Genomic DNA, 55,623 nt, shown 5'->3' with positions numbered 1-55,623 from the left:
GAGCACCGCGAACGGTTCGGCGGTGTCGCGCGAGACGAAGTCCGACACGTCGGAGCGTCCGGCGAACGCCGCCTCGACCGCGGCGCGCACGCGCTCGGCGTGGCGCCTGCTGGCTGTGACGACCATGAGCGACTCCGCACCGCGGTTGACGGCGTGCTCGACGACGAGCGTGACAACGCGGGCGACCTCGGCGTCGGGGCTCTCGACGGCGCCCGTGACGGGGTCGGGCGCACCGGTTCCGCCCTCGACGTAGTCGACGCTCAGGCTGCCGCGTCCGAGGTACGACCCGGCCCAGGGCAGCGAGACGATCTCGCCGCCGTAGAAGGCGTCGTTCACGAGCTCGGCGAGGTCTTCGCCGCCGGCGCGGTAGCTGCGGGTGAGGGTCTCGACCGGCAGCAGCTCGGCCAGGCGCTCGAACACCGAGGCGTCGTCGAAGGGCTGCTCGTCTTCGGTGTCTTCGTCGGAGGCGAAGGTCGCGCTCACCCGGAACGGCGTGGGCTTCTGCGTCACGGGATCGCCGAAGACGACGATCTGGCCGGCGCGCCGCAGGGCGGGCGCCGCCTCGGTCAGGCACAGCGCTCCGGCGTCGGCGATGAGCACCACGTCGAAGCCGTCGGCGTCGGGGATCTCGGGCACCTCGTAGGGCGAGGCCAGCCAGACCGGAGCGAGCGTGCGCAGCAGCCCGGGCGCGATGGCGGTGAGCTCTTCGGCCGTCGTGGCTCCGCGCTTGAGCGCGTCTTTGAGAGCTGCGGCCTCGTCGGCGAGGTCGACGATGCCGATGCGCCACTGCTGCGCCAGGCGGGCGGCCAGGAGGGGGCCGGATGCTGCGGCGTGGGCCTCGTCGACGAGGCGGAAGTCGCGTTCGAGCCGATCGACGACCGACGTGTTGGCTCCGAGGAGAGCGCGATCGGTGCGCAGAAGGTGCTCGAGGGCCGACTGCCACCAGGCGAACTCGAGCTCGTCGGCGACCCGGTCTTCGGGGACGTGCCGCACCGACAGCTCGAGCAGGAGGGGCTCGAGCCCGAGGCGGGCGAGCTCCGAACGCAGTTCGGCGCGTTCGACGAGGTTGTCGAAGAAGGTCGACTCGGCGGCGAGGCCCGCGAGGGTGCGCACGAGACGCGCGACCGGGAGGGTCGTCATGCGGGCGGAGTTCTGACGACCGAGGATCTGGTCGAGTTCACCGAGCTCGGCGTCGACGCGCTGCCACGCGACCGCGACGTCGGCGAGTCCGAGCGGCACCTCGGGGGTGACGCCCGCCTCGACGTAGCGCTGCCATTCGGTGCGCTGCTCCTGGATGCGTACGAGCGCCTCGTGCATATCGGTGACGTGCACACCCGGACGCAGGTACTCGCGCGACAGGCGCTTGAGCCTGCGCCGGTTGGGGCCACTCATCTCACCGGCGTCGCGCCGCGCGGCGTGGGCCTGGATGAGCTCGCCGAGCGGGCGCTCGAACACGGTGGGGCTGAAGCGGTCGAGCGACTCGCGGATGCCCTGCAGAAGGCGCAGGTAGCCGCCGAGCTCGGAGATCGTCTGGAACGGGCGCATGCGCGTCTGGGCGATGAGCTCGTACCCGCGCTCGAGGAGGCTCGGAACGTCGCGGCGGTGCAGCTTGCCGGCGAGGGCGTGCGCGGCACGGGCATCTTCGGTGCGGGTGAACGACACTCCGTACCAGGGCGAGTCGTCGGGGCCGAAGCGGAACTCGCCCAGGCGCGCGGCGGCGGCGAGCGCCGAGCCCGCCTCGGCGCGGCGGTCGGCCAGGCCTTCGAGCGTCGCGACGTCGAAGCGCGTGGTCGTCGAGGGTGCGGGCGACCGCCCGGCCAGGGTCGTCAGGGTGCGCAGCACATCGAGGGCCGAGACGCCGAGCGACGGGTGCTCGACCGTGACCGCGTGGCGGTAGTCGCGCAGCACCGTGCGCAGACGCACGAGAGCGTCGTCGATGTCGGAGACGCGCGGCTGCTCGGCTTTCTCGTTGCGTCCGATCGCGCGGATGAGGTCGCGGCGGATGTGCGTGGGAGAGACGGCGAGGCCGTCGAGGCCGATTCCGGCGAGGCGGTGGCGGATGCCCTCGAGGGTCGAGCGGCGCGCGCTCACGACGAGCACCCGCTTTCCGTCCTGCACGAGGCGACCGACCGCGTTGATGATCGTCTGGGTGCCGCCCGTTCCGGGCAGGGTGTGCACGGCGAGCGACTGACCGGCGGCGATCCGCGCGAGCACGGCCTCCTGCTCGGCATCCGCGTCGAGCAGCAGCGCGTCGGCCGCGGGTGCGCGCTCGTCGGGTCCGTCGACCACGGGGGCCGGACGCCGCTGCATGACGAGGGCGCGGTCGGTGGGGTGGCCCGCGAGGGCGTTCAGCACGGGGTGGTCGAGGTCGGCGGTGTCGCGCGCCATCGCCGAGCCGACGTCGGCGAACGACGAGATGACCAGGCGAGGGTGCACGACGAACGTCGGGATGTGGGTGGTGAGGGCTCGCAGGTGGTCGATGACAGGCTGCGGCTTGAACACACCGCGGTCGTAGGCGAGGCCGGCGAGAGCCAGGCTGTCGATCCGGATGCCGAAGTGGGTGAGGAACGCCTTGGCCAGCTCGGGGTTGACCATGAACGAGCCGTGCAGCTTGAGCTCGAAGTCGCCGTGGTGGCGGCGGATCGCCAGCGGGCGCAGCAGCACGGGGGCCGACCACGCGACTCCCCCGATGCGCCAAGCGGCGAGCCCGACGGCGAGGTGCACGGGCTCGAGACCGCGCGACGTGCGCAGCTCCACGTTCTTCGCGGTGATGCGCTCGGCGGCCATGCGCGCCGTGCGCAGCGCCACCTCGTCGCGGAAGAGGTTGGAGAGCAGCGTCGAGCGCCCGGTGATGAACTGCGGGAGGCTCCCGGGGTGGGCCTTGGTGATGTCGATACCGGCATCGGATGCGTCGTCGAAACGCAGCAGCGTCGATCTGCCGCCGAGCGCGGCGGCCTCGGTGCGGATGCGGGCGCGCTCCGGTTCCGCGACATGCATGACGGAGACGCCCGGCTCAGACAGACCGAGATTTCCGGGGTTAACGGACGTCGCCGACACGTCACCCTCTGCGCCGTCTACGACGCCCTCTGCTCGCCACACGACAGTCACCCTAGGCGCGCGTCGCGCTCCTCGCCGGTATCCTTCCGGGGTTTCGCGGTATTACCCGACACGCCGGATGATCGGCCTTTCCTCCCCAGCGGGGGGTCGAAGCATCCTTGTCCACCGTTTCTGCACGGCGAGCCGACCCCGCCGCCACCGGCCCGGAGGATGGGAACATGACCCGGTACACGACCGCTTGGCACCCGACTCCGGTGGGCGATGCGCTGCTCGCCTTCGCCGACGACGACCTCGTCGCCCTCCGCCTCGAACACGACGAACGCGCCTACGCCATAGAGAGCCTTACGAGGCTCCTTCAGGTCGCTCCGCATCACGACGACCGGGCGGGGGCGCTCGTCGCGACGCAGCTCGATGAGTACTTCGCCGGTGAACGGCGGGCATTCGACCTCCGCCTCGACTGGCGTCTCGCGCGGGGCTTCACGCTTCAGGCGCTGACCGCGGTGGCCGAGATCCCGTACGGCGAGACCGCGTCGTACGGCGAGGTCGCCGCTCTCGCGGGAAAGCCCCGCGCCGCCCGCGCGGTCGGCACGGCCTGCCGCACGACGCCCTTCTCTCTCGTCGTGCCCGTGCATCGGGTGGTTCGTTCCGACGGGTCGATCGGCGAGTACGGAGGGCACCCCGAGGTGAAGGAGTACCTGCTCGACCTCGAGCGCACCGCCGGCGTGTAGGCCGCCGGCGGTGCGGTCGGGGCCCCGGATGCGCGTCCGGGGCCCCGAGGGTCGATCAGTGGTCGGTGGCCTTCTCCGCGCCGAAGCCGGTCAACGACCGCACGTCCATCTCGGCCGCCTTCGCCGGGTTCTCCTTGCGGCGCGACGTCACCGAGCCGAGCCACCCCAGGAAGAACCCGATGGGGATCGAGACGATGCCGGGGTTGTTGAACGGCCAGATCGCCGCCCCGGTGTCTTTGAAGACGCTCGTCGGTGTTCCCCAGAAGACCGGGGAGAGCACGATGAGGATGATCGCCGCAGCCAGTCCCCCGTACATGCTCCACACCGCACCCCGGGTCGTGAAGCGACGCCAGAACAGCGAGTAGAGGATCGTCGGCAGGTTCGCCGACGCGGCGACCGCGAAGGCCAGCGCCACCAGGAACGCCACGTTCTGGCCCTGCACGCCGATGCCGCCGAGGATCGCCAGCACTCCGATGACGATGACGGTGCGTCGAGCGACCTTGACCTCGCCGTCGGGCGGAACGTTGCCCTTCTTGATGACGTTCGCGTAGATGTCGTGTGCGAACGACGCGGCCGCCGTGATGGTGAGCCCCGCCACCACCGCGAGGATCGTCGCGAAGGCGACCGCCGAGATGAAGCCGAGCAGCACCGGTCCGCCCAGCTGGAGCGCCAACAGCGGTGCGGCGGAGTTGACCCCGCCGGGTGCGGCCTTGATCACGTCGGGTCCGACGAGGGCGGCCGCGCCGTATCCGAGCACGAGAGTAAGCAGGTAGAAGAGCCCGATCAGCCAGATGGCCCAGACCACCGATCGACGCGCCTCTTTGGCGGTCGGAACGGTGTAGAAGCGCATGAGCACGTGAGGAAGCCCCGCCGTTCCGAGCACCAGCGCGAGGGCGAGCGAGATGAAGTCCCACGGGTTCGAGCCGTACTGCAGTCCCGGGCCGAGGATCGCATCCTTCGGATCGCTCGTCGACGCGGCCACCGCGCTCTCGAGCAGCGTGTTGAGGTTGAACCCGTTGATGGCGAGAACCCAGATCGTCATGACCAGCGCGCCTCCGATGAGGAGGAACGCTTTGACGATCTGCACCCACGTCGTGCCCTTCATGCCGCCGATCAGCACGTAGACGATCATGAGCACGCCGACCACGCCGACCACGATCGACTGCCCCAGCTGGTCGCCGATACCCAGCAGCAGCGAGACGAGACCGCCTGCGCCCGCCATCTGCGCGAGCAGGTAGAAGAAGCAGACCGCGAGAGTGGTGAGCGCCGCCGCCATCCGCACCGGGCCCTGCTTCAACCGAAACGACAGCACGTCGGCCATCGTGAACTTGCCCGTGTTGCGCATCAGCTCGGCGACCAGCAGCAGCGCGACGAGCCAGGCCACGAGGAAGCCGATGGAGTAGAGAAAGCCGTCGTAGCCGTTGATCGCGATCGCTCCGCAGATTCCGAGGAACGATGCCGCCGACAGGTAGTCGCCGGAGATGGCGAAGCCGTTCTGCGGTCCGGTGAACGATCGACCGGCCGCGTAGTAGTCCGCGGCGGTCTTGTTGTTGCGACTGGCGCGGATCACGATGAACAGGGTCACCGCGACGAATGCGCCGAAGATCGAGATATTCAGCACGGGGTTGTTCTCCACCGTCTGCACCGCGGTATCGACGGCGCCGAGCACATCATTCACGACCGGCCTCCCGATGCGCGCTCGAGGTCGGCTCGAATGGCCGCCGCTCGAGGGTCGAGCCGGCGATTGGCATAAGCGACGTAGGCCATCGTGATGACGAAGGTCGAGACGAATTGACCGAGGCCGAGGAGGAGCCCGACGGTGACGTCGCCCCACACTCGCTGAGACATGAATTCCGTCGCGAACGACGACAGCAGCACATAGACGAAGTACCAGAGCAGGAACACGATCGCGAGCGGGAAGATGAAACTTCGCTGCGCTTTCTTCAGTTCTTGGAACGGCGGCGATTGCTCGACCGCGATGTAATCGATGTCATCCGACGGGGTGACATCGACGCGTGGATCCGACATGGGGCCTCCTTGCCTCATCGGCCCGGCGCAGCATTGCACCGGTAGCGAGAACCGCGGACGCCGGTGGCGACCCCGGTGATATCGTCGACGCTACGAAGGCGGCGATGAGGCCGTCACCCCCGGAAGTAGGTAGTGCGTGGCAGCACGGACGGGCAGCGTCGGTGACACCGAGCTGATTTCACGCGCGGTCGGCGATCTCGCCCGGCGCACGCGTTTTCCCGTTGCGTTCGGAGGCCTCGAGCACGACGGCGCCGTGCACGTCACCTCGATCGTCGGCGCCCGCGGGCGCAGCCTCGACGGCCTCGTCGTCGAAGCGCATCGCGGCCTCGGCGGGCGGGCGCTCGTCGAGAAGCGCCCGAGGCTCGCCCTCGACTACCGCACGTCCCGCACGATCACCCACGACTACGACCGCGCGATCCTCGGCGAGGGGATCTCCACGCTGTTCGCGGTGCCCATCGTCGTGACGGGAACGGCGCGAGGAGTGCTGTACTGCGGCGCGTGGCACGAAGCATCCGTCGGCGATGTCGTGGCGCAACCCGCGTTCCGGGTCGCGGCGGAGGTCGCCACCGAACTGCGGGTGCGCGACGAAGTCGACCGCCGGCTCACCGCCATTCCCCCGTCGTCGGAACCCATCGCGGCGGGCGCTCGGGAAGAGTTGCGTGAGACGTACGCCGAGCTGCGGCGCATCGCGGCGGGCGTCGACGACGAATCTCTCCGCACGCGTCTGGAAAGCCTCGAGCAACGTCTCGCCGCTCTTTCGGGCGACCAGCGCACGCCCATGGTCGAACTCGATGTTGCTTTGTCGCCGCGCGAGATCGACGTGCTCGCGTGCGCGGCATTGGGGGCAACGAATTCTGAGGTGGGTGCGTCGCTCGGACTCCGCGAAACGACGGTGAAGTCGTATCTCGCATCGGCAATGTCCAAATTGGATGCATCGACCCGGCATTCTGCCGTCACCAAAGCGAGGCGCGCGGGCATCTTGCCCTGATGCCGCGACCCACCTAGCTGTCGGTGAGATATCCCTATATCGTATTCTTCGCCTATTCTGGACCGCTCAGACGGAGAGCTACGATGAAATTTCTCGACCGCACCCGCAGTCGGTCGGGAGGAGAAGAGATCACCCATGGCACGTAAGCAGATCACCCAGCTGATCGACGACCTCGACGGTCAGACCCTCGAAGATGGCGGCGAAACCGTCCTTTTCTCGCTCGACGGTCGCCCCTATGAAATCGACCTTTCGGCCGAGCACGCCGCCGAATTGCGCGACGCGCTGAAGCCGTTCATCGACGCCGGTCGCTCGGTCGGCGCCGCCGCCCGCACGACGACCTCGCGCAGCCGTTCCACCCGCCAGCAGAGCGGCCGCGACCTTGGCGCCGTCCGTCAGTGGGCGCGCGAGAACGGCCACGACATCAGCGAGCGCGGCCGCATCCCCGCCTCGATCCTCGACGCGTACGACGCCAGCCGCTGAACCAGTAGCCGGTTTTCGAGAGCTGCGGCGCGCAGGGGCGTGTGCGCTGCAGCTCTCGTGGCGTGCACCGGGCGAGCGTGACGCACGGATCGCTCGATACACTGGAGCACCTGCCTCTGTAGCTCAATGGAAGAGCTGCTCCGTCCTAAGGAGAAGGTTGGGGGTTCGAGTCCCTCCAGGGGCACACTCTGTTTTTGCTCCTGACCAGGAGTTTCTTTTTTAGTCAGACCACCGTTCACGTCGGTGGGCGCCACTCAAGTGCGCAGTCTGGGGCTCCGCTTCCCTGGATCGGCTGCTTCGACTCATCGGTGTACGGCCGGCGGGTGCCTCGTGGCGCACGAGGTTGCAGACAGCCGAGCCCATCGCAGCGGCTTTCGATTCTAGAGAGGCGGCCCGCGGCGGCTAATGCAAGGATGAGTGCGGGCAGATCGAAGGGTGGATTGTGGCAGATCTCGAGTCGCGGTTCGGGCGGCCAATCACGCAGCAGCTGATGTCGTGGACGGTGCGCAACTTTAAGGCGATTGAGTTCGCCGAGACGCCCTTGACCGGTCTTGTTGCCCTTGCCGGCGCGAACAGCTCCGGCAAGTCAAGCCTTCTGCAGAGTCTCTTGCTCTTGGCTCAGTCCGGGGATCAAGAAGTGACACTCAATGGGAGTCTGGTACGCCTCGGAACTCCTCGTGATGTGGTTCGAGCTGGTGCCACGGCGTTGTCAATCGCATGCAGTGCGACCGTCGAGGTCGGCAAGGAAGTTGCCGAGTGGCACGTCGAGCTCACTCTTAGATCCACACAAGACGGACTGCGGGTCTCCGAGTGTGCAGTTGCTCGCGATGGCGAGCCCCTCCTCCTAGCGAGTGACTCGCGTGTCACCGAACGTGCCCACTCCCACGTTGATGGCGACCGGACGTATGGCGACACCATCCTCCGCATCAGGGAGATCGGCGGTCGCCAAGCGCCATCCCACACCTACCTGACATTCAACGGACTTGCTCCGGCAGCTCTTCATACGCGAGTCGATAGCCGTTCAACCCTTACGGAGCTTCGTCGAACCTTCTCGCTCTCGGAATTGCGTAGCAACCCGGAGGCGGCGGAGCGGTTCACAGAGCTCGTCTTCTCAAACTTCTATCGAGCCCAGGTCGAGAAGGAGGCTAGCGCGCTCACTGAAGCGGTGAGGGCGGTCATCGGAGGAGACCTGTTCGAAGAAGACACCGCTGCGAGACTGTCTCGGAGCACTCTCGACACGATCCTGGTGGCGCTGTCCGAGCGAGGGGGCGACGGAGCGTGGCAGCCTGTCCCAATCCGGCCGGGGCTCGCCTATGCAACTCGAAGGCTCTCACCCCGATACGTGTCATTGATGATCCCAAGCTACGCTGAGGCCTTCCACTCGCTGCTAGTCGCGAACGACGTCCTATCGCGTCTGGGATCCAGCGTCAGGTACTTGGGTCCGCTGCGCGAAGAACCGCAGGTCGTTTCGAAGAGCGGCTCGCGAAACCCCTTGAGCCCGGTTGGCCTGCGCGGGGAACGCACTGCTGAGCTTCTTTCGACACGGACTCGAAACGTCAAGTTTTGGGACTGGGACCGCCGCGAGAGACGCGCCGACCTCACTACGGCCGTTAGCCTATGGGCCGGGTACCTCGGCATTGGAGACGACGTCTCGGTAGAGGATCAAGGAAAGCTAGGTCGCGGCCTTCGAATCAGCGTCAATGGCGTGCCTAGAGACCTGACCATGATCGGCGTTGGTGCGAGCCAACTTCTCCCGGTTCTCGCAGTTGTTCTCGACGCTCCACCAGGCTCCGTGGTGCTACTGGAGCAGCCAGAGTTGCACCTGCACCCGTCAGTGCAGTCGAGGTTGGGGGACTTTCTGCTTTTTGCACGACGCGACGTGTGTGTAGTGGTCGAGACACACAGCGAGTACATAATTACCCGCTTGCGCCGCCGGATCGCCGAACGCAAGGCGGGGGCAGAGAATGTACATATCTTGTTCGCCGAGGAGTTGCGGGGCGGGACAGAGGTTCGCGAACTCCGCGTGACAGACTTGGGTAATCTCGACGATTGGCCACGGGGCTTTTTCGACGCACAGGACGAGGAAGCCCGGGCCATCGTCCGTGCAATCGCCAGCCGGCGTTCGACCGAATGACGGTGCTGATAGACCCGCACCTGCTGATCGCTCCCACCACGTGCGGCCCCATCGACCAAGAGGCGTTCTGGAAACGAGTGGTGTCCATCGCTGGGACTAGCAAGGTGATCGGGCACGAGGCGTTCCACTGGGTCATCGACCAACTGGGCGCGCTTGGCTATCCCGAACAGCAAGTCAACTTCGGGCCGCCGACGTTTGGACGGGAGTGCCAGATCGCGATGGAAAGGATCCTCTCCCGCGTATCACGGGGGCCCGGCGAGGCTGAAGCGCTCGAGTTGACCCCCGCCTACCTTGGTGAGGAGGCGGCGCAGCTCGCCATCGTGATGGACGCGACTGAGCATCGAGGAGAGCTTGACGCGCTACTGTCGGACTACAATTACTGGAGTGCTCCGACAGACGCTATCAACTTAGGGTCCGACGCCGTCGAGTTGCTCATTGATTCCGAGCTTGAGCCAAAGGCGTTCGACGCAGCGCGAGTCAAACGTGTGTTTGCGGGGCTACACCTCCATGTCGTCGGCGGCGGCGCAACACCATCGGCAATCGATGATTTCGCGCACCGCTTGGGCATCCCTGAAGCGAACGTTCATTGGGTCGAAAGCGAAAAGTCCAAACCGCCCCGCGATCTCGACAAGACCTGGGGTTCACTTGACCCACAGCGGGATGTTGCGTTGTGCGTGACCGGGCGCGTGAGCCATGCGACCTGGGAAAAGGGAGAGAAGGCTGCGACAAAACGAGGCCTCACGATGCTCGAGTGCCCATCCCAGGGTCGAATCGTCGACCTCCTGATTGCGTGGAGTAAGAAGCAGTCCGACCCTGCGACCGACAGCGATACAAGCGACGCCGCTGCTTGATTCCGAACCGATTGAAGACCCGCGGTGCGTTTGACCTACGAATCGACGATTCAACAATGCACGCAGGCCCCCAGGGTGATCAACACCCTTTAGACGCACTCCCCTACACCTACCTGCACACCAGGAAAATGCCTGGATAATATGCAAAACGCACCCTTGACTCGTCCCGGCATGTCCGGAGACATGATTCCTTGGAAGGATCTGTCTCGTGGGACGTCCCAGCAAGTATCCGCGCGAGCTTCGTGCGCGCGCTGTCCGTATGGTCGCCGAGGTTCGGTCCAACTACTCGAGTGAGTACGCGGCGATGACCGCGGTCGCGCAGATGCTCGGCATCGGGTCGCCGGAGACGATCCGGACGTGGATCCGCCGCAATCAGGTCGACGCCGGCGAACGCCCCGGTATCAGGACCGAAGCATCGGAGGAGATCAAGCGGCTCAAGCGGGAGAACGCTGAGCTGCGGCGGGCAAACGAGATCTTGAAGGCGGCTTCGGCTTTCTTCGCGGCCGAGCTCGACCGGCCACAGAAGCGATAGTCACGTTCATCGAGGACCACAAGGACCGCGCCGATGGCGGGTTGCGGTGGGGTGTCGAGTCGATCTGCGCTGTGCTGACCCAGCATGGCGTGAAGATCGCCCCATCGACCTACTACGACGCCCTCGGGCGCGGTCCGTCATCCCGGCAGGTGTCGGATGAGCGGTGGAAGCCGATCATCCTCTCGGCGTGGGAGAAGCAGCGGAAGATCCTCGGTGCCCGCAAGCTCTGGCTTCGGTTGCGTCGCGACGGGCACGACATCGCCCGCTGCACGGTCGAACGGCTCATGCGGGAGCTGGGGATCGGCGGCGTGGTCCGCGGGAAACGCAAACGCCCTGTCCACACGGCGCTGCGGGAGACCAGACCGGCTGACCTCGTCGACCGGCACTTCGCCAGGTTCCGCACGAATCAGCTCTGGGTCGCGGACTTCACCTACGTGTGGACGTGGTCCGGCTGGGTGTACGTCGCGTTCGTGTTCGACGCGCACTCCCGCCGCATCCTCGGTTGGCGCGCCGCCACCAGCACGACCACCCCGCTCGTGCTCGACTGCCTCGACATGGCGCTCTGGACCCGCCGCCACAAGGGCGTGACCGGGGTTCGCAGGGCTCACCCATCACACCGACGCGGGGTCGGTCTATACGTCGATCGCCTTCACGGATCGGCTCATCGACGAGGGTATCGACGCATCGGTCGGGTCCGTCGGGGATGCGCATGACAACTCCCTCGCGGAGTCGCAGATCGGGCTCTACAAGTCCGAGCTCATCCACCACGACGGCCCCTAGCGGGACGTCGAACAGGTCGAGGCGGCGACCGCGTCCTGGGTGCTGTGGTTCAACACCGAACGCACCCACGGTTCGATCGACGACCTCCCACCACTCGAGGTCGAGCAGCTCGACTACGCTCGCATCGAACCGGTCGAGAGAGCCGGCTGACACCAGCAATTCGCTCTCCGGACATGCCGGGGCGAGTCAGGAGTATGCGTGTTTCGACGCGCGTGGCATTTCTGGGATTTCAGAACCGTGCGCCTACGGCACACAGGCGTCTGCCCTGGCTACGCTTGGTCAACACCGCGTGAGGGGTTCGCGTGATCATTTGTTGGGTGGGCGGAGAAAACATGGAACTGTTAACCAGCGCAGAACAGCGTGCGGTACTGGCGCAGGTCTATCCTGCCTTTTCGGCCCTCAGTCTCTCTCACGTGCGAACCGAGGTCGCGGAGGCTCTCACGCAGTTCGGCAAGTTCGGGCTGTTGGAGGAATACACCAAGCACGACATCAGTCACATCGACAGCATGCTCAAAATGTATGACTGGCTGATTCCAGAAGATGCTTCAGCGCGGATGACCGCCGCCGACTGGCTACTCATCACTCTTGCAACCTACTTGCACGACTTCGGTTTGATGGTCACCCGGGACGAGTACGACAACCGCGAAAATTTCGACGGGTACACCTCCTTTGTCCGCCGTGTCCGCGACTATGGGGACCCCGAGTACGCTGATTATCGAGCGCAACTAGATGCCATGCCCGGCGCCGACGCGGATAAGTTCCTGTACCAAGAGTTTGTCCGGGCGAACCACGCGAAGCGCATTAGAAGCTGGCTGCATGAAAGCCCAGACCCTAGCCTCGGTTTTGACAAGCGAATTGTCGAGGCTCTCCGCAAAATCTTTGGGGGAATCGAGGAGACATTCTTAGACGATCTGGGCTTGGTGTGCGAAAGCCACCATTCCGACGACCTCGACGATGTCGGAAAGTACAGAATCGACAAGCCGTACGGACAGGATCCTCAGGAGGAAGCGAACGTCCAGTATGCAGCTTTCCTACTGCGCACCGCTGATCTATTGGATATCAGCCAGAGCCGAGTCCCCTCCATGTCGGCGCTAGTGATCAACCCCCGCAACCCGAAGAGCCAGCTCGAGTGGGCCAAACAGGCGGCGGTGAAGCGGGTACGCGCCCGCCGCGTCGCTGTCGAGGACGGCGAAGTTGCCCCTGACCCCGATGTGATTGAGGTTCATGCGGCATTCAAGGACTCGGAAGGCTTTTTCGGCTTGACGCAATACCTCAAGTATGCGAGCGAGCAAGTCGCCCTCACGCACCGATGGGCCGCCGCCAGTCTTGCGGCCGGGGCGGACGGCTACGTCTTCCCTTGGAAGAGAATTGATTCTTCCAATGTGGTGGCCAAGGGCTTCATCGCCGAGCCGTATGAGTTCACCATCGATCAAGGCAAGATCCTCGACTTGCTAACGGGGCACACGCTTTACAACGACAGCGGAGTGGTCGTCAGGGAGCTTCTGCAGAACTCGCTGGACGCCGTTCGTCTGCAGGGTTTCCTGGGCTCGACGCCGGAGTTTCACCCTCTGGTCGAAATTTCTTGGAATTCCACCGAACGCGTGCTTACGGTCGCCGACAATGGAACCGGCATGACACAGTCAGTCATTGAGAACAACTTTCTGCGGGTGGGGTCCTCTCGATACCAGGATCCCGAGTTTAGAAAGACACATCCAGACTTTGCCTCGATCAGTCGCTTTGGTATTGGCGTGTTGACGGCGTTCATGGTAGCCGACGATGTACAGGTCATAACCGTCAACGAGGACGAAGCGCAAGCGCGGCAGCTTACGCTGCGGGACGTGCACGGCCAATACTTGGTGCGACTGCTCGAAAAGACTTCAGCTCAGGTGCCTGAACTGCTGCGGAAGCATGGAACCTCAGTCCGCTTGAAACTTCGTTCTAGCGCGTCGCTCGATGACCTCGAGGCTGTTCTCGGATACTGGTGCCTTCAGCCGGACTGCGCTGTCACACTTTCCGTCGACGGCGGTACCCCGGTGCCAATCGGGTTCGATTCGATGGCATCGGCGTTGCAGTCTGCGCTCATCAGCTCGGCGCAGATTCGGACGTCGGAGAGTGGGTTCGTCAACACCTGGGGAGATCAGGTTGAAATCCGGCATAGTGTCGGTGACGGTTACGAGGTCGCTTATGCCGTGGCATGGAGCCGGTGGCTGCAAGAGTGGAGTTTCCTGCGCGTCGATTTGGACAGGTCTGGGTCCCGGCCGAGCTTGATCCTTGGAACCGCCATCGGGGGCGTCCGCGTCACCGATGCTGCTCCCGGGTTCAAGATTGCATCCGGCGTGGCCGCGATGGCGAATGTGACCGGCAAACACGCACCGCGGACGAATGTCGCCCGGAGCGCGATCGAGCGAACAGATGAATATGACCGCTATCTAGACCGGGTATATAGCGCGTACATCGGTCACATCGATGGCGAGATGAAAAACCTGGAGAGCGACCGGAAGAACTCTGCAACGCGAGCTGCAACAGAGGGAAACTATCTGGTTCAGGAGATAGCAAATGTGCCGGCACTGGAATCAGAATCGCGGTTCCGCGCGAGCGTTATGAGGTTGCCATTTATTCTCGTCGAGCAGGGCGGAGGCCGTGAGCGTCGGTCCCTTGAAGATCTAGAATCAGTCGAGTCTGTTTGGACCGTAGAGGGTACGTCTGTTTCCGACTTCGAACGGGTTCTTGGCACCATCCGCGGGGCATCTTCGGTGTCGCTCACTAGTTTGACTGGCGCCCTGGGGATTTCAGAGTCGATGCGGCTCCCGAACGGTGTGATGGTGTGTGGACTTCAGCCATCCGGGGGATACCGGGGGCGCCTATTCGCGGCAGGCTGGGACCCGGTCAAGTTCGAAACCGACGACGAGTCACGAATCCTCCGGGCACTCTGGACTCGCAATCTTGGCAATCCAAGGTGGACCATCATTCGAACACCGAAGGGTTTGCCATCGGCCCTCAGCGAGCGTATGGAGCTCCTTGCGCGCATCGGCGGCGGCGCTTCAGGCGACGTGTGCCTGCCTGCGGGATCCGACGCGACCTCCGATGGGATTGAGGAGAGTGTTATTAAGTGCCAAGGACGTTTCTACGTCCTTCCCGGTAGCCCGCTCCTCGAAATCGAAGCGGCCTCCGAGAATGTGCCGAGCGAGCATCGGTCATGGGCAATTGCATTACTTGTTACGAATGTTCTTGTGGACACACCGGGCGCCGCCAGCGCCGCGATGCGATTGCTCGGACGAGCATCTGGTAACGCCGCCACACAAGAATCGCTTCTGACGGGTCTGAGAGAGCTTTCACTATACGAGATACTCGATGAGGCTAGCGTGCTGCACGCCTTCACTCTTGCCGCGACTCGAGTTCTTAACGTCGACCAGTGGGACCGTCGAGCGCGTGATCAAGAGTGAAGCTGACGCGTCGGCGGGGCACTTGCGCCGCGTTGGGGACTGGTGCCCATCGGTTGTCGGCGGTGTGAATGTGCATATCACCGCTGAACTGCCATGTCTAATCAAAATCCCGATTGCCCTGCTCCCGGCCAGCTTCACTAGTGCCAGCGACATACGCTTGGCTCGCGACGCCATTGGGAGGGGACGCGCCGGCTTTCTCATCGACGCAAATCATCGCTCGGAGGAGCGCCGATTGGGGATCCTGAATCCCCTGCCCTTCACCCGCGCGGTCCGCGATGCGTCAGGCATTTATCCCAAAAATACGCAATAGAGGGACACGGGAGATAATCCGGCGCGGGCCGAGCTGGACCGTGGGAATAGTCCTGCTCTCGATGCCGAGCTTGATCGTGCGATAGTCGACGCCGACGAGGCGTACGAGTTCAGCGATGAGCGCATTGATCTCAGCAGCGGGGACACGCTGGCGGAGTCCTGGCGTGCGCGCGTGTCAGGCGAGCAGGACGTGCCCGGCATGATCGCGGTTCGCGTGGAGTGGGATGATACGCTCACGCACCGCCGTCGCCTCCGCTGCGCTCGAGAGCGAAGCGGATGGCGTCGACATCACGAGACAGGTTCTCCGCGAGGTGCGGACGCACTGGATCACAACGAGGTCAGCCCTCGATGCCGTCAAAGTGGACGTGGACGTCAAGGACGGTGGCGAGCTCGACCGCATCCCGGTACGCGAGTTTCTCAGTCGCTCGTTGGCGCTGGAAGAGTGCGAACCCGTGGAGTCCCTCCACGCCGCGATCGCCGCCTATCGCGTCGCGACAGCGATCAGCGATCCCCGCCACTCAAGCTCGCCGCCGACACCCTCCAGATCAGCCAGAGCACCGCGGCGCGCCTGATGAGTCGCGCGCGCGACTCGGGTCTGGCGCCGGAAGCCCGGGTCCATGAGCCACGTCGCGCGCCGGCGGTTGACCCATACAACCCGGCCAGCCTTCCGATCCTGCGGCGCCACACCATGGGCCGGCTCAGCCCGAAGGGCGGTCGATAAGCAGCCCGCGGACACTGCCGCTTGACGGCTTGTTCGGAGGGCACCGGATCGAGGATTCAACTTTGCGCATAGTGCCCAGATTCGGCGAGACGCGACGCCTAGTATTCGCCGATATGCTCATTTGAGTCTGAAATACGCTAGGACCAGTTTCGGCGCCCGGGCGGCGCCCTTCTAGACGCTTAAGAGCCCTGATTGTCCGCGGCTTTTTGCCCGTGTTTGCCCGTTTACTGTCCGTCGCAGGTTGCTTTGGGCCGTCGCGCAATGTCGAGGGGCCGTTTCAGAATACGTGTAATTCCGCGGTTCTTGCAGGTTCCCGTCGGCTTGAGCAATCTGCTAGGCCGCATTCGAGTCCTCCAGGGTATGAGTCTTCACGCGCGCGATGCCGACGACCTCGGGATGAGGGTGGGCCTTGTCCGCCGGATGACGGGCTGGGATGCGACACGGGGTGCCAGCACAAGCTCTATCGCGGCGGCTGTGATCTAATCGGGCGCCGCCCCTCCGAATGGGGACGACGTCGTCGTAGCGCGGGCGTCCGCACCGTGTGCGACGCTGGTGGGGCACACCGACCGATCCGCGAGTGAGGAACCCCGTGGCGGAATGGGCCGAACGGCACCAGGTCGCGCTCTACATCGCAGCGATCGCTGCCGGGGCGGCGATCGGGCTCGGCCTCCCGTCTTCCGGGCCTGTCCTCGAGCCCGCGATCACTCCCCTACTCGGGCTACTTCTGTTCGCGACCTTCCTCGGCGTTCCCTTCGCCCAGGTCATCCGCGGTCTGCGCGACACACGAATGCTCGCCGCCCTCGTCGGGGTCAACTTCGTCGTCGTGCCGGCGGTCGTGTTCGGCCTCAGCCGATTCGTCGCCGACGAGCCCGCGCTGCTCGTGGGCGTTCTGCTCGTGCTGCTCACGCCGTGCGTGGATTACGTGATCGTCTTCGTCGGCCTGGCGGGCGGAGCCCGCGACCGCCTTCTCGCCGCCACTCCCCTGCTCATGGGGCTGCAGATCGTGCTCCTCCCCCTCTATCTGTGGGCGATGACGGATGCTGACGTCCTCCGCGCGTTCGACGTGCGGCCTTTCGTTGAGGCATTCGTCTTCCTGATCGTCGTTCCGCTCGCCGCGGCCGCCCTGGTTCAGGCGCTCGCTCGACGTCGGCGGCCGTTCGCCGCGATCCTCCGGGCAGCACCCACCGCGATGATCCCGCTCATGATGCTCACCCTCGCCACGGTGGTGGCCTCCCAGGTGGCGGCGGTGAGCGCGTCGGCGGCCGACCTGTTGCGCGTCGTTCCGATCTTCATCGCCTTCCCCCTGATCGCCGCTCCGCTCGGCGTGCTCGCGGCGCGGTTCGCCCGCCTCGACGTGCCGGGTCGCCGTGCCTCTGCCTTCAGCGCGGCGACCCGCAACTCACTGGTCGTGCTCCCTCTCGCGCTCGCCCTTCCCGGGTCATTCGCGCTGACCCCGCTCGTCGTCGTCACGCAGACCCTGGTCGAACTCATCGCGATGGTCGTGATGGTGGCCGTCGTCCCCCGCGTCGTGCGCGCGAGCGACCCGACTCAGCCTCGACCGAGGCGGTCGTGAGCGCGGTCGCGACCAGGCCTAATCGGCACCGACGAGGTGGCCGCCGCGAGCCCGCGCACCGGCGAGTCCACGTACATCGACTCGGCGCGCTCGACCACGTACGTCTCGTGCCAGACGCCGACGGCACCCGGCACCTTCCGCGCTCGACGGTTGAAGTCCGCCCACGCCGGTCGGTGAGCCGCCTCGCGATCGCTCGCGTACCCGTAGAGCTTCTCCACCGACGACCAGTACTGCACAAGCAGCGGGCCGCCCCTTCCCAGCGTCATCCGGTATCCCATGAGGCCCGAATCGGCGCCGCTCGCGAGCTCCGCCAGCATCCGCGGCATAGCCATGAACGCCGGCCACCACGCGTCCACACGCCACGGACGGTTGAGAGTCATCCCGATGAGGAAGACGACGAGCTCGCCCTCGTGATCGTGGGTTCGTCGACCCTGTTCGACAGTCATGTCCCGGCTCCTTAGAATTAGAAAGTACTGGTAGCCATAATTGGGTATCACTACTTTCCAGTCAAGGAGGTCACGTGAAAATCTCGCAGCTCTCCGCGCTCAGCGGCGTTCCGGTCGGGACGATCAAGTACTACCTGCGCGAGGGCCTCCTGCACGACGGCACCCTGACGGCAGCGACCCAGGCCTCCTACGACGAGAGCCATGTGGAGCGACTCTCGCTGATCCGCGCGCTCGTCGGCCCGGCAGGGCTGTCGATCTCGGCGACGCGCAAGGTGTTCGAGACGCTCGACGATCGGGGCACTCCCCTGTTCGAGCTGCTCGGGCAGGTGCATCACACGACAGGGCCGCCGGTCAGCGACGACCAAGACCTCCGCGCCGCCCAAGCGCTCCTCGACCGATGGGGCTGGCGGTGCGAGACCGACGACCTCCCCACCGTGGGCGCTCTCGCCCGCGCCCTCGACGGACTCGCCGCGGCGGGGTTCGAGCTGACCCCCGAGCAGCTCGATGACTACGCCACCCGCGTGCTCGGTATCGCGACCGAAGAGGTCGACCGCATCCCGATGGACTCACCGGAGGCAGCCGCGCGCTATGTGGCGCTCGGTACGGTGCTGGTCGAACCGCTCATTCTCGCCCTGCGCCGGCTCGGCCATCAGCACGCGTCGCGCGAACGCTTCGGGGGCACCACACCGTCGTGACGCACCCGGGTCGATCCGCTCAGCGCTGCTCGTGAGCCCCCACCTGCGTCACCGGAAGTCACGGGACGCATGCGACACCCCGACACGGAGATCTTCGAACCGGTCGGCCAGCAGGTTCGTCACTCCCTCGACCGAACGCTCCAGCACTCCGCGCACAATCAGAGCGGGCGACTCGCGGGCGACCCTTCGATAGCGGTTCCACACCCCGACCGAGCAGATCACGTTCACGAGGCCGTGTTCGTCTTCGAGGTTCAGGAAGGTGATCCCGGATGCTGTGGCCGGGCGCTGCCGGTGCGTGACGAGTCCTGCGACCTCGATTCTTCTGCCCGACTCGTGGGTGCGCATCTCGCGGGAGGTGAGCACGCCGCGCGCATCGAGCTGAGAGCGGTAATGGGTGAGCGGATGATCGGAGGTCGAGACGCCGGTCGCCCACAGATCGGCGGCGAGCACCTCGTAGCTGGTCTGGTCGGTGAACAGGGGCGGCTGCACCGAGGTGAGGGAATCGGGGAGGTACTCCACTCGGTCTTCGGCGGCGGATCCGGCGAGCCAGATCGCCTCTCGGCGACTGAGCCCCAGGCACTCGAACGCCCCCGCCGTGGCGAAGGATTCGAGCTGCGCGGCGGTGACCCCGACGCGCCGCACGAGATCGCGCATGTCGCGGTAGTCACCGCCGCTGTCGCGCTCGGCGACGATGCGCTGGGCGAGCTTCTCACCGATGCCGTGGACGCCGGCGAGCCCCAGCCTGACCGCGAACCCGCCGTCACGCCGGTGCGCCTCCGACTCGTCGGGCTCGTCCGCGTCGAAATCGCCCACGTCGGGCTGCTCCCGGTGCGCGCAGGCGTCGAGCCCGGTGGGCGCCGACGGCGCCGTGCCCGACAGCGCTTCGAGCGTGGCCTCCGCCCGCGACCGCAGGAGATCGGGCCGACGCACCTCCACCCCGTGCCGACGGGCGTCGGCGGTGAGGGTCGCCGGAGAGTAGAAGCCCATCGGCTGCGCCCGCAGCAGTCCCGCGAGGAACGCCCCGGGATAGTGCAGCTTGATCCACGAGCTCGCATAGACGAGAAGCCCGAACGACAGCGAGTGCGATTCGGCGAACCCGAAGTTCGCGAACGCCTGGATCTTGGCGTAGAGGTCGTCGGCGACCTGGCCGACGAGGCCGTTTTCTTTCATGCCCTCGTAGAGCTTCGTACGGAGCCTGTCGATCTTCTCAAGTCCACGCTTGGAGCCCATGGCCCGCCGAAGTAGATCGGCGTCCTCCCCGCTGCAGTTGCCGACGGCGACGGCCATCTGCATGAGCTGCTCCTGGAACACCGGCACGCCATACGTCCGCTCGAGCACGGGCCTCAGCTTCTCGTGCACGTAGGTGACCTTCTCCTGGCCGAGCTTGCGCCGCACGAACGGGTGCACCGCCCCACCCTGGATCGGTCCGGGGCGGATCAGGGCGATCTGCACCACCAGGTCGTAGAACTTCCTCGGCTGCAGGCGTGGGAGCAGCCCCATCTGCGCGCGGGATTCGACCTGGAACACCCCGATCGAATCCGCCCGGCAGAGCATGTCGTAGACCGCCTTCTCCTCCTTGGGCAGGGTCGAGAGCTCCCACTCCTCACCGGTGGCGTCGCGGATGAGATCGAAGCAGTACTGCAGGGCGGCCAGCATCCCGAGGCCCAGCAGGTCGAACTTCACCAGTCCCATCCAGGCGGCGTCGTCTTTGTCCCACTGGATGACCGTGCGGTTCTCCATGCGGGCATGCTCGATCGGCACGACCTCGCCCACCGGGCGATCGGTGAGCACCATGCCCCCGGAATGGATGCCGAGGTGGCGGGGGGCTTTGAGCAGCTCGGCGGCGAACTCGATCACCTGATCGGGGATGTCATGGTCGGCCCCCGTCTCGAGCACCGCCCCCCACCGCTCGACCTGCTTCGACCAGGCGTCTTGCTGGCCGGGCGAATGACCAAGGGCCTTCGCCATGTCGCGCACGGCGTTCTTGGGCCGGTATTGGATGACGTTCGCCACCTGCGCCGCCCGATCGCGGCCGTACTCCCCGTACACCCACTGGATGATCTCCTCACGGCGATCGGAGTCGAAGTCGACATCGATGTCGGGTTCTTCGTCGCGAAGGCTCGAGAGAAACCTCTCGAACGGCAGCTTGTAGGCGATCGAGTCGACGGCCGTGATGTCGAGCAGGTAGCAGACGGCGCTGTTGGCAGCCGACCCGCGACCCTGACACAGGATGCCGCGGCGTCGCGCTTCTTGCACGATGCCCCACACGATGAGGAAGTACCCGGGGAAGTCCTTCATCTCGATGACGCCGAGTTCGCGCTCGATGCGCTCCCGGTCTTCGGATCTCAGATTCGGGTACTTGCGCGGCACCGCTTCCCAGACCAGGTGGCGTAGGTACGACATCGGGGTGTGCCCCTCCGGCACCTTCTGCTTCGGCAGGGCGGGCTTTGCCCGGCGGAGCGGGAAGGTGAGCTCGTCGGCGAGCGAGACGGTGCGGGAGACCGCTCCGGGGTACCGGGCGAACCGCCGCGTCATCTCGGCACCCGACCGTAGGTGCGCCCCCGCGTGGGCGGGGAGCCATCCGTCGAGCTCGTCGAGCCCCCGCCCCGCCCGCACCGCGGCGACGGCCGCGGCGAGCAGTTCGCGACGCGGAACGGCGTAGTGCACGTTGTTGGTGGCGAGGATGGGCAGCCCTCGCTCCGCGGCGAGGCCGGCGAGCACGTCGTTCGTGCGGCTGTCGAGAGGGTCGCCGTGGTTCATCAGCTCGACGTGCACGGAATCGCGGCCGAAGAGCGCGACCAATCGGTCGAGCTCGGTCGCCGCAGCATCCGGCCCGGACTCGGCCAGCGCACGGCGCACGGCGCCCTTGCGGCACCCGGTGAGCACCGCCCAGTGCGGGTCGCCCGGGCCGCCCGATCGTTCGCCGAGCTCGTCGAGGTCGTACACCGGGCGCCCCTTCTCGGCACCGCGCAGCTGCGCCGAGGTGAGAGCGGCGGCGAGGCGGTGGTAGCCCTCTTCACCGCGCGCGAGCACCAGCAGATGGGAGCCCGCCGGGTCGGGCTCGCCGTTCTGCGGCTGGGGCAGCTCGAGCGAGAGCTCGGCCCCGAACACCGTCTTCACCTGAAGGTGCTCGGCGGCCTCGGCGAACCGCACGATGCCGTAGAAGCCGTCGTGGTCGCTGATCGCGAGGGCGTGGAGACCGAGCCGCTCGGCCTCTTCGGCCAACTCTTCGGGCGACGACGCACCGTCGAGGAAGGAGTAGGAGGAATGCGCGTGCAACTCGGCGTAGGGCACCGACTGCGCGGGCCGCTCGATCTCGGGCGTGACGTAGGCGCCGCGCTTGTGCGACCACGCCGGACTGTCTCCGCCGTCGGCACCCGCGGGCGTCTCGCGAGGACGTCGCACATCGCTGAGCGCACGCTCGAGCTCCGACCACGGCACGGGGGGATTGTGCCAGCCCATCAGCGGCGCCCCTCGGAGTCGGACCCTTCGACAGGCTCAGGGACCGGCGTGTGGGGGTCAGGGACCAGCGTGTGGGGGTCAGGGAGCGGCCCTTCGACAGGCTCAGGGACCGGGGCGGCGGGGTCAGGGAACGGCCCTTCGACAGGCTCAGGGACCGGGTCAGTCATAGCGACCTTCGGCTCTCCACTCGCCGGCTTCGCAGATCAGCAGCCATGCCGCACCCTCGGCGTCGACGATCTGGAACCGATGGGCGTGCCGCGCGCGCAGAGGATCCCACCCCCGTTCGCTGATCGGCCACGGCCCGGCCCACGCCTCGATACGGCGGCGGCGGCCCGCGGCGTCGAGGTGGGCCGGAGGTGCGCTCAGCACCTCGCGCTCCCCCACCGACACCGCCGCGCCCGCGATGTCGGTCACCTCGACCAGTCGCGGCTCGGGGAACACCGTCGCCGGCAGCGGGTCGGGCAGGCTCCCGGGCCACGGCCGGGCGCGCTCCTTCGTGGTGACGGCGCGGTCGCCCCAGGGCACGGGCACCTGCCGCTCGGCCAGCCAGCGCCCGCCGCCGATGACCGGTGTGACGACGCTCCGATGCCCCAGCATCGCCTGCACGCGCGACAGGGCATGGTGCACGCGTTCGTCGGTGCCCGCCCCGAAGAGACCCTTGGCGTGATGGGAGGCGTCGTCGACCGCCTCGGGAGAGATGCGCACCCCGGCGACGCCCATGCGGAAGACGTCTTTGCCGCCCTCGGCGAGCTGCCACCGCACCCGGTCGACCACGGCCGAAGCATCGAACGACCCCGGGTGCAGCCACACCCGCTCGCTGCGTTCCCCCCGATCGCCGATGAGCTCGACCCGCAGCTCGGTGCAGACCAGGTCGAGCGCGCCCAGACCCGTCACGAACGCGTCGGCCGCCATCCGCATGCCGAACGCGATCTGGTCGGCGAGCTCGAGCGGAGGCTCGAAGGCGACCTCGCGATGCAGCTCGGGAGGGGGCGTGCGCGGCTGCACCGGCCGAGAATCGCCGCCCGCCGCGAGCGCATGGGAACGCACCCCCGGCTCACCGAAGCGCTCCCTCACCCGATCGACCTCCATCTCGGCGAAGGCGCCGAGGGTGTGCACGCCGAGACGGGCGAGGAGGCCGGCGAACTCCCCCACGGCATGCGAGGGCGCGATCGACGCATCGAGCACCGTGACCGGCAGAGGCGACAGGAACGCCCCGGCCTCACCGGCGGGCACGACGCGCACAGGTGCCTCCGCCCGGGTGGCCCGCGCGGCCTGCTCGGCCGTGAACGGGCCGTCGGCCACACCCGCCCGCACCCCCGTGATCCCCTGCTCCTCGAGGGTCGCGAGCATCACGTGCGCGGCCTCCGCCTCGCCGCCGTAGTAGCGCGCGGGGCCCCGGGCGCGCAGGGCGCAGAGTCCGGCGCGCACGATCTGCACCCCCGGGGCGATCTGCTCGATGCGCGCCACCACGGGCGAGAAGACACGGTGGTCTCGCGTCTCGTCGGCCGCGATCACCACCAGTCGGGGGCAGGCCGCTTGGGCGTCGCGTCGGCGCTGCCCCCGCCGCACGCCCTGTTCACGCGCCGACGCCGAGCACGCGACGACGAGATTGCGCTCGAACACGGCGATCGGCGCCCCCGCTCGCGCCGCGGCCGACGTGGTCGCCTCGCGAAGATACGCGGTGACCGGCCAATCGGGAAACCAGAGCACGAGGCTTCGGGTGGGCTCGTGCATCAGCCGGCCGCCGCCGTCTCGTAGGCGTCGGGAACGGCCCGCAGACGCGGCGGCGCCACGGCCTGCTCGAGAAGGCTCACCGTTCCGTCTGCGGCGGGCAGCAGCATCCGTGCGCGTCGGGCGCCCGGCGAGCGCCGATGCGTCACCGTGACCGTGAGCTCGCGCCCCGAGAGGTAGCCGTGCCCGTCGCCGAGGCCCGCCCACCGCGGGTCGGCCACGTCGATCGTGGCCTCGGCCTGCGGCCACGCACCCTGGACGAGCAGCACCGTTCCCCGATCGCGCAGACGCGCCGCCAAGCGGGCCACCTCTTTCTCAGACACCCTCGACGGCGGACGCACGGCGACCACGGGCAGCACCTCGGCGATCGTCGCGGTGACCGCCAGCCACCGGGGCCCGGGGTCGGGCACGAACACCAGCCGGTCGAGATCGAGACCGTACCGCTCGGCCGCCTCGGCACCGAGCTCGGGCATGCCGATGGCGCCGCACCATGCGCCGTCTTGCGAGGGTCGCGCCATGAGGGCGAGCAGCAGCGACGCCGACGGGCTGAGCGCATAGGCCGAACCGGGACGCAGCCCGCCGCCCGGAAGCAGCGACGTGAAGGCCGGATGCGTCGGCAGCACGGGCGCGTCGAGCCGACGCCCCTGCATCCGTTCGAGCTGCGCGCGCAGCTCGTGGATGTCGCTCACCGCCTCGGCGCTTCTCGCCATCGTCGCCCTCATCGGATCAGGCTAGAACTTATGTTCTAGCGAATCAAGATGAGTCGAGACTACGTACGGCCTCCGACATCGAGAATCGGGCGATATCCGTCAGATATGTTCGATACTGCGCACCACACCGGCCTGCACACGCCCGAGCCCCGGCACGTCTGTGGCGAGGTCGCACGTGCGGGACGCATCGAGGGCGACCGCTCACCCCTCTTCGCCGAACCCGCACGGATTCGCCGAACCCGCACGATATCGACGGCAACGGCGTGCGGGCTCGGCGAGACCGTGCGGTCTCGACGAAGGCGCAGACGAAGAACAGCGGCGCGCTAGGCGGCGAGGGCGAGGTAGGGCTCCCAGCGCGGGTCGGCGCGCTCGGTGCCGCGCACCGTCCACTGCCCACCGCGAGGGGCCTGGGGCACGAGGCGCAGCTCCCAGTGCATCTCCTGGGGCGTGCGGTCGCTCTTGATGTTGTTGCAGCGCAGGCAGCAGGCCACGAGGTTCTCCCACGTGTCCTTGCCGCCGCGCGACCGCGGCATCACGTGATCGATCGTCGAGGCCGCCTTGCCGCAGTAGGCGCAGCGATGCGCGTCACGGCGCAGCACACCGCGCCGGGTGACCGGCACCCGACGTGCGCCCGGCACCCGCACGTAGCGCGAGAGCACGATCACGGCCGGACGATCCCAGTGACCGGTGCTCCCCCACACCGGTTCGCCTTCGACGTGTTCGACCACGGTGGCCTTGTCGCTCATGACGAGAACCAGGGCTCGCTTGAACGACACCACCGCGAGCGGTTCGTAGCCCGCGTTGAGTACCAGAGTGCGCATGTCGGCATCCTCTCGAACGGTCCGGGACGGCTTCCCGGGTTATTCGACCTGCGACGCGTCAGTCTGCGGAGGGTATGAAAAAGGCGCTGTCTTACAGACAGCGCCAGGCGGCCGCGGCTTCACCGCAGCATCCGATCACACGATGCCGAAGGACGAGCAGACCGAGCGCATCCATGGTTCGGATACGTGGTGTCGCGCCCATCGGCTTCCTCCGCTTCTCTCTACGTCGAGGAAAGGGTAACCCACCGCGACACGCCCGAGGGTCGCCGAAAGGGGAAACAAAAAGCGGCGTGTCGGAGAACGAATGCTCCGACACGCCGCTTCGACGCTGTTGCGGGGGCTCAGCCGGCGTTCTGCTCGAGCCAGGCCCACGGGTCGACGACCGCGTTGTTGATGTGCACCTCGAAGTGGAGGTGGCACGCGGTGGAGCTGCCGGTGCTGCCGACGACGCCGATCAACTGACCTGCCTCGACCGTCTGGCCCGACTGCACCTGGCGGCTGCCGTAGGTCATGTGGCCGTAGAGCGTGTTCACGCGCTGTCCGTTGATCACGTGGTCGATCGTGACGGCGACGCCGTAGCCGCCGAAGCTCTCTTGCGAGACGCGCACGACACCGGCTGCCGCGGCGAAGAGGGGGGTACCGCACGAGGCGAGAAGGTCGACGCCCTGGTGGTAGCCCGAGTCCCAGAGACCGCGGCCCTTGGTGAAGCCCTGGATCGGCCAGCGCACCTCGCCCGAGCCCGGGGCGGTCATCGACAGGTCGATCGGGGTGGAGTTCGTCGAGTTCGCCGAGTTGGTCGACGTCGAGGTCGACGTGGTGCGCGCGGCGGCGGCGACCTGACGGGCGCGCTCGGCGGCTGCCTCGGCGGCCTTCTTCTTGTCGATCTCTTCCGCCGTGGTCGCGGAGTAGCTGCTGCGGTCGAGCTGCGCGACGGTGGCGTCAGAGGCGACGACGAGCGACTGCGCGTCGGCGGCGGCGGCCTGCTGCAGGGTCTTCGTCTCGGCCTCGGGGCGGAAGGCCGCGTAAGCGGGGAGCGCGACGGTGGCGATCAGACCGACGACCATCGTGAAGATGACGGCGCTGCGCACCGGACGCGAGCCCGAGCGGGGGCGAGCAGATGCGGCGACCGGAGCGGATGCTGCAACGGTGCGCGCGACGGGTCGGGCGGCGCGTGAACGAGGGGTGCGTCGTTCACGGTTCCTGCGAGTGAGATCGGTCGCGGTCTGCTCGGGTGCAGATGCGTCCGAATCGATTGGTTCAGCCAAACTTTTCCTCCGGCGCCTCTGCGCGTAACGCTGACTCGTCGACACTCGGTGTGGGGCACGATGTGCGGGCTTCACCCTCTGCGGACGACGAGCCGATGAGGCAATCTGCGAGGGGTCCGTTGGCGGGCTTCTCGCCTGTGGACGGGGGCCACGCTACCCGAAGGTAACGAATAAGTCACGCTGAGCCGGGACACCAGTGGATAACCCCGTGCCCCCCGACGCCCGGGGAGGATCAGCGTGCGTCGACGAGGAAGATGTGCGAGGCGACCTCGACGGGCAGTTCGAGCCCCTCGTCGCTGCCGTCCATCTCAACGAGGACATACCCCTCGTTGAAGCGGTAGCTGCCCGTCGCGCCGGGCATCACACCGGCGTCCTTGAGCTGCTGCAGCAGTTCGGGATCGACCTGGGCGGGCTCTGCGAGACGACGCACGGTGCCGGTGATCGGGGCACCCTCGTCGGTGAGTTTGCGCACGAGACCGACGACGCCCTGCTCGAAGGTGTTGGCGGGGTGGTCGCCGAGCTGGTCGAGTCCGGGGATGGGGTTTCCGTACGGAGACTCGGTCGGGTGTCCGAGCAGCTCGACGAGGCGCCGCTCGACCTGCTCGCTCATCACGTGCTCCCACCGGCACGCCTCTTCATGCACGTATGCCCAGTCGAGTCCGATCACGTCGCTGAGCAGACGCTCGGCGAGGCGGTGCTTGCGCATGACGTCGACGGCCTTCTGACGCCCGGAGTCGGTCAGTTCGAGGCGACGGTCTTCAGAGACGACGACGAGTCCGTCGCGTTCCATACGACCGACGGTCTGCGAGACCGTGGGGCCGGAATGACCGAGTCGCTCCGAGATGCGCGCGCGCAGGGGAACGATGTTCTCCTCCTCGAGCTCGAGGATCGTGCGGAGATACATCTCGGTGGTGTCGATGAGATCTGTCATGGGGTCCTCAGACGTGCGAAGGGAATCGGTCCAGCTTATCCGCTGCCCCAGGCCCCCGGCCGGGGCGGCCAACCGCCCGCTCGGGCGGACCCTAGAATCGACGCATGTCGCACGTGGAACTGCCGAAGGACCTCCTGCCCACCGACGGTCGATTCGGCTGCGGGCCGTCGAAGATCCGCGGGGCCCAGCTCGAAGCCCTCGTCACTCGCGGCGCGGGGATCCTCGGCACCTCGCACCGCCAGGCCCCCGTGAAGTACCTCGTCGGCAGCGTGCGCGCGCAGCTGGCAGAGCTCTTCCGCCTTCCCGACGGGTACGAGATCATCGTCGGCAACGGCGGATCGACCGCGTTCTGGGATGCCGCCGCATTCGGACTCATCGAGAACCGCAGCCAGAACCTCGTCTTCGGCGAGTTCGGCGGCAAGTTCGCCGCCGCGGCCGCCGCGCCGTGGCTGCAGGCGCCCGACGTGCGAAAGGCCGAGCCCGGGTCGCGCACCACCGCCGAGCCGGTCGACGGCGTCGACGTCTACGCCTGGCCCCACAACGAGACCTCGACGGGCGTCGCGGCGACGATCACCCGCGTCGAGGCCGATCCGGGCGCCTTGACCGTCATCGATGCGACGAGCGCCGCGGGCGGCATCGACTTCGACGTCACGCAGGCCGACGTCTACTACTTCGCTCCGCAGAAGAACCTCGGCTCCGACGGCGGACTCTGGTTCGCCGCGGTCTCACCGGCAGCCATCGAGCGCATCGAGCGGATCGCCGCATCCGACCGCTACATCCCCGAGTTCCTCAGCCTCAAGAACGCCCTCGACAACTCCCGGCTGCAGCAGACGCTCAACACCCCCGCCGTCACGACCCTGCTGCTGCTCGACGAGCAGCTCTCGTGGATCGCGGGCAACGGCGGCCTGGCGTGGGCGGATGCGCGCACGCGCGAGTCGTCGGGCGCGCTGTACTCATGGGCCGAGGCGTCGAGCATCGCGACGCCGTTCGTGTCCGACCCGGCCGACCGGTCGCCCGTCGTGGTCACCATCGACTTCGACGCGAACGTCAACGCCGCGGCGGTCGCCCAGAGCCTGCGCGCGAACGGCATCGTCGACACCGAGCCCTACCGCAAGCTCGGGCGCAACCAGCTGCGCGTCGCGACCTTCGTCTCGATCGAACCCGACGACGTACGCCAGCTCATCCGCTCGATCGACTACACGATCGAGCGCCTCTGACCGACGCGCCGATTCTCATTCGTCGTCCTGATCGTGCAGGACGGATGCTGCGGAGCGACTAGCGCTCGTCGCCCCGAGCTGCTCACGCAGCCCGTCTGTAGAGGTGTGGCTCCTAACCTTGGAATCGAGGATGGGGTTATACCGAAGGAACTAGCGAATGGGAAGCCGATGATGCGTCGGTACTCGGTCGAGGAGAAGGCCGCCGCGGTGCGGATGGTCAGGACGCTGCGCGCCGAGCTCGGTGTCACGCAGGGGACGGTGCAGCGGGTCGCGACCCAGCTCGGTTACGGGGTCGAGTCGGTGCGGATGTGGGTGAAGTAGGCCGACGCGACCAAGACCCGCGCCCCGTCCGCCCGCGCCCAGCAGGACGAGGAGTTGATCCCGCAGCTGGTCGAGATCTGGGAGACCAACTGTGGACGTTTGACGGTCGGCCGGACATGTCGGTAGGTGAACCCAACCTGGAGGATCACATGAACGAGACGCTCGACCCGATGGACGATCTGCTCAACCGCACGGCACCGCCGCCGATTGAAAGCGGTTCCGCATTGGGACGTGACCTGAGGATGGTGTCGCGCGAGGCGCGTCGCCACGCCCGGCACACGACTGTGCCGGGCCCCCGTACGCGGCCGGCGCGGGTGGCCCTCGGTGCGGGGCTCGCCGTGCTTCTCGTGGCCGGAGCTGGCACGGCAGTAGCCGCCACCACCTTCGACTGGGCTCCCTGGGCACAAGACCCCGACATCAGCTACCCCTTCGCTTTGCCCAGCGGGCGCGACTGTGAAGCGAGGGTGCAGATGCTCGTCGTGACGAGCATCGACGAGAACGGTCGTATCGAAACCGCCTACGACGAGACCGTCGCCGACCACTTCCGCGCCTTCGACGCTATCGGCGCCTCGGACGTCGAAGAGTCGATCACCGAGGTGCTGAACCGGAAGGGCAGCGGCTCCATGATCGTCATCCATCCGGACGGACAGATTTCCGACATGCCGGAGACGCCAGAAGGGCCAACGCAGGACGATGTCTATGCGGCTGCGGTCGACGATGCACTCGGCGATGCCTTACGCACCGAAGCGGTGGCCTATGGCCTGACCGAGGATCAATGGAACTCCAACGAGGTCATCCTGTGCGAAGCGGCACCTGAATGAGATCGGGACGTGCCCTTCGTTATACAGGGCTGGAACGGGCGCTCGAACAGAACTCGGCGGACGTGCTGTCCTACCTGCGTCGCCGGGCAGGCTCAGAGGACGCGTCAGACCTGTTCGGAGAAACACTCGTCGTGGTGTGGCGGCGGGTCGAAGAACTTCCTGCTGACGCGGACCAAGCACGCATGTGGCTGTTCGGGGTCGCGCGGGGGGTTCTCCTGAACTACCGACGGGGCGAACGACGCCGCTGGGCGCTGGCAGACCGCCTCAAGAAGCACACACGCCTCGACCCGGTCGCCCCGCCGGCGGACGAGCACGCTGAGGTCCACGACGCTATAGCGCGGTTGGAACCCGACCTGGGCGAACTCGTGCAGCTCGTGCACTGGGAACACATGACCCTGGTCGAGGCAGCACAGGTAGTCGGGATTCCCGCGTCCACCGCCCGTGGCCGCTACCAGCGGGCGAAAGAACAGTTGCGGGCCGTACTCGGCGCCCCCGCTCCTCTTTAAAGCGCAGGCACCCCGTGCAGAAGGGTGCCGCGGTCGATGCCGGCCGGGGCACTCTTCTGCCGCGCCTGCAAACCGCACTAGCCGGTCAACCTTGCACCGACCACGACCCCTCGGGAGGTACGTCCCCGAAACGCAGGGTCGCGGCGCGGAAGCATGATTGTCTCGAGCTTGCCCCCGGGACCCTTCTATCCCACTGGCACGTCACGGGTGCTGGTGTCTTCATAAGGGGATCCGCTACCGGGCCGATGGGTCGAGGGGTTCGAAGCCAGACCAGTTGGACACGCCATCAAGTCCCCGTGGATGCATGGGACGGCAGGGGTCGGCTCGAGGGCGGTCGGCCATGTGCCCTCCGGACGGCGGGCAGCAGCAACGCCCTAGAATCACGGCATGCCCGACGCCGTTCCATCGACGCATGAGGCGTACGACCAGTGGATGGCTCGGGGTGCGCGAATCAGCGCGTGGTGGCGGAGGTTCGGCCAGCTCTCGTTTTACGTCTTCGCGGCGCTTATCGCTGTCGCGTTCGGATTCCTCGCTTACGCCTATGCGGCAGACGTCCGGCAGCCACGAATGTGGGGAACGTTTACGTATGAGGACTGCGAGCAACGTCCTCGTGGCGGTTGCCGAGAAGTTGGTCGGTGGGTCAGCGATGACGGCACTGTTGTCAAAGACAACGTCTACCTTGACGGTGGAAGTGGGTCAGACGGGACCACACCTGCCAGTTATCAACCATCCGGTTTTATTAACGACGACTCGAACAACATCGTCCATGTTCCCGCATTTACTGGCGTCGGCGTCTGGCTATGCAGCGCTTTCCTCATCTGCTGGTTGTGCTACGTGGCGTACAAAGCCGTGCAGTGGAACGACCTTCGATTTCCGTCCAGCCTCGCGCGAAGCAGGCGTCGATATTCCCCAGTCTCGGACACTGAGTCCCGGAAGAGTCGTCGGCACCGCGGGGCGTAAACACCGGACCGAGGGAAAAACGTCCTGCTCGACGACGCACCGAAGCACCCGGCCATCGGCGCGGCACCCAAGGTCTTCCTTGCCCTTGCCCTTGCCCTGCAGGGCGCCGGCCGACACGACGAGGCACTCCGCGTCGCAATAAAGGCCGACCCTGCCTCGATACCGTCGCTCGGTGAGGGCTCAAGCGTAGGCACTGACCGATCATGAGACGTCCCGGGCACCGAACCGTCTCAGTTGGCGATCGGCCACCGGCCGCTTGAACTATGTCGGGCGTCGCGCGGGTGCAAGGTCCAGAATTATTGATGTGACGACGGCGCTTCCGCTAAGCCGCCAGAAGAAACCACGACTTCTGGTGCTACGAGTATGAGCGATCTGCTGGGCGCGATTGTCGACGTGACCACGACAATATTCTCGGGCGACTGGTTGCCCTCGCGACGTCGCGCGCGGCAGCAGCGAGATACCGACGCAGACGATTCGAGTCCGTCTCGTTAATCGATCAACGCGACGAACCGAGTCACACTGGCCGACCGAAGGGGGGCTGTCAGGGTGGGTCACCCCGTGAGGTGTCGGACGGCGGTCCATGCCGGATCTTTGTCCGACCGGATCTGGGCCCGGGCTGGAGAGCTCAGCGCTCGTCGGACGCGGGCTCCGACCGGTCGAAGTACTCTTCGTCCTCGTCAGAGTCCTCCCCGTCGGAGTCGTCGTCCTCCGCCGTCGCGTCGTCGAGCTCGTCGATCTCGACACCGTCGATGTCGCCGCCGTGGGTGCGGCTCACGCCCTCGTCGTCGTCATCATCGTCTTCTTCGTCGTCGTCTTCGAAGTCGTCGTCGGAGTCGTCGTCGTCATCGTCGTCCGACTCGGATGCTTCGGCGAGCGCCGTCTGCGCGGCCTGGTAGTCGGCGAGGCGCTCGGCCCACGGCACCCAGTCGGGGGCGAGGAGCGCTCCGTCGCCGGGCAGCAGTTCGACCTCGAGCACGGTGGGAGCTTCGCCCTCGACGCGGGCGAGCGAAACGGTCCAGAACCAGCCCGGGTACCCGGGGAGGGTCGTGGCGAAGCGCAGGGAGACGACGCCGTCGTCCTCGAGCGTGTACCCGGCGGGGGCGCCGATCGAGGAGACGGGCGTCACCTCCGCGAGTGCGGCGATCGCGAGATCGTGCGCCGCCAGCAGCTCGGCGTCGGCCGGCTCAGACTTCGAAGTCATCGGCTACCTTGCGCAGGACCGCGGCGATCTTCTTGGAGTGCGAACCGCTCGGGTAGCGGCCCCGGCGAAGGTCGCCGCCGATGCCGTCGAGCAGCTTCACGAGGTCTTCGACGATGATGGCCATGTCGTCAGCGGGCTTGCGCGCACGCTTCGCGAGGCTGGGGGGCGTGTCGAGCACGCGCACCGAGAGGGCCTGGAGGCCTCGCTTGCCGTCGGCGACGCCGAATTCGAGCCGCGCACCGGCCTTGAGGGCAGGGGTGCCTTCGGGCAGCGCCGTGGCGTGGAGGAAGACGTCCTGGCCGTCATCGGTGGTGATGAAGCCGAACCCCTTCTCCTCGTCGTAGAACCTGACTTTGCCGGTGGGCATGGCACAACCTCGCTGGGAGAACGGGAGTCCGTGCGTGCACGGACTCTGGAGTCGGGGCAGGCGAGCCCCTCCTCCAGCCTACGACACGCCCGGCAGGCGCTAGGCTGAGCGGGATGAGTCCCACAGCACGCGAAGACATGCCGGTCCGCCGCATCGACCGCATCCTCGCGTTCATGTCGATCGGTCTGCTGGTGCTCTCCGTGGGGTGCTTCTTCGCGGTGCTCATCTCACGCCCCGCCGGTGTCACCGATTATTCGGAGGGCCTGTGGCCCACGGTGATCGTGCTTCCGAGCGTCGGTCTCCCCCTCGCCTTCGCGCTGATCGTCGTTGTGCTGGTGATGAGCTTCGTCAGAAGGGCTCGGGCCAACAAGGGTCGCTGAGCATGCCTCCCGCCTCCGATCAGCGCACGCTCGCGTCTTCTCTGTCCGAGCGCGACGACGCGGAGCTCGCGACGCTGCTCTCCGTACGAGGCGTCTCACCGACGGCCACGTGGCGTGATCTCTACGACGCCGCCGAGGCGTTCCTCGAACCCGCGGCTGTCAGCCGCGCGTTGGACGCGCTCCCGTCCACCGCAGCCGTGGCCCTCGCCGAGGCGGTGACCACGCAGACCGCCGTCGCCGCGCCCGCGCGCGCCGACCTCGCCGCGCGAGCTCTCGCGACGATCGACGGCGACGTGTTCCAGGCCGTGAGCGACGTCGTGCGCGAGCGCCTTCCCCTCATCGAGCCCACCGACGCCGTGCGGCCCGACTCGACCCCCGACGACGACGCGGCCGCCGCGGAACGGGCGTTCACGTCCGCCGCATCCCTCGCCGATCTGCTGCTGCTGTGCCTCGAGGCTCCGCTGGGGCGCATCGGGTCGGGAACCCTCGGCGCGGTCGATCGACGCCGCCTGGTGGAGGCGGGTGCCATCGCCCAGGCCGAAGACGCCGACCCCCTGGTCGAGGTCGCCGACGCGGGCGGCCTCATCGTCGGACGCGAACGCACCTGGCTGGTGACGCGCTCCGGACGGGAATGGCTGCACGCGACGACCGCCTCCCGCTGGGAGACGCTGGCCCTGCACCTGCGCGATGCGCTGCCCGAGGGCCTCCGCTCGCCGACCGGTGGCTGGATCCCCGCGGTCGACTGGCCCTCCGCCTACCCGTTCCAGCGGTCGTGGCCGGCCGTGGCCGAGCAGTGGCGACGGCGTTGGGTCGCGTGGGGGCTGTTCACCCCCGCCGGCGCCGAGCCAAGCTGGGTCGCCCCACTCGCCCGCGGCGAGGGTGTCGACGCCGACGTCTGGGCACGGATGCTGCCGACCGAGGTCGATCGGCTGTATCTGCAGAACGACCTCACCGCGATCGCTCCGGGGCCGTTGGCACCCGAGCTCGATGTGCGCCTGCGCACGATGGCCAACCGCGAGTCTCGGGCGCAGGCGACGACCTACCGCTTCACCGCGGCGACCATCGGCGCGGCGATCACGGCCGGCGAGACCGCGGAGTCGCTGCGCGACTTCCTCGAGACGGTGTCTCTGACGGGTCTCCCGCAGCCTCTCGCGTACGTCATCGAGAGCACGGCCGCCCGGCACGGTCTCATCCGCGTCGAGCGCGACGAAGCATCCGTGCTCACCCGTGTCGTCAGCGACGACCCGGCGACGATCGCCACGATCGCCGTCGACCAGGCGCTGCGCTCGCTCGGCCTCGTGCGCGAGGGCGACGACCTCATTTCACGCGTCCCCGCCGACAGCGTCTACTGGGCTCTGGCCGACGCCCGGTACCCAGTGATCGCGGTCGACGGCGCAGGGTCTACGCGCACCCTCGACCGCTCGCGGATCGCCGACGACCCCTCCCCGGTGCCTGCGACCGGCAAGTACGCGGCCCTCCTGCTCCGTCTGCGGTCGGGCGGCTCGGACGGCGACGCCGCGTGGCTCGAGCGCGAACTCGATCATGCGGTGCGCGCCCGCGCCGTCGTCGACGTCGTGGTGAGCCTCCCCGACGCCAGCACACGCACCTTCCGCCTCGAGGCCACCGGGCTCGGCGGCGGGCGCCTGCGCGGACGCGACCGCGGCGCCGACGTCGAGCGCACGCTGCCCCTGCGCAGCATCGTGAGCGTCCACCCGGTGGCGTGAACGGGCGACCGCGACGCCTCGACGATCCGCCCGCACGGTAGAATCGGTCCTTATGGCTGACGGCCCCCTCATCGTCCAGAGCGACCGCACGGTGCTTCTCGAAGTGGCGCACCCCGACGCTGAGAGCGCCCGGCACGAGCTGGCGGTCTTCGCCGAGCTCGAGCGCGCTCCCGAGCACATCCACACCTACCGCATCACCCGCCTCGGGCTGTGGAACGCCCGTGCCGCCGGGCACACGGCCGAAGACATGCTCGACACCCTGAGCCGCTGGACGCGCTTCCCCGTGCCCGCCTCGGTGACGATCGACATCAGCGAGACCGTGAACCGCTACGGGCGCCTCGTCATCGAACGAGACGCCGAGGGCGCGCTCGTGCTGAGGTCGACGGATGCTGCGGTGCTGGCCGAGGTCGCCCGCAACAAGCGCATTCAGCCGCTCCTCATCGGCCGCCCCTCCCCCGACTCCTTCGCGGTGGACGCGTGGGCGCGCGGTCACATCAAGCAGGAGCTGCTGAAGATCGGCTGGCCCGCCGAAGACCTCGCCGGCTACACCCCCGGAACCCCGCACGAGATCGACCTGGCCGAGGACGGCTGGACGCTCCGCCCCTATCAGCGGCAGGCGGTCGACACCTTCACCGAAGGCGGATCGGGCGTCGTCGTGCTCCCCTGTGGCGCGGGCAAGACCCTCGTCGGAGCGGCCGCCATGGCCGACACGAAGACCACCACCCTGATCCTGGTGACGAACACCGTCAGTGCCCGGCAGTGGCGCGACGAGCTGCTGCGGCGCACGTCGCTCACCCCGGAGGAGATCGGGGAGTACTCGGGTCAGGCGAAGGAGATCAAGCCGGTCACCATCGCCACCTACCAGATCCTCACCGCAAAGCGGGGCGGTCAGTACGCCCACCTCGCGCTCCTCGACGCCCTCGACTGGGGCCTCGTGGTCTACGACGAGGTGCACCTCCTCCCCGCACCGGTCTTCAAGCTCACCGCCGACCTGCAGGCGCGGCGCCGGCTGGGACTCACGGCCACGCTCGTCCGAGAGGACGGACGGGAGGGCGACGTCTTCAGCCTCATCGGCCCCAAGCGGTTCGACGCGCCGTGGAAGGAGATCGAGGCCCAGGGCTTCATCTCTCCGGCCGCCTGCTACGAGGTGCGCGTAGACCTCCCCGACGGCGACCGCATGGAGTACGCCGCGGCCGCCGACGAAGACCGCTACCGCATCGCGGCCACCGCGCCCGCGAAGATCGACGTCGTCCGCGGACTCGTCGAGCGCCACTCCGGCGAGCGCATCCTCGTGATCGGCCAGTACCTCGACCAGATCGACCTGCTCTCCGAGTCGCTCGGAGCCCCGAAGATCACCGGCGCGACCCCGATCCCCGAGCGCGAGGAGCTCTTCCAGGCGTTCCGCGTCGGCGAGATCTCGGTGCTGGTCGTATCGAAGGTCGCGAACTTCTCGATCGACCTGCCCGAAGCATCCGTGGCCATTCAGGTCTCCGGATCGTTCGGGTCTCGTCAGGAGGAGGCCCAGCGCCTCGGGCGCCTGCTGCGCCCCAAGAAGTCGGGAAACACGGCCAGCTTCTACACCCTGATCGCCCGCGACACGGTCGACCAGGACTTCGCGCAGAACCGGCAGCGCTTCCTCGCCGAGCAGGGCTACGCCTACACGATCCTCGACGCCGACGGCATCCTCGCGCCCGCCGCGTAGCCGCCGATCCGTTCGATATCAGCCCATCCATCATCGACTTCGCGATAATGAGGCCATGAACGCACCGCGCATCCTCGTCGTGGACGACGAACCCAACATCCGCGACCTGCTCATCACGAGTCTGCGTTTCGCCGGATTCCAGGTCCGAGCCGTGGCCAACGGCGCACAAACCATCTCGGCCGTACTCGAAGAGGAACCCGACCTCATCGTGCTCGACGTGATGCTGCCCGACATGAACGGGTTCAGCGTCACCAAGCGCCTCCGCGGCGCGGGGTACACCGCCCCCATCCTCTTCCTCACGGCGAAGGACGAGACCGAGGACAAGATCACGGGTCTCAACTCCGGCGGCGACGACTACGTCACGAAGCCCTTCAGTCTCGACGAGATCGTCGCCCGCATCCAGGCGATCCTCCGCCGCACGATGCAGGCCGACGAGGAGTCGGTGATCCGCGCGGGCGAGCTCACGATGGACCAGGACACCCACGACGTCACCATCGGCGACGTCTCGATCGACCTGAGCCCCACCGAGTTCAAGCTGCTGCGCTACCTCATGCTCAACCCGAACCGGGTGCTGTCGAAGGCGCAGATCCTCGACCACGTCTGGGAGTACGACTTCAACGGCGACGCGGGAATCGTGGAGAGCTACATCTCCTACCTGCGGCGCAAGATCGACCCGCACTCCTCCGAGCCGCTCATCCAGACCAAGCGCGGCTTCGGCTACATGCTCAAGGCGGGCAAGACCGTCTGATCCACCGCGAAGCCGTGAGGCACGATCGGGGGTCATCCTGAGCGACACACACGACGCCGTCACCAGTTGGTGGCGCGGTCTCAGCCTGCGCGCGAAGGTCACCGGTGTGACGGTGACCCTGCTCGCCGTCGGGCTGTTCGCCGCCGGCGTGGGCACGATGGCGTTCCTGCGGAACACGCTCATCGTCAACCTGGACGCCAGCCTGCAGCAGGCGGTGACGACCGATATCGGCAGCACGGTGTTCGACATCCAGAACTTCGGCGGCGTGCTCAGTCTGACGGCGACCGAGACCAGTCCTCCCGCGGGTAACGTGCTGGCCATCTACGGCCCCGACGGCGACCTGGAGGCCGTGGCGAGCACCGTCTCGGCCGAGGACCGACCGCTGCTCCCCAGTACCTACACCCTGGAGCGGAGCTCCGTTCAGGGAACGACGGCCTTCCCCCTGACGGCCTCCGAGACCGGCTCGGCCTTCCACGCCAGCGTGGACGTCTTCGAGGCTCCCGGGGGGATCCTCTACACGCAGTTGCTCGCTCAGTCACTCGCTCCGACCGAGCGCGTCGTCGGCACGTTCGTCGGCATCTACAGCGTGCTCGCGCTGCTCATCCTCGTCGCCAGCGCGATCGCGACCCGTTACCTCGTCACCCTCACCTTCCGCGGGCTCGGCCAGGTGGAGACGACCGCGATGGCGATCGCCGCCGGCGATTTCAGCCAGCGCATGGCCGACGTCGTGCCCGGCACGGAGGTCGGCCGGCTGAAGGCCGCCATCAACACCATGCTCGGGCGCGTCGACGCCTCGCTGCGTCAACGCGACGCGACGGTGCGACAGATGCGGCGGTTCATCGGCGACGCGAGCCATGAGTTGCGCACGCCGCTGGTCACGGTGCGCGGGTATGCCGAGCTCTACCGCATGGGCGCCATCCGCAGCGAAGACGACGTGGCGCAGTCGATGGAGCGCATCGAGAAGGAGGCGATCCGCATGGGGGTGCTCGTCGAAGACCTCCTGGCCCTCGCCCGCCTCGACGAGAGACGAGACGTCGAGATCGTTCCGATCGACCTGCGGCCACTGGCCCGTGACGCCGCGCTCGACCTGCGCGCCGCATCGCCGCAGCGTGTCGTCACGGTCGACGACACGACGGAGATCACCCCTCCCCCCGCTCCCGAGCCCCCGGCCGCGCCCTCGGAACCCGCGGAGCCCGTCGGGCCGAAGCCGCCCGCAGACAGCCGACGACGAACGATCCCGGCGACGTCCGCCATCGCCATCGCGGGCGCGACCTTCTCACGCCTGCGCCGTCGCCCGCGCACCGACGGCGCGCAGGTGGACGTCGTCATGGAGCCCGAGTCGGAGGTCGTCGAGCCGATCGTGCTCGGGGAGGAGAACCGCATCCGTCAGGTCATCGCGAACCTCCTCGGCAATGCCCGACGGTTCACGGCCGACGACTCGCCCATCGGGCTCCGCGTCGGAGCCGATCGGGAGGCGGGCATGGGCTGGATCGAGGTCATCGATCACGGCGAGGGCGTGCCCGCGCAGATTCGCGACCAGATCTTCCAGCGCTTCTGGCGCGCCGACACCTCGCGCACCCGCGAGACGGGCGGTGCGGGTCTGGGCCTGTCGATCGTGGCGTCGATCGTCGACGCGCTGAACGGCACCGTCTCGGTCACCGACACCCCGGGCGGCGGCGCGACCTTCCGCGTCTCGCTCCCGCTCGTCGACCCCACCCCCGAGGCGCCCGACGAGGGCCTCGACACGCAGCCGCTGCCCCGCCAAGACCTGCCGACCTCCCGCTGACCCTCTCCCCCGCGCAACGACCGGAGGAGATCTCACCGGCGGCTGACGCCCGCGGCGCGAGCGATCCTCCGCTCGTGAGATCCCCTCCGGCGGTGACGCGTCGTCCGCCCCTCCCCAGGCGTCCCCCGTCGGCGGCTGTGCACGGCGGCATCATCGGCGGGCGGGCGGCCGTGCTCGGCGGCCTAGCGTGGCGGCATCCCATCGAAAGGAGCCCCCTTGGCCAGATTCTCCGTCGACAGCGACGAGGTACTCACCGCCACCGCGCTCGTGCAGGGCACGGTCGGCCGGCTCGAGTCCGAGTCGACCGCGCTGCTGTCTCAACTCACCCGACTGCAGGGCTCGTGGACCGGCTCGGCCGCGATCGCGTTCCAGGGGGTCGTCGAACGTTGGCGGGCGACCCAGCGCCAGGTCGAAGAGAGCCTCGCCGACATCAACGGCGCCCTCGCCGCGGCCGGGCGTCAGTACGCCGACGTCGAACAGGCGAGCACGAGCCTGTTCCGCTGACGCCAACGAAAGAACGGCCCCTCCGAAGCGGAGGGGCCGTTCTTTTCGACTAAGCGTGGATCAGAAGTCCATGCCGCCGGTCGGGTCGCCGGCCGGAGCCGCCGCCTTCTCGGGCTTGTCGGCGACGACGGCCTCGGTCGTGAGGAACAGGCCCGCGATGGATGCTGCGTTCTGCAGCGCCGAGCGCGTCACCTTGGCCGGGTCGATGATGCCCTGCTCGAACAGGTCGCCGTACTCGCCGGTCGCGGCGTTGAGGCCGTGTCCGACGGGGAGCTCCGCGACCTTGTTCGCGACGACACCGGGCTCGAGACCGGCGTTCAGCGCGATCTGCTTGAGCGGGGCCTCGATCGCGACACGCACGATGTTGGCACCGGTCGCCTCGTCGCCCGTGAGCGAGAGGGTCGCCAGGGCGACCTTGCCGGCCTGGATGAGCGCGACGCCACCACCGGCGACGATGCCCTCTTCGACGGCGGCCTTCGCGTTGCGAACGGCGTCTTCGATGCGGTGCTTGCGCTCCTTGAGCTCGACCTCGGTCGCCGCACCCGCCTTGATGACGGCGACGCCGCCGGCGAGCTTGGCGAGGCGCTCCTGGAGCTTCTCGCGGTCGTAGTCGCTGTCGGTGTTCTCGATCTCGCGGCGGATCTGGGTCACGCGACCCTCGATCTGAGCCGAGTCGCCCGCACCCTCGACGATGGTCGTCTCGTCCTTGGTGATGATGACCTTGCGCGCACGGCCGAGCAGGTCGGTCGTGGCGTTCTCGAGCTTGAGGCCGACCTCTTCGGTGATGACCTGGCCGCCGGTGAGGATCGCGATGTCCTGCAGCTGCGCCTTGCGACGGTCTCCGAAGCCGGGAGCCTTGACGGCGACCGACTTGAAGATGCCGCGGATCTTGTTGAGAACCAGCGTCGCGAGAGCTTCGCCCTCGACGTCCTCGGCGATGATGAGGAGCTCCTTGCCCTCCTGGATCACCTTGTCGACGATGGGGAGAAGATCCTTGATGTTCGAGATCTTCTGGTTCGCGATCAGGATGTAGGGGTCTTCGAAGACCGCTTCCTGGCGCTCGGGGTCGGTGACGAAGTAGGGGTTGATGTACCCCTTGTCGAAACGCATACCCTCGGTGAGCTCGAGCTCGGTGCCGAAGGTGTTCGACTCCTCGACGGTGACGACGCCTTCCTTGCCGACCTTGTCGATGGCCTCGGCGATGAGCTCGCCGATGGCGGGGTCAGCGGCAGAGATCGACGCGGTCGCGGCGATCTGAGCCTTGCCGTCGACCTCCTTCGCGCTGGCGAGGAGCTCGTCGGTGATGGCCTTGACGGCCTTCTCGATGCCCTTCTTGAGCGAGATGGGGTCGGCGCCGGCTGCGACGTTGCGCAGGCCTTCGCGAACGAGTGCCTGAGCGAGCACCGTGGCCGTCGTCGTGCCGTCACCGGCGACGTCGTCGGTCTTCTTGGCGACCTCCTTGACGAGCTCGGCGCCGATCTTCTCGAACGGGTCGTCGAGTTCGATCTCCTTGGCGATCGAGACGCCGTCGTTCGTGATGGTGGGAGCGCCCCACTTCTTCTCGAGCACGACGTTGCGGCCACGGGGGCCCAGCGTCACCTTGACGGCGTCGGCGAGAATGTTGAGGCCGCGCTCGAGACCGCGACGGGCCTCCTCATCGAAAGCGATGATTTTTGCCATGTTTTGTCGTCCCTCCCGGACGTTGGGTAGACAGAGTCTTTAGCACTCAGCGAAGCCGAGTGCTAATCCCATCTTGGCACTCTCCCCTAGGGAGTGCAAGCTGCGGCGAGCGCCCTGACGCAAAGAGAAACGCCGCAGCATCCGACACGGGATGCTGCGGCGAAGACGTGAGACGACGGGTCAGACCACGCGCACCGATTCGGCCTGGGGGCCCTTCTGCCCGGCACCCACCGTGAACTCGACCGCCTGGCCCTCCTCGAGGACGCGGAAGCCGGTCATGTCGATGTTCGAGTAATGGACGAAGACGTCCTGGCCATCACCCGCGGTGATGAAGCCGAAGCCTTTTTCGGCGTTGAACCATTTGACGGTGCCCTGGGTCATGCGACTCTCCTGATGCTGTGCGACGAGCCCCATGTTAGGCACGCCCCACCCGGCCGATCATCGTCCGGAGGCATACTGTGACACGCGTGCATCCAAGTGTTTACGCGCCGGAAACACAGGCCGCGCAAACCGGGTGTCAGGGCGCGGGAGTGGCTCCGGCGACCCGGTCGGTGCCGATCACGACCACCAGGCGCACCGCCTGCGTCTCGTCGGCATCGGTGGCGGGGTTGTCTTCGACCGGATAGGCGTCGTACTGCGAGCTCTGGGCGACCTGCGCCCCGCCGATGACGTCGGCGACCCCCATCGCCGCCGCCTCGTCGTCGGTCCGCGAGTAGTAGACGGTGGTCGTCTCGAACGACCCGCCCGCGTCACCCGGCAACACCGATTCGGGGTTCCAGCCCGCCGTGACCAGGACGTCCTTGGTCTGCGTGGCGAGCCCCTGCTGCCCGGACGCGTTCAGCACGATGACCGTGGAGCTGGTGTCGACCACGGCAGCCACCTCGGGAAGGGAAGCCGCCGTCGGCGCGGTGGTCGGAAACAGCGCAAGGCGCCCCGAGACCACCAGCGAGCCGAAGATCCCCGCGGCGACCAGCACGATGGTCGCGACCACGGCCCACAACAGGATGACGCCGCCGCGCAGGCGGGGGTTCTCGGAACGGTGCGCTCCCACACGGCCGGTCTCGTCTGCGAGGTCGTCGAAGCGGTCTCGCGGATACGTCGGGTTCGGCACCCGACGATGCTACCCGTCGGCGCCCAGCAGACCTGTCAGCGTGACGCCGTGCGCGTCACTCGCGCGGCGCGCGCCGCCTCCCGTGCCTCGCGGAGTCGGCGAAGTCGGCGCACGAGCATCGGATCGTGCTCGAGTGCATCGGCCGTATCGATCAACCGTCCGAGCAGCTGGTAGTAGCGAGCGGGCGGCATGCCCAGGTCGGAACGGATCGCCTCTTCCTTCGAACCGTCGTGACGGCGCCACTCGGCCTCGAAGGCGAGCAGGGCGCGATCGCGGTCGGAGAGGGGCACCCCCTCACGCTAGCTCGGCGTCGCGGAGTTTGCGCGCAGCCACTCCACGCTCGCACCGAGCGGATCGACCGCGGCGAGGATCTCTCCGTCGAGGCCGAGAGCGAACCTCCCCGGCCACGGCTCGGGCACGGCCGTCCACCCGTCGTGCAGCCCCGGTTCGTCGATCGTGATCCACCGTCCCGCTGCGCGCGCGGCGGCGATCATCGCCGCGCGGTCGCGACGGGGAACGTGCGCAAGAACGCCCGGGGTCGTGACCACCAGAGTGGCGTCGCGGGGGGCGAGCGCGGCGATCTCGGCAAGGAGCACGGATGCGTCACCCGCTGCCATCAGCGCGGGCTCGGCGGCGGCGATGTCGAGCGCGGCGGTGATCCGCTCGACGCGGCCGGTCTCACCCGGCCACGCGAGCCCCGCGATCCAGCGGCGGTCGTCGGTATCGCGCGCGTCTCGCGGGTGCAGGTCGATCCCCGCCCGCCAGACGATCTCGGGCATGCGCAACGGGGGCGCTCCGACGAGGGCACTGTCGTTAAGGGCACTCTCGAGCACGACGGGGCTGACTCCCGCGGCGGGGTCGAGCGCCAGAACCCCCTCCTCGGTGGCGTAGCGGTAGGAGTACCGATCGGGGTAGAGGCAGAGTCCGGCGCTCGCCCCCACCTCCAGCAGGGCGATCGGGCCGTCGACGAGCGAGAGCGCGGGCAACAGTGCCGCGCAGCGCAGCGGCTCGTTGGTCTGGATGCTGCGCGCCGAGCACTCGACGACGACGGCGCGAGCGTGCGCGGCGAGCCAGTGGGCCCATGCGCGGTAGTCGCTCTCCGGCGCCCCGAGCAGGCGGGTCACGGTGAACACCAGGGGCGGTTGACGATGCGTCTCGGGAATCTGCGCGAGGATCGCCCGCGCCCCGGCGTCGGATGCGACGCCCGCCGCCCACTCGGCGTAGAGGGCGGAACGCCCCGGCGCCTCGACCTCGGCGAAGCGGCGGTACCTCGCGCCGATCGCGACGTCGAGGGCGGTCGCAGCATCCTGATCCACTCCCCCATCTTCGCGGCAAGGCCGGGCCCGCGCCGCGCGACATCGGGTTGAATAGAGGTGGAAAGGATCCGCAGATGACATACGCCGTCAGCAAGACCGACGAGGAGTGGCGCGCAGAGCTCGGCGCCGACCAGTACGCCGTGCTCCGTCAGGCCGCCACCGAACGCGCCTGGACGGGCGAGCTGCTCGACGAGAAGCGCGCGGGACTCTACGCCTGCGCCGCGTGCGGAGCCGAGCTCTTCCAGAGCGGCACGAAGTTCGACTCGAACTGCGGTTGGCCGAGCTTCTACGAGTCGGTGCGTCCGGAGGCGGTCGAACTCATCGCCGACAACACGCTCGGCATGGTGCGCACCGAGGTGCGCTGTGCGAACTGCGGCTCGCATCTCGGCCACGTGTTCCCCGACGGATACGGCACGCCGACCGGTGACCGCTACTGCATGAATTCGCTCGCGCTGGAGTTCACGCCCGGCGACGACGCATGAGCGCGACGCTCGAGGCCGTCCGCTCGCGTCGATCGTGGTCGAAGGTCACCGATGTGGCGCCGACGCGCGCCGAACTGGAAGACCTGGTCTCTGCGGCGGGGAGGGTCGCCGACCATTCGTCGCTGCGGCCCTGGCGGATCATCGAACTGCGCGGCGACGACCGCGAGGTCTTGGGCCGGGCGATGAACAAGGCCACCGGCCACAAGGGCGCCTCGTCCAAGCCGATGCGCGCACCGCTGCTGCTCGCCGTGGTCGCCAGCTACCGCAAGAGCAAGGTGCCCCGCTGGGAGCAGGAGGCGGTGGCCTCCGGCGTCGCCCACATGATGAGCCTTCTGCTCGATGACGCCGGATGGGGCGTGTTCTGGCGCACCGGCGACTACACCCGCAGCAAGGCCGTCGCGAAGGCGCACGGCCTGGAGAAGAACGAGGAGCTGCTGGGCTGGCTGTACGTCGGCGGCAAGCCTCCCGTGAAGCGTGAGGCCCGCCGCAAGGTCGTCGACGCCACCCGCCACCTCTCGCGGATGCCCGCCCCGAAGAAGGGTCGCGGGGACGACTCCTAGCGAGGGAAGCTGCGGTGGATCCCCGGCGAACCGCGGCGTCCGAGAAGTCGGGCACCGCGGATCGTTTCGGCCGCAGCGCGCCCCTCACGCGGGGACGAGGCCGCTCCCTCCCGATGCGCCATCGCGCCGACCGGTGGCATGACCCGGCCCGACGAAGCCTCTCAGATCCAAGCCGTTGGGGCTGTGGGCCTCGTCGAGCATCTTCTCGAAGACCTCGCGGTCGATCTTGTCGACGCGCGCCGTGTACACCTGGATCACGAGCGGCACCGAGGGCGAGATCCACAGGCTGCGGTAGCCCCCGGTTCCTTCGAGCCCCACGGAGAGCATGAACGGTTCTGCCCGTCGAAGCTTGGTGGCCACCACGACGCGTAACGGCAGCAAGATCTCGTCGGGGATGTCGTAGCCGGATTTCGCGTCGTTGTTGTACGTCAGTCGTCCCACAGGACGAATGCTACGGCCGATCTCCGACATTGCTCCGACGCGCCCATCGCGCGGGTCGCCCACTTCATGGTGCCGGCTACAGGACTTGAACCTGCAACCCCCGTTTGGGCGACTTTCTATCCCGCCCTCTCCTTCAACATCCTCTGACCAGGGATTTTAACGGTCTTCTGCGTCTCGCGATATCCCCTTGTATCCCGATATATCCCACGCAATGCGATGGGTAAGAGATGGATCACGATGCGAACAACTCGAGGATGGTGCGCACGTCCGGGCCCTCGTGGAGTCGCCGGATGTAATGCCGCTTCGTGATCTTCGGGGACTCGTGACCAAGCTGCCCAGCAGCCGTCTCGTCGTCAGCCTCCGTGGCGACCAGTGTTGCAACAGCCTTACGGAACGTCTTCGGGGTCACCCAATCCTGGTAGCCGTGCACGGCACGGAACTTCCTCCACTGAGTACGGAAATTGTTTGGGCTGCGGAGCGTGCCAGTGACGGACGGAAACACGTACTCACTGTCGCGTGAGCGCGCGGTGAGCGCGGCGACGAGGAACGGCGGCAAGATCAGGCGGCGGTGGGACATCTCGGTCTTGGCGTACCCCTGCCGATAAAGACCCTTTCCGGCGAGCTCTTTCACGGTACCGGTGACCTCGATGTAAGGAATGTCGACGAGGTGAACGTCTTCGTCCCAGCGGAGAGCGAAGACTTCTCCGGTGCGGATCCCGGTGCCGAGGATCATATCGACGGGGTCCGCGATGTCCGTACGGCGCAGCGATCCCCCGTTCGTACGCCGCGCATCCCATGCGGCTAGTTGCATGCGCGCCTGCACGACCTCTGCGACATCAAGAGTTTGCGGCTCGACGGACTTTCGAGGAATCGCTACTGAGTCTCGTACGGGGTTGATCGGCATGGCACCCTTGCGCACGGCGAGCCCGCAGATGCCGCGGAGGACGACGCGACACAGGCGCGCGGTCTCGGGGCCGCTGTTCAGGAGCAGCGCTTCGAGGAACCGGTCGACGGCCGGCACGGTGACTTCACGCATCTGCAGTCCGCCCATGCCACGAACGATGTGCTTGAGGTTGCGACGGTACAGGTCTTTCGTTCCGTCACTGACGTCGCGCCGTTCGAGCTCCTTTGTCCACTCCTCGGAGACCCGGCTGAGGCGAGTTTCGGGGGTTAGATCTTCGCCGGGGAGGCGCGCGCGGTCACGGAGCGCTTCCCTCAGCGCGTTCTCCGCTTTCTGGCCGGACGTGCCGCCACGCTCGACTATGCGTGTGACGCCGTCGTAGTCGCGGAACCGGGCGCGCGCGACCCATTGGCCCGGTCCGAGCTGCACGCGGTTCACAGAACCCCACGTCCCGACCGGCATGGGCGGCCTAGCCATGTGGTCGTATCCGCCCCTGCCGCAGCATTCGCATGTAGACCCGCATGATCTTCTCTGTCACCTGCAACTCCAGCGCCACCACGCCAGGATCGCTTTCGTTGAGCATCTCCACGCGACGGGGGCGGATGAGCCGGCGAGCGGCAATCTGGTCCGCGCGCTCCTCTTGGATGTCGTCGGTGCCGACGTCGCCGTGCTCGAAGTGGACGATTTCGTGCGCGATGGCGCACCTTTCCACGGACTCAAGTAATCCGGGGCGGACGAAGATCGCCTGGTGCTCATGCGAATAGCAGGCGACCATGTCGATCTCAGGGAGATCGTCACGGAAAACGACTGGCAGGTCGAGCATCTCGGCGTGCTCCCACGGGTCGTAGTCTCGCGCGCAGGGCCCGTCAACGAAGTGGTTAGCGCCGAACATATATGCCGTCGTGTTGTTAATGTCGTCCAGCTTCTCGAGGTATCCAACCTCGAATAAGTCGTCTTGCGCGAAGCTCATGCCACCCCTACTTGTTATCGCGTTCCGTATCGACCGGCGTGTTGTCCCGCGATGCAGCAACGTTTGCTGTATGGAGATCCGCCGTCTCAAGGTCAGTGTGTCGAGGGGTTCCGACACTGAAGCGGCCAGCGATGAGATTCGATCGCGCCGCGATATCTTCCGCGTGGAATCTCTCCGTCGCGCGCTGGATTAGCACCTGAGGGTCGAGTCCGAGGAGTTCCGCGACTTGATACGCCACGGGGACAGGGATGTCGCGCTTCCCATTGACGTAGTTGTCAAGCGTGCTGCGCGCCATGCCGAGCTCTTTCGCAACCCCGAGGATGCTCTGCCCTGCCGCGGAGATCTCAGCGCGGATCTGACGTCCAATGGCCGCGTTGTAGTGGTCCGCTCGTGCCTTCATGTGGTGAAGACTAGCAGCCACTTGACTAGAAAGTGTAGTCAAATTAGTTAGATTTGCGCTTGCTTGACTCCGTTTGACGACGTACTGTCCTCATATGGCTACAGACATTCGCTCCAAGGTTGCGGCGGCGGTTCTCCTCGAACTGTCAAAAGCAGACCGAACCAAGCGCTGGCTGTCTGACCGGACGGGTATCCCGTACTCGACGTTGGACCGCAAGCTGCGCGCTCACGTTGACCTCTCGTTCACCGAACTCTTCTCGATCGCTGAGGCGCTCGGGGTAGAGCCATGGCGCCTCACTCCTGAGGCATTCATGCCGGCACAACCGGCGGTTGCCTCGTGACCGCCACCGCCGGGACCGACGAGGTTCTCACCATCCAGCAGGTCGCTGAGGTAACCGGTCTTGCAGTTCAGACGCTCCGCAACCTGCGCTGGAAGAACGAGGGCCCACCTATGTGGCTCCTCCGAGGTCGCGTCCGCTGCTACCGCGCTGATCTTGACGCATGGATCTCAGCACACGCGGGCCACGCAAGCGTGACGCCCATCAAGAAGCGCGCGTAACCCACCACCAAAGCGAAACGCTCCCGTGCCAGCGGGAGCGAATCAGAGAAAGGCAAGCAGATGCCTCAGACATCGACTGTACAGGAACCGCGCCTAGCGGTCCTGAAATGGCAAGTAGTGGAGACGAGCTTCATCGATACGTGGGTGATCGCAGCCTTCGATCTCGAGGACGATGCGAACGCATACGCCGAAGTGAAGAACCGCCGTGACCGTCTCGCGACGTTCTCGGTCCGAGAGGACCCCAACTGGACGCGCCACCTCGCAGAGGCGCGTGAGCTTCGCCATTCCCCCGCACTCACGCTGGGGCTTGCGGAGAGTGACCTATGACCGCCGTACTGACGGACGACCGCGAGCCGGCGCGTCCCGACTTCGACGATCTGACGCCCGCCGAGCAGGCCGAGCACCGGGAGCACTGCTCAGACGGATGTGTGAGCTGCGACGGGTTCCGAGCATTCGGAGTCTGCAGCGAGTGCGGCCGGTGGGTGGAGGCGATCGAAGGGCGCTCGAACTGCTGCACGACCGTGGTCGACCTCGAGCACCACGCCAGCGTGGACGCGTCGTACTGGCTGGAGGCGTCGTGAACCGCATCGGCGCAGTCGTCCTCGGCCTTTTCGCGATCGGTCTCCTCATGGCTGGCATCGCTCTTGCCCGCGGGCACGTCGATGGTGCCGCAGTGCTCGCTGCTGTCGCGATCCTCTACGCGGTCGCATTGACGGCGTGGGCCGCCCACAACCGCAGGACGAAACTGTGATCCCCTCTGGGCGTTTCCTCGCCGCTCGCCACATTGACGAGAACGCCTGGTTCGCCGCGCGCGCCACAGGAGTCACCGCGACCGCTGTCGCCGAAGTGGCAGCTAAGAGGGACCGAGTGTCGGCCATCACCGAATGGCTCACCGCGGCTCGCATCGAGCAGAACGACTACATGCGCTTCGGAACCGAGTCAGAAGCCGAGCTCATGCGGTACGCCCACGACGAGCACGGGATCCTCCCCGTCGACTGGGTGATCGAGGGTGACCGTCCCGGCGACCTTGCAACCCCGGACGGTCTCTCGCTGGATCACCGGCACATCGGTGAAGGCAAGACCACGGGAAAGCCGTGGGACGGCGCAGAGACCAACCCCCGAGTGGTGCCGATCCGTTATCGGCGGCAGGTGCAGTGGCAGCTCAACGTCACGGGTGCCGATGCGTGCTTGTTCCTGTGGCAACTGCGCGTCCCGGACGGCCAATGGTTCCGCTTCGGCTGGTTCGAGCCCCGCTCGATCTGGATCGAACGCGACGAAGACATGATCCGCGACCTGCGACTGGTCGCCGACGACATGAAGGAGGCCCGTCATGGGTATCGAGAAGCTGCGTGAGCCGTTCGCGGCGACCGACATGGGGCTGCTCCCGAAGCAGCTGAAGAAGGACGATCGCGAGCGTTCGAAGTGCCAGCCCGGCACGAGCGCATCCGCTGACGGAAAGTTCTGCGGGGGGTTCCACGCCCGGTCCATCCACCTCGACTACGTGGGGCACGCTGCCCTCACTAAGCGGTTCCTCGAGACCGACCCCGAGTGGTCGTGGGAGCCGATGGGTCAGCACGACAACGGCATGCCGATCCTCGACGGCAACGGCGGCCTGTGGATCAAGCTGACTGTGTGCGGCATCACGCGCATCGGGTACGGCGACGCTCAGGGCAAGACGGGCGGCAACGCCATAAAGGAAGCGATCGGCGACGCCCTCCGCAACGCTGGCATGCGCTTCGGTGCGGCCCTCGAGCTCTGGCACAAGGGCGACCTCTCGGACTTCGCTGATGCGCAGGGCAAGGAAGATGCGACGCCTGAGCAGGGCGCGGCGCCTGCTGTGCCGCCAGCTGGGTACCGAGACGCTGTCGCCGCTATCGAGTCGCTCACCGACCTGCAGGCGTACTACGACGCTGAGGCGCACAAGTGGTTCACCGAGGAAGTCCGCGAGGCATTCGCCGCCCGCAGTCGCGAGATCAAGGCGGCGGCGCAGTGACCGAACTCATCCACGCCGTCACCGGCGACATCATCGACTATCGACCCGTGTCACCCGTCGAGGTGGAGTACATCATCCGTGTCCTCGGCGACCGTCTCGAGGCCGCCGTGCCCGTCCTCGACGAGCTACAGCGAGCACGATACGACGCAGAGGAGGAGTACTCGCGGCAGCTCGAGACGGCCAAGCTCTCGTCGAAGCGCGAGGGGTACAACGACCGTCGCGCGGAGGCGTTGCTGACCTGTCTCCCACAGCTGCGGGTGGTGAACGAGGCCAAGGCGAAGCTGCATCATGCTGAGCGGCTGCAGGACGCGCTCAAGGCGAAGCTGATGGGCTACCAGAACATCAACAAGGTCAACGGTGCGGCGTACTCGGCGGGCGGTGTGGGCCGATGATCCGACCGATCACGCGAGACGCTCGCAAGCCTTACGTCTACGAGGCGGACAGCATCTGGTTTGTCGAGTGGTACGGAACCCTCGGGCAGTTCGACGACTGGCAGTCCCCCTACGATTTCGCGCGAGGTCTGGCCCGATGACCCGTATCAAGTGGGAACAGATTCAGTTCACGGACACGTGCTGGTTGTGGCTCGGGCCGCAGATCAAGGGATATGGGAAGTCCCACGGAACGACTGCTCACCGGGTCGTGTACCGGGCGCTGGTCGGCCCGATTCCTGAGGGTCTCGAGCTCGATCACCTCTGCATGCGCAAGTTGTGCGTCAACCCGGAGCACCTCGAACCCGTGACGCGCGCCGAGAACATGCGGCGTCGCGCGGCTGCGTACGTGACGTGCGTCAACGGCCACGACTTCTCCCCGGAGAACACCTATATCCGGCCCGGTGGCGGCCGTGATTGCCGCCAGTGCATCCGCCGACGTGTCGCCAAACACCGTGCCCGTCGAAGGAGCGTGGCCGCATGAGCGCCCCGACTGGTGCTGTGCGTCAGAGCACGTACGAACGTGACGGGAGACGCTGTGCGGCCTGTGGCTCCTTCGAGGCACTGAGCTTCCAGCACCGGCGTGCTGTTGGGCAGGGCGGTTCGAAGATCAAGCCCGGGTGCGCGGATGGTCTGACGCTCTGCATCACCTGCAACGGCGAATGCGAGCACTCGATGCAGAAGCTCGCGCTCACGAACGGGTGGAAGGTTCGACGGTGGGCCGACCCCGTCAAGGTGCCGATCTTCTTCCCGCACGAGTTCGGCTGGTACAGGCTCGTCGGTCTTTCCCGTGTGCGCATCACCGCGTCTGAGGCGCTCGAAATGATGCACGCCGTGTACGGCGACGAGTACCTCGAGTGGAGGCGCAGCTGATGGCCGCCGGCCTGCCGTGGGTGCGGATGGATTCGGACCTGTGGGCGAACCCGAAGGTCGCGGTGTTCATCGCGGCGCACGGGCAGAGAGGGCTCGCGGCGATGGCTGTGTGGCATTTCGCGGTCGAGTTCTGCGGCATGCACAGCACCGATGGGCTGATCGAGACGCCGGTTATGCGCCTCATCCACGGCACTCCGCAGATGGCTCGACTGCTCGTTGAGGCGGGGTTCCTCGACGTCGACGAAAAGGGGTGGCGGGTGAAGGGGTATGCGAACCATCAGCCCACGCGGGACACGGTCGAGGCGGCCGCTCAGGCTCGCTCGGAGCACGCCCGAAGAGCGGCGAATGCGAGGTGGAACGGCGATGCATGAGCAATGCCCGAGCAGTGCCCGAGCATCATGCCCGACTGATGCCGTGCTCGATGCCACGGTACGGAACGGTACGGACGGAACGGTACGTCACCAAGATCCCGAGACATCATCTCGCTTTTCGTATGCGGCTGAGCCTGTGGATAACAGGTCATCGGAGGGGTCATGAAGGTTGAACTGAACATTCCCGACAAGGTCTGGGCCGAAGTGCTCGAGATCGCTGAGACCAATCACACCAGCGTCGCCCGCGTCATCGAAGCGACTATCCGCGATGCCGTCCGTCCCTCCGCCATGGCGAAGCTCCACGTCGAGGCGCGACGCAACCACATAGCTCAGCTATGGGGCGAGGGACTGACGGACGCACAAATAGCGGAACGCACTGGGGAACTCAAGAGCTACGTCGCGACGGTCCGCCGCGGAAAGAGTCTGCCGCCGAATCTGGTCGGCGGCCGCAAGTACACCTACGAGAGGAAATCAGCATGAGCACACCGAAGATCGGCAGCTACACGCCGAAAGAACTGAAGGACACCGTCTACCTGCACCTGCGTCCGAAGACGGCGCGCTGGAACAACGTCCTCGAGGGGATGACAGTCGTGAAGGCCGCGAAGTCGACCGATGCCGCCGTCGAGCCGGGCGACTTCATCGTGAAGCTTGAGGTCACCGTGCCCGCCGAGTTCTTCATCGAAGCAATGCCCTCGGCGCGGATCGAGCTGTCCTCGGGGCAGATCGTGCCCGTCCTGTTCGAGCAGCAGGCGGAGGACGAAACCCAGGCGGAGACCGTCTGATGGCTGGCGAGACGATCGTCACCGTCGTCGGCAATCTGACGGCCGACCCGGAGCTGCGTTACACCCAGAACGGGCTCCCCGTGACGAACTTCACGATCGCGAGTACACCGAAGGTGTTCGACCGTCAGGCGAACGAGTGGAAGGACGGCGAAGCGCTGTTCCTCCGCGCGTCGGTGTGGCGCGAGTTCGCCGAGCACGTGGCGGGTTCGTTGACGAAGGGTGCACGGGTCGTTGCGACCGGTCGCCTGAAGCAGCGCTCCTACCAGGACCGCGAAGGCCAGAACCGCACGTCGATCGAGCTCGAGGTCGATGAGATCGGCCCCTCGCTCCGGTATGCGACCGCACAGGTCACGCGCGCAGCGTCGGGCGGCGGAAGCGGCCAGACCGGTGGCGGGCAGTCCCGTCCGCAGGTCGCAGCAGACGAGCCATGGGCCACGCCCACGGGCGACGACTCATGGGAAGCGGCGGGAGGAGCGAGCCATGGAGACGACACCCCCTTCTAACTCCTGCCCCGCGTTCGCGCGCTGGCACGACGGACCCTATGTCGCCGGGACCATCGACTGCCGCCGGCTGCGCAACCACGCTGGCCCCCACGAGGGAGACCTGCCCTCCTCCGACCGCAATATCACCTGGGGAATGACGCGATGACCATCCTCTGCGCCAGCACCACCGGTATCTACGGTGTCCGCCCCTGCAGCGTCCGCGGGGAGCACAAGATCTCTTGCCCGGACCGGCCGGTCAACCGCGCCATCGTCGGGCACCTGCACGGGCCCGAGGGTGTCGCACCTGAGGCATGCGGTGGCTGCCTGCCTCGCCAGGCTGAGCGCGGCTACCTCTGCGCACGCTGCTACGACCGTGTCGAGAACGCATACGCCCGGTGGGGTCGGTTCGTCCGCCTCCTCGAAGAGACAGAGGGCCGCGCCGTATCCCCCCAGAACGGTGGTGTGAAGTCCGCAGCCGCAGACGGTTACACGAACCTCGCGCTCACCTTCCTCGCCGTCGATGAGTGCGAGGGGTACCTCGAGTCTCTGGCCGGGCTCACCCTCGACGCCTGGGTCCACACCCTCGAAGGCGCGCGTGACGCGCTCAGCTTCGCGTCCGCGGCTGAGAGCGCCTACCGGTCGCTCGAGGTCGAGGAACGCGCCCGAACCATCGAGCGCGTCCGCTGCCCCCAATGCCACCAGCTCACGATCACCGGCAACAACACCCGCGAAGTCCGCGGGAGGACCGTCGTCGAGTGCCAGCACTGCGCCTACATCCTCGACGAGATCAAGTCGGACGTCACCCGCTGGGTCGGATCTGAACCGTGCGAGATCGGCGGCCACGCCGAGTGCGTCGGAGTCCACTGCCAGTGCGACTGCCACAGCCTAGGCAGCCTCAGCCAGACCACGGGCGTAGCGGCCCTCTGGGACGCCGACCTCCACATCAAGGTGCCCCAGAGCGCGCCCCGAACCGAGTGGCTCATCATCGACGGCCAGCTGGCGCTCAGCCCGACCGCAGCCGAGAGGAAGACGGCATGAACCGCTTGACCAACGAGAGGACGACCGATGCTTGACCGACGATGGCTCCGCGCGATCGATGGGTACCTCACCGACCAGAAGGCCGGCGGTAAGCCCGACACCACCCTCCGCGCCCGCCGAGACCAGATGCAGCACCTCGCCCGACGCGTCGAGGCCGGACCCTACGAGCTCACCTTCGACCAGCTGCGCGACATGGTCTCGTCGCAGGAGTGGAAGCAGGAGACCCGCCGAGTCCGCCGGTCGACGTACAAGTCGTTCTACGACTGGGCCGCCGCCGAGGGGCACGTGACAGAGAACATCGCCGACCGTCTCCCGAAGGTGCGCATGTCGCAGGGGCGCCCCAAGCCGGCACCCGACCGCATCTACAAGGAAGCGATCATGGCCGCGGCACCCCGCGAACGCCTCATGCTGCGGCTCGCCGCCGACGTCGGTATGCGGCGCGCGGAGGTCGCGAAGGTGCACACCAGCGACCTGATGGAGGAGGGCGACGGTTGGTCGCTCCTCATCCACGGGAAGGGCAACAAAGAACGCATCGTCCCCGTGCCGATCGCGCTCGCTGAGACGATCCTCGCGATGCCGTCCGGGTTCCTTTTCCCCGGCCGCGACGAAGGCCACCTCACCCCACGGTTCGTGGGGAAGCAGATGGCCGCGATCCTCCCCGAGGAATGGACCGCCCACACGCTGCGCCACAGGTTCGCGACACGCGCGTACGCCGCCACCCACGACCTGCTGCTCGTGCAGCACATGCTCGGGCACTCCTCACCCGCCACTACCCGCCGGTATATCGAGTACGGGCGGTCCGAGATGCGGTCCGTTGTGGAACGCCTCAGCACCGAAGGAATCGCAGCATGAGCCCGCGACGCGTGCAGCAGCGACGTACCGCCGGATGGCGGAAGCCGGAGAACACGATCAGCGTGGCCCGCCCTAGCAGGTACGGCAACCCTTTCCGAGTCGATCCCGGAACTGTCTACGGGTACGGGTGGGTCGACCTTCGAGAGCACCCTATCGGGGCGCGGCTGCCGGCACTCGAGGAGTGGGCCGTCTACTCCTCCCACGCGCCAGCATCAGGCGCGGTCGAGCACGCCGTTGATCTGTTCCGCACCTACACGCAGGTCGTCAGCCGGGATGAGCCAGAAGCCTTCGAGCGCTGGATCGCGCCACTGCACGGCAAGAACCTCATGTGTTTCTGCCCTCTCGATCAGCCGTGCCACGCCGACGTGCTTCTCGAGCTGGCGAACGGAAGTACGCGATGACCGGTGTCCAAACCTTCTGTATGGGAGCAGGCTCCCCCCGTATTCTCGATCTGTTCTGCTGC

58 protein-coding genes, 1 tRNA gene and 2 pseudogenes (1 of these 61 only partly in view) are annotated in these 55,623 nt (G+C 67.2%); 40 read left to right on the top strand and 21 right to left on the bottom strand.

Annotation, left to right across the window (positions count from 1 at the left end; all coding sequences use genetic code 11):
- Window positions 1-3,108, bottom strand: partial view of an AAA family ATPase gene (locus ABTU82_RS16050; RefSeq protein WP_407174270.1) — the 5' portion only. Its footprint begins 627 nt before the window's first position; 3,108 of the gene's 3,735 nt are visible here — the first part of the coding sequence; its start codon is at window positions 3,106-3,108; its stop codon lies off the left edge, out of view.
- A 167-nt stretch (window positions 3,109-3,275) separates the two neighbouring features.
- On the opposite strand from ABTU82_RS16050, the gene ABTU82_RS16045 reads away from it, so the two are divergent.
- On the top strand, window positions 3,276-3,785 hold the full coding sequence (locus tag ABTU82_RS16045) for a methylated-DNA--[protein]-cysteine S-methyltransferase (RefSeq protein ID WP_407174268.1): 510 nt from the start codon (window positions 3,276-3,278) through the stop codon (window positions 3,783-3,785).
- 55 nt (window positions 3,786-3,840) lie between these two features.
- Here ABTU82_RS16045 and ABTU82_RS16040 read toward each other — a convergent pair whose 3' ends face one another.
- Both ABTU82_RS16040 and ABTU82_RS16035 read right to left on the bottom strand, forming a co-directional pair.
- Window positions 3,841-5,463: a solute symporter family protein gene (locus ABTU82_RS16040; protein WP_407174266.1), complete on the bottom strand. Its 1,623-nt coding sequence runs from the start codon at window positions 5,461-5,463 to the stop codon at window positions 3,841-3,843.
- Entirely contained in the window at window positions 5,460-5,813 is a 354-nt protein-coding gene (locus ABTU82_RS16035) for a DUF485 domain-containing protein (RefSeq protein WP_116647551.1), read from the bottom strand. Before ABTU82_RS16035 ends, ABTU82_RS16040 begins: the two co-directional genes overlap by 4 nt.
- Window positions 5,814-5,949: 136 nt before the next feature.
- Here ABTU82_RS16035 and ABTU82_RS16030 point away from each other — a divergent pair, with 136 nt between their 5' ends.
- The 9 genes and pseudogenes from ABTU82_RS16030 (at window position 5,950) to ABTU82_RS15990 (ending at window position 17,624) form a co-directional block, all read left to right on the top strand.
- Window positions 5,950-6,801 carry a helix-turn-helix transcriptional regulator gene (locus ABTU82_RS16030; RefSeq protein WP_407174263.1) on the top strand — a complete coding sequence of 284 codons (852 nt, stop codon included), beginning with the start codon at window positions 5,950-5,952 and terminating at the stop codon, window positions 6,799-6,801.
- Between the two features lie 135 nt (window positions 6,802-6,936).
- A complete protein-coding gene (locus ABTU82_RS16025; protein ID WP_407174261.1) occupies window positions 6,937-7,281 on the top strand; it encodes a histone-like nucleoid-structuring protein Lsr2 in 345 nt (114 codons plus the stop codon).
- Window positions 7,282-7,393: 112 nt separating this feature from the next.
- Window positions 7,394-7,465, top strand: a tRNA-Arg gene (locus ABTU82_RS16020).
- Between the two features lie 258 nt (window positions 7,466-7,723).
- Window positions 7,724-9,415 carry an AAA family ATPase gene (locus ABTU82_RS16015; protein WP_407174259.1) on the top strand — a complete coding sequence of 564 codons (1,692 nt, stop codon included), beginning with the start codon at window positions 7,724-7,726 and terminating at the stop codon, window positions 9,413-9,415.
- The gene (locus ABTU82_RS16010; RefSeq protein ID WP_407174257.1) at window positions 9,412-10,266 is read left to right on the top strand and encodes a hypothetical protein; all 855 of its coding nucleotides are present in this window, start codon (window positions 9,412-9,414) and stop codon (window positions 10,264-10,266) included. Before ABTU82_RS16015 ends, ABTU82_RS16010 begins: the two co-directional genes overlap by 4 nt.
- Window positions 10,267-10,474: 208 nt before the next feature.
- Window positions 10,475-11,728, top strand: a pseudogene (locus ABTU82_RS16005) (IS3 family transposase).
- 182 nt (window positions 11,729-11,910) lie between these two features.
- On the top strand, window positions 11,911-15,021 hold the full coding sequence (locus ABTU82_RS16000) for an HD domain-containing protein (protein ID WP_407174255.1): 3,111 nt from the start codon (window positions 11,911-11,913) through the stop codon (window positions 15,019-15,021).
- Between the two features lie 533 nt (window positions 15,022-15,554).
- Window positions 15,555-15,902, top strand: coding sequence for a hypothetical protein (locus tag ABTU82_RS15995; protein ID WP_407174253.1), 348 nt, complete (start codon window positions 15,555-15,557; stop codon window positions 15,900-15,902).
- Window positions 15,903-16,640: 738 nt separating this feature from the next.
- Window positions 16,641-17,624, top strand: a complete 984-nt coding sequence (locus ABTU82_RS15990) for an arsenic resistance protein (RefSeq protein ID WP_407174251.1) — start codon at window positions 16,641-16,643, stop codon at window positions 17,622-17,624.
- Here the strand turns inward: ABTU82_RS15990 and ABTU82_RS15985 are convergent.
- Window positions 17,600-18,070, bottom strand: coding sequence for a DUF4188 domain-containing protein (locus ABTU82_RS15985; RefSeq protein WP_407174249.1), 471 nt, complete (start codon window positions 18,068-18,070; stop codon window positions 17,600-17,602). The genes ABTU82_RS15990 and ABTU82_RS15985 overlap by 25 nt on opposite strands.
- Window positions 18,071-18,144: 74 nt before the next feature.
- Between ABTU82_RS15985 and ABTU82_RS15980 the strand changes: the two genes are divergently transcribed.
- On the top strand, window positions 18,145-18,765 hold the full coding sequence (locus ABTU82_RS15980; RefSeq protein WP_407174247.1) for a MerR family transcriptional regulator: 621 nt from the start codon (window positions 18,145-18,147) through the stop codon (window positions 18,763-18,765).
- Between the two features lie 48 nt (window positions 18,766-18,813).
- On the opposite strand, the gene ABTU82_RS15975 is transcribed toward ABTU82_RS15980, so the two are convergent.
- The 6 genes from ABTU82_RS15975 to ABTU82_RS15950 all read right to left on the bottom strand — a co-directional run bounded on the left by ABTU82_RS15975 (window position 18,814) and on the right by ABTU82_RS15950 (window position 27,685).
- Complete coding sequence (locus ABTU82_RS15975) at window positions 18,814-22,227, bottom strand: error-prone DNA polymerase (RefSeq protein WP_407174245.1); 3,414 nt, start codon at window positions 22,225-22,227, stop codon at window positions 18,814-18,816.
- Between the two features lie 159 nt (window positions 22,228-22,386).
- On the bottom strand, window positions 22,387-23,961 hold the full coding sequence (locus ABTU82_RS15970) for a DNA polymerase Y family protein (protein WP_407174243.1): 1,575 nt from the start codon (window positions 23,959-23,961) through the stop codon (window positions 22,387-22,389).
- Window positions 23,961-24,680, bottom strand: coding sequence for a hypothetical protein (locus tag ABTU82_RS15965; RefSeq protein ID WP_259460114.1), 720 nt, complete (start codon window positions 24,678-24,680; stop codon window positions 23,961-23,963). Before ABTU82_RS15965 ends, ABTU82_RS15970 begins: the two co-directional genes overlap by 1 nt.
- A 311-nt stretch (window positions 24,681-24,991) precedes the next feature.
- The gene (locus ABTU82_RS15960) at window positions 24,992-25,489 is read right to left on the bottom strand and encodes an HNH endonuclease (RefSeq protein ID WP_116647571.1); all 498 of its coding nucleotides are present in this window, start codon (window positions 25,487-25,489) and stop codon (window positions 24,992-24,994) included.
- A 341-nt stretch (window positions 25,490-25,830) separates the two neighbouring features.
- Window positions 25,831-26,754, bottom strand: coding sequence for a M23 family metallopeptidase (locus tag ABTU82_RS15955; RefSeq protein ID WP_240606875.1), 924 nt, complete (start codon window positions 26,752-26,754; stop codon window positions 25,831-25,833).
- Window positions 26,755-26,986: 232 nt separating this feature from the next.
- Window positions 26,987-27,685, bottom strand: a complete 699-nt coding sequence (locus tag ABTU82_RS15950; protein ID WP_116647572.1) for an iron-dependent transcriptional repressor DtxR — start codon at window positions 27,683-27,685, stop codon at window positions 26,987-26,989.
- 104 nt (window positions 27,686-27,789) lie between these two features.
- On the opposite strand from ABTU82_RS15950, the gene serC reads away from it, so the two are divergent.
- The 4 genes and pseudogenes from serC (at window position 27,790) to ABTU82_RS15930 (ending at window position 30,550) form a co-directional block, all read left to right on the top strand.
- A complete protein-coding gene (gene serC / locus ABTU82_RS15945; protein ID WP_407174240.1) occupies window positions 27,790-28,902 on the top strand; it encodes a phosphoserine transaminase in 1,113 nt (370 codons plus the stop codon).
- Between the two features lie 138 nt (window positions 28,903-29,040).
- Window positions 29,041-29,313: pseudogene (locus ABTU82_RS15940) on the top strand (transposase); the annotation flags it as partial.
- Between the two features lie 59 nt (window positions 29,314-29,372).
- Window positions 29,373-30,044: a hypothetical protein gene (locus ABTU82_RS15935; RefSeq protein ID WP_116647574.1), complete on the top strand. Its 672-nt coding sequence runs from the start codon at window positions 29,373-29,375 to the stop codon at window positions 30,042-30,044.
- On the top strand, window positions 30,041-30,550 hold the full coding sequence (locus ABTU82_RS15930; RefSeq protein ID WP_407174237.1) for an RNA polymerase sigma factor: 510 nt from the start codon (window positions 30,041-30,043) through the stop codon (window positions 30,548-30,550). Before ABTU82_RS15935 ends, ABTU82_RS15930 begins: the two co-directional genes overlap by 4 nt.
- Window positions 30,551-32,135: 1,585 nt before the next feature.
- On the opposite strand, the gene ABTU82_RS15925 is transcribed toward ABTU82_RS15930, so the two are convergent.
- Together ABTU82_RS15925 and ABTU82_RS15920 are read right to left on the bottom strand one after the other, a co-directional pair.
- The gene (locus ABTU82_RS15925) at window positions 32,136-32,711 is read right to left on the bottom strand and encodes a DUF3027 domain-containing protein (protein WP_407174235.1); all 576 of its coding nucleotides are present in this window, start codon (window positions 32,709-32,711) and stop codon (window positions 32,136-32,138) included.
- On the bottom strand, window positions 32,695-33,078 hold the full coding sequence (locus ABTU82_RS15920) for a cold-shock protein (protein WP_407174233.1): 384 nt from the start codon (window positions 33,076-33,078) through the stop codon (window positions 32,695-32,697). The genes ABTU82_RS15925 and ABTU82_RS15920 overlap by 17 nt, the downstream gene beginning before the upstream one ends.
- A gap of 113 nt (window positions 33,079-33,191) precedes the next feature.
- Here ABTU82_RS15920 and ABTU82_RS15915 point away from each other — a divergent pair, with 113 nt between their 5' ends.
- The 6 genes from ABTU82_RS15915 (at window position 33,192) to ABTU82_RS15890 (ending at window position 39,922) form a co-directional block, all read left to right on the top strand.
- A complete protein-coding gene (locus ABTU82_RS15915; protein WP_116647580.1) occupies window positions 33,192-33,458 on the top strand; it encodes a multidrug ABC transporter ATPase in 267 nt (88 codons plus the stop codon).
- A gap of 2 nt (window positions 33,459-33,460) precedes the next feature.
- Complete coding sequence (locus ABTU82_RS15910; protein WP_407174231.1) at window positions 33,461-35,182, top strand: helicase-associated domain-containing protein; 1,722 nt, start codon at window positions 33,461-33,463, stop codon at window positions 35,180-35,182.
- Between the two features lie 52 nt (window positions 35,183-35,234).
- On the top strand, window positions 35,235-36,884 hold the full coding sequence (locus tag ABTU82_RS15905; protein ID WP_116647582.1) for a DNA repair helicase XPB: 1,650 nt from the start codon (window positions 35,235-35,237) through the stop codon (window positions 36,882-36,884).
- Window positions 36,885-36,939: 55 nt separating this feature from the next.
- A complete protein-coding gene (locus ABTU82_RS15900; RefSeq protein ID WP_116647583.1) occupies window positions 36,940-37,632 on the top strand; it encodes a response regulator transcription factor in 693 nt (230 codons plus the stop codon).
- 157 nt (window positions 37,633-37,789) lie between these two features.
- Window positions 37,790-39,418, top strand: a complete 1,629-nt coding sequence (locus ABTU82_RS15895) for a sensor histidine kinase (RefSeq protein WP_407174392.1) — start codon at window positions 37,790-37,792, stop codon at window positions 39,416-39,418.
- Window positions 39,419-39,634: 216 nt separating this feature from the next.
- Window positions 39,635-39,922 carry a WXG100 family type VII secretion target gene (locus tag ABTU82_RS15890; RefSeq protein WP_116647585.1) on the top strand — a complete coding sequence of 96 codons (288 nt, stop codon included), beginning with the start codon at window positions 39,635-39,637 and terminating at the stop codon, window positions 39,920-39,922.
- A gap of 60 nt (window positions 39,923-39,982) precedes the next feature.
- On the opposite strand, the gene groL is transcribed toward ABTU82_RS15890, so the two are convergent.
- The 5 genes from groL to ABTU82_RS15865 form a co-directional block, all read right to left on the bottom strand.
- Window positions 39,983-41,602 carry a chaperonin GroEL gene (gene groL / locus ABTU82_RS15885; RefSeq protein ID WP_116647586.1) on the bottom strand — a complete coding sequence of 540 codons (1,620 nt, stop codon included), beginning with the start codon at window positions 41,600-41,602 and terminating at the stop codon, window positions 39,983-39,985.
- A gap of 180 nt (window positions 41,603-41,782) precedes the next feature.
- Window positions 41,783-41,983, bottom strand: coding sequence for a cold-shock protein (locus ABTU82_RS15880; RefSeq protein WP_116647655.1), 201 nt, complete (start codon window positions 41,981-41,983; stop codon window positions 41,783-41,785).
- Window positions 41,984-42,119: 136 nt separating this feature from the next.
- Window positions 42,120-42,713: a LytR C-terminal domain-containing protein gene (locus ABTU82_RS15875; protein ID WP_116647587.1), complete on the bottom strand. Its 594-nt coding sequence runs from the start codon at window positions 42,711-42,713 to the stop codon at window positions 42,120-42,122.
- A gap of 35 nt (window positions 42,714-42,748) precedes the next feature.
- Entirely contained in the window at window positions 42,749-43,003 is a 255-nt protein-coding gene (locus ABTU82_RS15870; RefSeq protein WP_116647588.1) for a DUF3263 domain-containing protein, read from the bottom strand.
- Window positions 43,004-43,012: 9 nt separating this feature from the next.
- Complete coding sequence (locus tag ABTU82_RS15865) at window positions 43,013-44,029, bottom strand: DUF2332 family protein (RefSeq protein ID WP_407174226.1); 1,017 nt, start codon at window positions 44,027-44,029, stop codon at window positions 43,013-43,015.
- Between the two features lie 74 nt (window positions 44,030-44,103).
- On the opposite strand from ABTU82_RS15865, the gene msrB reads away from it, so the two are divergent.
- Together msrB and ABTU82_RS15855 are read left to right on the top strand one after the other, a co-directional pair.
- A complete protein-coding gene (msrB, locus tag ABTU82_RS15860; RefSeq protein ID WP_121150084.1) occupies window positions 44,104-44,511 on the top strand; it encodes a peptide-methionine (R)-S-oxide reductase MsrB in 408 nt (135 codons plus the stop codon).
- A complete protein-coding gene (locus tag ABTU82_RS15855) occupies window positions 44,508-45,071 on the top strand; it encodes a nitroreductase family protein (RefSeq protein WP_407174224.1) in 564 nt (187 codons plus the stop codon). The genes msrB and ABTU82_RS15855 overlap by 4 nt, the downstream gene beginning before the upstream one ends.
- Window positions 45,072-45,155: 84 nt before the next feature.
- Here ABTU82_RS15855 and ABTU82_RS15850 read toward each other — a convergent pair whose 3' ends face one another.
- The 4 genes from ABTU82_RS15850 to ABTU82_RS15835 form a co-directional block, all read right to left on the bottom strand.
- Window positions 45,156-45,512 carry a DUF7882 family protein gene (locus ABTU82_RS15850; protein WP_116647592.1) on the bottom strand — a complete coding sequence of 119 codons (357 nt, stop codon included), beginning with the start codon at window positions 45,510-45,512 and terminating at the stop codon, window positions 45,156-45,158.
- A 232-nt stretch (window positions 45,513-45,744) separates the two neighbouring features.
- Window positions 45,745-46,851 carry a site-specific integrase gene (locus ABTU82_RS15845; RefSeq protein ID WP_407174221.1) on the bottom strand — a complete coding sequence of 369 codons (1,107 nt, stop codon included), beginning with the start codon at window positions 46,849-46,851 and terminating at the stop codon, window positions 45,745-45,747.
- A 31-nt stretch (window positions 46,852-46,882) separates the two neighbouring features.
- Window positions 46,883-47,383, bottom strand: coding sequence for a hypothetical protein (locus tag ABTU82_RS15840; RefSeq protein ID WP_407174219.1), 501 nt, complete (start codon window positions 47,381-47,383; stop codon window positions 46,883-46,885).
- Between the two features lie 7 nt (window positions 47,384-47,390).
- Window positions 47,391-47,783: a helix-turn-helix domain-containing protein gene (locus ABTU82_RS15835; protein WP_407174217.1), complete on the bottom strand. Its 393-nt coding sequence runs from the start codon at window positions 47,781-47,783 to the stop codon at window positions 47,391-47,393.
- A 94-nt stretch (window positions 47,784-47,877) separates the two neighbouring features.
- Here ABTU82_RS15835 and ABTU82_RS15830 point away from each other — a divergent pair, with 94 nt between their 5' ends.
- The 17 genes from ABTU82_RS15830 to ABTU82_RS15750 all read left to right on the top strand — a co-directional run bounded on the left by ABTU82_RS15830 (window position 47,878) and on the right by ABTU82_RS15750 (window position 55,561).
- Complete coding sequence (locus tag ABTU82_RS15830) at window positions 47,878-48,123, top strand: helix-turn-helix domain-containing protein (RefSeq protein WP_407174215.1); 246 nt, start codon at window positions 47,878-47,880, stop codon at window positions 48,121-48,123.
- A complete protein-coding gene (locus ABTU82_RS15825) occupies window positions 48,120-48,341 on the top strand; it encodes a helix-turn-helix transcriptional regulator (RefSeq protein WP_407174213.1) in 222 nt (73 codons plus the stop codon). The genes ABTU82_RS15830 and ABTU82_RS15825 overlap by 4 nt, the downstream gene beginning before the upstream one ends.
- Window positions 48,342-48,401: 60 nt before the next feature.
- Window positions 48,402-48,668 (top strand): hypothetical protein, encoded by a 267-nt coding sequence (locus ABTU82_RS15820; protein WP_407174211.1) that lies wholly within the window; start codon window positions 48,402-48,404, stop codon window positions 48,666-48,668.
- On the top strand, window positions 48,665-48,922 hold the full coding sequence (locus ABTU82_RS15815) for a hypothetical protein (RefSeq protein ID WP_407174209.1): 258 nt from the start codon (window positions 48,665-48,667) through the stop codon (window positions 48,920-48,922). The genes ABTU82_RS15820 and ABTU82_RS15815 overlap by 4 nt, the downstream gene beginning before the upstream one ends.
- Window positions 48,919-49,092: a hypothetical protein gene (locus ABTU82_RS15810; RefSeq protein ID WP_407174398.1), complete on the top strand. Its 174-nt coding sequence runs from the start codon at window positions 48,919-48,921 to the stop codon at window positions 49,090-49,092. The genes ABTU82_RS15815 and ABTU82_RS15810 overlap by 4 nt, the downstream gene beginning before the upstream one ends.
- The gene (locus tag ABTU82_RS15805; protein ID WP_407174207.1) at window positions 49,059-49,694 is read left to right on the top strand and encodes a YqaJ viral recombinase family protein; all 636 of its coding nucleotides are present in this window, start codon (window positions 49,059-49,061) and stop codon (window positions 49,692-49,694) included. The genes ABTU82_RS15810 and ABTU82_RS15805 overlap by 34 nt, the downstream gene beginning before the upstream one ends.
- Window positions 49,672-50,334, top strand: a complete 663-nt coding sequence (locus tag ABTU82_RS15800) for a hypothetical protein (protein ID WP_407174205.1) — start codon at window positions 49,672-49,674, stop codon at window positions 50,332-50,334. The genes ABTU82_RS15805 and ABTU82_RS15800 overlap by 23 nt, the downstream gene beginning before the upstream one ends.
- Window positions 50,331-50,726, top strand: a complete 396-nt coding sequence (locus ABTU82_RS15795) for a BAR domain-containing protein (RefSeq protein ID WP_407174203.1) — start codon at window positions 50,331-50,333, stop codon at window positions 50,724-50,726. Before ABTU82_RS15800 ends, ABTU82_RS15795 begins: the two co-directional genes overlap by 4 nt.
- Before the next feature lie 136 nt (window positions 50,727-50,862).
- Window positions 50,863-51,246, top strand: coding sequence for an HNH endonuclease signature motif containing protein (locus ABTU82_RS15790; RefSeq protein ID WP_407174201.1), 384 nt, complete (start codon window positions 50,863-50,865; stop codon window positions 51,244-51,246).
- Between the two features lie 191 nt (window positions 51,247-51,437).
- Window positions 51,438-51,635, top strand: a complete 198-nt coding sequence (locus tag ABTU82_RS15785; protein WP_407174199.1) for a hypothetical protein — start codon at window positions 51,438-51,440, stop codon at window positions 51,633-51,635.
- Window positions 51,635-52,006 carry a hypothetical protein gene (locus tag ABTU82_RS15780; protein WP_407174197.1) on the top strand — a complete coding sequence of 124 codons (372 nt, stop codon included), beginning with the start codon at window positions 51,635-51,637 and terminating at the stop codon, window positions 52,004-52,006. Before ABTU82_RS15785 ends, ABTU82_RS15780 begins: the two co-directional genes overlap by 1 nt.
- Window positions 52,007-52,168: 162 nt before the next feature.
- Entirely contained in the window at window positions 52,169-52,486 is a 318-nt protein-coding gene (locus ABTU82_RS15775) for a hypothetical protein (RefSeq protein WP_407174195.1), read from the top strand.
- On the top strand, window positions 52,483-52,788 hold the full coding sequence (locus tag ABTU82_RS15770; RefSeq protein WP_407174193.1) for a hypothetical protein: 306 nt from the start codon (window positions 52,483-52,485) through the stop codon (window positions 52,786-52,788). Before ABTU82_RS15775 ends, ABTU82_RS15770 begins: the two co-directional genes overlap by 4 nt.
- Window positions 52,788-53,291 carry a single-stranded DNA-binding protein gene (locus ABTU82_RS15765; RefSeq protein ID WP_407174191.1) on the top strand — a complete coding sequence of 168 codons (504 nt, stop codon included), beginning with the start codon at window positions 52,788-52,790 and terminating at the stop codon, window positions 53,289-53,291. The genes ABTU82_RS15770 and ABTU82_RS15765 overlap by 1 nt, the downstream gene beginning before the upstream one ends.
- Before the next feature lie 441 nt (window positions 53,292-53,732).
- Window positions 53,733-54,308, top strand: a complete 576-nt coding sequence (locus tag ABTU82_RS15760; RefSeq protein ID WP_407174189.1) for a hypothetical protein — start codon at window positions 53,733-53,735, stop codon at window positions 54,306-54,308.
- A gap of 27 nt (window positions 54,309-54,335) precedes the next feature.
- Entirely contained in the window at window positions 54,336-55,160 is an 825-nt protein-coding gene (locus ABTU82_RS15755; RefSeq protein ID WP_407174187.1) for a tyrosine-type recombinase/integrase, read from the top strand.
- Window positions 55,157-55,561 (top strand): DUF4326 domain-containing protein, encoded by a 405-nt coding sequence (locus ABTU82_RS15750; protein ID WP_407174185.1) that lies wholly within the window; start codon window positions 55,157-55,159, stop codon window positions 55,559-55,561. Before ABTU82_RS15755 ends, ABTU82_RS15750 begins: the two co-directional genes overlap by 4 nt.
- Window positions 55,562-55,623: the final 62 nt, after the last annotated feature.

This window comes from Microbacterium deferens, assembly GCF_045517775.1.
Classification (GTDB): Bacteria; Actinomycetota; Actinomycetes; order Actinomycetales; family Microbacteriaceae; genus Microbacterium.
This window is presented reverse-complemented; position numbering and strand designations above follow the sequence as displayed.

Excerpts from the sequence above, each read along its gene's own strand:
- ABTU82_RS16045 (WP_407174268.1), top strand. The coding sequence starts at position 3,276 with ATGACCCGGTACACGACCGCTTGGCACCCGACTCCGGTGGGCGATGCG.
- ABTU82_RS16035 (WP_116647551.1), bottom strand. The coding sequence starts at position 5,813 with ATGTCGGATCCACGCGTCGATGTCACCCCGTCGGATGACATCGATTAC.
- ABTU82_RS16025 (WP_407174261.1), top strand. The coding sequence starts at position 6,937 with ATGGCACGTAAGCAGATCACCCAGCTGATCGACGACCTCGACGGTCAG.
- ABTU82_RS16010 (WP_407174257.1), top strand. The coding sequence starts at position 9,412 with ATGACGGTGCTGATAGACCCGCACCTGCTGATCGCTCCCACCACGTGC.
- ABTU82_RS16000 (WP_407174255.1), top strand. The coding sequence starts at position 11,911 with ATGGAACTGTTAACCAGCGCAGAACAGCGTGCGGTACTGGCGCAGGTC.
- ABTU82_RS15995 (WP_407174253.1), top strand. The coding sequence starts at position 15,555 with ATGATACGCTCACGCACCGCCGTCGCCTCCGCTGCGCTCGAGAGCGAA.
- ABTU82_RS15985 (WP_407174249.1), bottom strand. The coding sequence starts at position 18,070 with ATGACTGTCGAACAGGGTCGACGAACCCACGATCACGAGGGCGAGCTC.
- ABTU82_RS15975 (WP_407174245.1), bottom strand. The coding sequence starts at position 22,227 with ATGGGCTGGCACAATCCCCCCGTGCCGTGGTCGGAGCTCGAGCGTGCG.
- ABTU82_RS15970 (WP_407174243.1), bottom strand. The coding sequence starts at position 23,961 with ATGCACGAGCCCACCCGAAGCCTCGTGCTCTGGTTTCCCGATTGGCCG.
- ABTU82_RS15965 (WP_259460114.1), bottom strand. The coding sequence starts at position 24,680 with ATGAGGGCGACGATGGCGAGAAGCGCCGAGGCGGTGAGCGACATCCAC.
- ABTU82_RS15960 (WP_116647571.1), bottom strand. The coding sequence starts at position 25,489 with ATGCGCACTCTGGTACTCAACGCGGGCTACGAACCGCTCGCGGTGGTG.
- ABTU82_RS15950 (WP_116647572.1), bottom strand. The coding sequence starts at position 27,685 with ATGACAGATCTCATCGACACCACCGAGATGTATCTCCGCACGATCCTC.
- serC (WP_407174240.1), top strand. The coding sequence starts at position 27,790 with ATGTCGCACGTGGAACTGCCGAAGGACCTCCTGCCCACCGACGGTCGA.
- ABTU82_RS15935 (WP_116647574.1), top strand. The coding sequence starts at position 29,373 with ATGAACGAGACGCTCGACCCGATGGACGATCTGCTCAACCGCACGGCA.
- ABTU82_RS15930 (WP_407174237.1), top strand. The coding sequence starts at position 30,041 with ATGAGATCGGGACGTGCCCTTCGTTATACAGGGCTGGAACGGGCGCTC.
- ABTU82_RS15925 (WP_407174235.1), bottom strand. The coding sequence starts at position 32,711 with ATGACTTCGAAGTCTGAGCCGGCCGACGCCGAGCTGCTGGCGGCGCAC.
- ABTU82_RS15920 (WP_407174233.1), bottom strand. The coding sequence starts at position 33,078 with ATGCCCACCGGCAAAGTCAGGTTCTACGACGAGGAGAAGGGGTTCGGC.
- ABTU82_RS15915 (WP_116647580.1), top strand. The coding sequence starts at position 33,192 with ATGAGTCCCACAGCACGCGAAGACATGCCGGTCCGCCGCATCGACCGC.
- ABTU82_RS15910 (WP_407174231.1), top strand. The coding sequence starts at position 33,461 with ATGCCTCCCGCCTCCGATCAGCGCACGCTCGCGTCTTCTCTGTCCGAG.
- ABTU82_RS15905 (WP_116647582.1), top strand. The coding sequence starts at position 35,235 with ATGGCTGACGGCCCCCTCATCGTCCAGAGCGACCGCACGGTGCTTCTC.
- ABTU82_RS15900 (WP_116647583.1), top strand. The coding sequence starts at position 36,940 with ATGAACGCACCGCGCATCCTCGTCGTGGACGACGAACCCAACATCCGC.
- ABTU82_RS15895 (WP_407174392.1), top strand. The coding sequence starts at position 37,790 with ATGGCGTTCCTGCGGAACACGCTCATCGTCAACCTGGACGCCAGCCTG.
- groL (WP_116647586.1), bottom strand. The coding sequence starts at position 41,602 with ATGGCAAAAATCATCGCTTTCGATGAGGAGGCCCGTCGCGGTCTCGAG.
- ABTU82_RS15880 (WP_116647655.1), bottom strand. The coding sequence starts at position 41,983 with ATGACCCAGGGCACCGTCAAATGGTTCAACGCCGAAAAAGGCTTCGGC.
- msrB (WP_121150084.1), top strand. The coding sequence starts at position 44,104 with ATGACATACGCCGTCAGCAAGACCGACGAGGAGTGGCGCGCAGAGCTC.
- ABTU82_RS15855 (WP_407174224.1), top strand. The coding sequence starts at position 44,508 with ATGAGCGCGACGCTCGAGGCCGTCCGCTCGCGTCGATCGTGGTCGAAG.
- ABTU82_RS15840 (WP_407174219.1), bottom strand. The coding sequence starts at position 47,383 with ATGAGCTTCGCGCAAGACGACTTATTCGAGGTTGGATACCTCGAGAAG.
- ABTU82_RS15835 (WP_407174217.1), bottom strand. The coding sequence starts at position 47,783 with ATGAAGGCACGAGCGGACCACTACAACGCGGCCATTGGACGTCAGATC.
- ABTU82_RS15830 (WP_407174215.1), top strand. The coding sequence starts at position 47,878 with ATGGCTACAGACATTCGCTCCAAGGTTGCGGCGGCGGTTCTCCTCGAA.
- ABTU82_RS15820 (WP_407174211.1), top strand. The coding sequence starts at position 48,402 with ATGCCTCAGACATCGACTGTACAGGAACCGCGCCTAGCGGTCCTGAAA.
- ABTU82_RS15815 (WP_407174209.1), top strand. The coding sequence starts at position 48,665 with ATGACCGCCGTACTGACGGACGACCGCGAGCCGGCGCGTCCCGACTTC.
- ABTU82_RS15800 (WP_407174205.1), top strand. The coding sequence starts at position 49,672 with ATGGGTATCGAGAAGCTGCGTGAGCCGTTCGCGGCGACCGACATGGGG.
- ABTU82_RS15790 (WP_407174201.1), top strand. The coding sequence starts at position 50,863 with ATGACCCGTATCAAGTGGGAACAGATTCAGTTCACGGACACGTGCTGG.
- ABTU82_RS15785 (WP_407174199.1), top strand. The coding sequence starts at position 51,438 with ATGCAGAAGCTCGCGCTCACGAACGGGTGGAAGGTTCGACGGTGGGCC.
- ABTU82_RS15780 (WP_407174197.1), top strand. The coding sequence starts at position 51,635 with ATGGCCGCCGGCCTGCCGTGGGTGCGGATGGATTCGGACCTGTGGGCG.
- ABTU82_RS15775 (WP_407174195.1), top strand. The coding sequence starts at position 52,169 with ATGAAGGTTGAACTGAACATTCCCGACAAGGTCTGGGCCGAAGTGCTC.
- ABTU82_RS15770 (WP_407174193.1), top strand. The coding sequence starts at position 52,483 with ATGAGCACACCGAAGATCGGCAGCTACACGCCGAAAGAACTGAAGGAC.
- ABTU82_RS15765 (WP_407174191.1), top strand. The coding sequence starts at position 52,788 with ATGGCTGGCGAGACGATCGTCACCGTCGTCGGCAATCTGACGGCCGAC.
- ABTU82_RS15755 (WP_407174187.1), top strand. The coding sequence starts at position 54,336 with ATGCTTGACCGACGATGGCTCCGCGCGATCGATGGGTACCTCACCGAC.
- ABTU82_RS15750 (WP_407174185.1), top strand. The coding sequence starts at position 55,157 with ATGAGCCCGCGACGCGTGCAGCAGCGACGTACCGCCGGATGGCGGAAG.